Genomic DNA, 57,129 nt, shown 5'->3' on the forward strand with positions numbered 1-57,129 from the left:
GTACCTGTCGGCGAAGTCCGGATTGCGAGCCAGTGCGCCGAACAGCGACTCGTTCTCGATGAACGCGAGCGGGTTCTCGTACTGCTGACGGGCGCGGGCGACCAGTTCGTCGCGCAGGGCGTCCTGTACGTCGATGGGAGCGCCGCTTTCGTCGACCCCTTCGGCATAGCGCGCCCAGCAGGCAACAACCGCCGCGGACCTCGCGAACTCGCCTCCGTCGGCGAGGTTGTTGTCGATGACCGGCAGCAGGAATTTCGGGATGCGGTCGGAGGTGAAGGCGCACAGGCGGGCGATGGTGTCACGGATGAAGGGGTTGGCGAAGCGCTCGACGAGACTGTGGATGTAGACGTCGAGATCGATGCCGGGGACTGGCTTGAGGGTGGGGACGGCTTCCTGGGTCATATAGCCGAGGAGGAACTCGGCGAGCTGAGCGTCGCGGGCCGCTTCGTGCACGTAGGTGTGACCGGCCAGGTGCCCGGCGTAGGCGATGGCCTGGTGGCCCGCGTTCAGGAGTCGCAACTTCATCAGCTCGTACGGTTCGACGTCGTCGGTGAGCTGAACGCCGACGGTCTCCCATGGTGGCCGGCCGGCCGGGAACGCATCCTCCAGCACCCATTGTGTGTAGGGCTCGCAGACCACCGGCCAGGCGTCGTCGATGCCGTAGTCCTCGGCGAGTTCCGCGATGTCACCGGGGGTGGTGATCGGGGTGATGCGGTCGACCATCGAGCTGGGGAAGGAGACCTCGGTGCGGACCCGCTCTCCCAGTTCGGCGTCGACGAGTGAGGCGAACGCCGAGAACGCCGTGCGGGCGATGTCTCCGTTGGACTGGATGTTGTCGCACGACATGATCGTGAACGGCGCGCGTCCCGCATCCCAGCGGCGGCGCAGCGCCTCGATGACGTAGCCGAACACCGTGCGCGGCGCTTCGCCCGGCTCACGACGGAGATCCCGGGCGACGTCAGGAGCGGTCGGGTCGAACCGGCCCGTGACGGGGTCCAGGTTGTAGCCGCTGTCGATGACGACGACCGACCCGGTCATGAACGACGAGGCGTCCGAGGCCAGGTAGACGACACTCGGTGCGATCTCCTCCGGAAGCGCGTCCCTCTTCATCGGCGCGTCCTCGATCCAGTGCTGCCGGAACTGTGGTTCATCGACCGCGGCCATCTCCGTCTTCACGTATCCAGGGGCCAGCGCGTTGACGCGGATGCCGTACTCGGCCCACTCGGCTGCCAGGGACTTGGTCAGCTGATGGACGGCCGCCTTCGACGTGTTGTACGAGGGCTGCCACTGCGGCCGGTTCACGATGATCGAACTGATCGATCCGATGTTGATGCTGCCGCCGCCCGGGTCCTTCATGTACGCGCCGGCCGCCCGGCACGTGCGCCACCGTGAGCGCAGATTGACATCGCACTGGGAGCGTTGCGGCGCCAAGTGGGTCATCGTCCGGCGCCGCAGCGATAGCGGGTCACGCGATATCCGTACGCCGCTCGCGGTTCGTCCCCGGAGCCCGTCCGCAAGGGTGGCCGCGCAGCACTGCGTGGACCGACACCCTAGGCTGCCACCCGACACCAGCCCCGGACCCGATCCCAGGAGCGCGCACCGTGTTCGACCCCGCACCGGCGTACCCGTACCCCGACAGCCACCGACCGGACGAGGCGCCCGCCCCGCACGCGCTGCTCTCGCCCGTGGTCGGGCTCCTTGGCACTTGGTACGGACGGGGGCACGGCGAGTACCCCACGATCGTCGAGGACTTCCGTTACGCGCAGGAGGTGACCTTCAGCCACGACGGCCGCCCCTTCCTCCGTTACGAGGCGCGCGCCTGGCTGCTGGACGCCGACGACGCACCGCTGCGCCCGTCGGCCCGGGAGAGCGGCTGGTGGCGGCTCCAGCCCGACGGCCGGGTGGAGGCACTGATCACCCAGCCCACCGGTATCGCGGAGATCGCGGTGGGCCGGGCGACCGACAGCACGGTCGACCTCGCCACCCACGAGGTGGCGCTCACTCCCACCGCGAAGGAGGTCAACGCGACCCGCCGCCGCTACGCGCTGACCGACGACGACACGCTCACCTTCGTCCACGATCTCGCCGCGGTCGGTGAGCCGTTGCAGCACCATCTCTCGGCACGGCTACGGCGCAGGGGCTAGCCGGCGACCGCTTCAGGGCCGGTGGCGGGCTGTCAGGGGATGCGGGCGACCGCGGCGTAGATACCGCTGCCCTCGGGCTCGGGCGCCGGCGTTGTCTTGAACCATTCCGGGGCCGTCGTCAGGCCCGGTTCGACCAGCTCCAGACCGTCGAAGAAGCGGTTGACCTCCGGACGGGTACGGAAGGCGAGCGCGATGCCGCCCTTGGCGTACTGGGCGGTGACCTGGGCCGCCAACTCCGGGTAGAGGTCCGATGCGGCGTGGGACAGCACGAGATAGCTGCCCGAGGGCAGGGTCGCGATCAGATTGCGGACGATGCCGTGCGCGTCCTGCTCGTCGGTGATGAAGTGCATGAGGGCGATCAGGGACAGTGCGATCGGCCGGTCGAAGTCCAGTACGGCACGGGCGCGTTCGAGAATCGCGTCCGGCTGCCGCACATCGGCCTGGATGTAGTCGGTGGCACCCTCGGCGCTGCTGATCAGCAGCGCTTCCGCATGCCGCAGCACGATCGGGTCGTTGTCCGTGTAGACGACCTTCGCGGCCGGCGCGATCTTCTGGACGATCTGGTGCAGATTCGGCTGCGTGGGGATGCCCGTGCCGATGTCGAGGAACTGGTCGATGCCCTGGCCGGCGAGCCAGGCGGCGGCCCGGTGCATGAACTGACGGTTCTGCCGGGCCGCGTCACGCGCTTCGGCCGGCAGCTTCTCACCCAGGGCCTCATCGACGGGGTAGTTGTCCTTGCCGCCCAGGAGCCAGTCGTAGACCCTCGCAGGATGCGCCTTGCTGGTGTCTATCTGCGGCGGGCGGGGGGTGTCGGTCGTCATGGCGGGCTCCGGCGTCAGCAGGGATCAACAACGATGTGATCACCGTAGTCTGGCACAGCATTTCGACCGACTGTAAAGGGACTTGGCGCGTGTCAGCCGGGTGCTCGCCGTGCCGGGCGGCCGCCGCCGCCCCCTACCGCTGCGGGTGATGATTCGGGGCAAATGCGGGTACCCTCCGCGGGCCGGCCGGTCCGGGGAAACCCGGACCGGCCGGCGGCGGCCTCACACGGTGTCGATGACGAACTGCTCCCAGTTGCCGATGCTCGTGCGGTTGGCGATCAGCGGGTCCGCCCCGGCGTCCTCCGCGGTGACGTACTTGGCGTTGATACGCGCGCGCAGGCTGACCGTGCCGCTGGAGTTGGTGATCAGCTGGAAGGTCTCGTACGAGCCGATCGCCGTGCGGTTGGCGATCAGAGGCTTGGCGCCTGCGTTCTCGGCGGTGACGAAGTTGTTGTTGGCCTGGGAGCGCAGCGCGATGTTGCCGTCACCGGCGTCGAGGACGTCGAACTTCTCCCAGGGGCCGACGGAGGTGCGGTTGGCGACCAGCGAATCGGATCCCGCGTCCTCGGCGGTCACGTAGGCGTCGTTGGCCTTGGCGCGCAGGGTGATCGTCTTGCCCACGTACGGGTTGACGGTGGGGGCCGAGTCCGTGGAGGAGACCACCGGCTTCGTGGGGCGGGTCTCGGTCAGCGCGATCGTGCCCTTGAGCATCTTCCCGCCGTCACCGGTGAGCCGCAGGTAGTAGTCGGAGGAGCAGGCGGTGCCGTCCTCGTCGAGAGCGAGCATGTCGGCGTCGGTGGGGACCGAGGACTGTGTCTCGGCGGTCTTGGCGATCTGGTTGCCCTCGTTGTACTCGTCGTACATCGAGATGTAGATGCCCTGCACCCCGGCGCGGACCATGTTGTAGAACTGCCGCCACATGAAGTCGCCATGCACCCGCTGCCGTTCCTGCAGGTCTCCGGGCAGTACGCAGGGCTGGTAGTCGATGCCGTGTGCGGAGCAGTCCGCGACATCGGGCACGGTGGCGTTGGTGTAGAAGTTGTCGGCGTCGGAGATGTTGCCGATCCGGCCGACCAGCCACGGGGAGAGCATGTTGAAGGCGTGGTAGACGTCGCTGAACCCGGCGCGGGAGTCGCTGGTACCGGTGCGCCACCAGGTCGGAACGCCCCCGATGACGTAACAGCCCTGATCCTTGAACCAGTTGACGACGTCCAGGCATGCTTCGGCCGAGAAGTTGTGCTTGGAGTCGTTGAAGCCAAAGCCCCAGATGCAGACGACCGGCTTGCCGTTCTGCGTCGCGTAGGCCGAGGAGGCGGTGTGCGCCTTCATCTTGTCGGTCCAGTCCGTCTTGATCTGGGACTGCATGTCCGTCCAGCCGGAGACGTCGTACATGATGTAGAACTTCCGGCCGTACGACTCGGCGGCGCTGCGCACCTTGGTCGTCATCTCGTCGCGGGTGGGGCCCTCGCTGCCGGTGGGGTTGAAGCGCTGGAGCGCTGCCGTGTCGATGTTGTTCTGCTGCATCCACAGGAAGTGCGTGTCCACCGTCTGCTGGTCGTAAGAGGAGAACAACACGGGAGACTCGCCGTTGCCCAGATTGGCGAAGGCCGTCTTGTACGTCGTGGTGTACTCCCGCGTGTCCGGCCAGGACTTGATGCCGACGTTCGACGGGGACGGCGACTGCTGGGCGTTGGGGCTCCAGTGCCACCAGCAGTTGATCGGCGCATCGTCGCTGGTACTGGCGAACCAGCCCTGGTAACCGACGCTGACCTTGCCGACGACATCGCCGTCGGCGCTGGCCGTGGTACCGGCCGTGGCCACCCGGGTGATCGCGAAAGCGCCGACCGCGGCAGCCGCGGTACCGCCGAGCGCCGTGGTGAGGACCTTGCGGCGGGACCAGAACTGCTTGCGGTGGGACTCAGACATGGGGCGGTACTCCGTGGGGAAAGTCGGGCGCCAGGCTCCGGCGGCTGCCGTCCGTTGCGTCAGCAGCGGATTCATCGGGGGTCGGGCCGCAGGGGTGCGTCGAGCCCGTGGCCCCGCACCGTGCGCCAGTCCCTTGGAACAGGCGATCGCGGCCGTCGAAAGGATTCAACTTCTGCGAGTGATCGCTGGTCAAGGCGGGTTGGGCGGTTGTGGGAAGCAGCTCAATCTGCCGAGTTTCTGTTATGTGCGGCAGGGGCCCGGTGCGACGTCGAATCCGCACTCGGACCCGGAGTCCATTCACATGGATGAACTTGTGTCAGATGGGTGTACGCCGGTTGGTTGCCGTGCAAAACTCCTTCAACTTCCCTACAACGTTGTCCAGTTGGAGAGGCAGGCGACTGTGAGTATTTCCCGGCGAACGGTGCTGGCTACGGCAGCCGGTGCTACGGCGGCGTACGCTTCCGCACCGCAGGTTGCACAGGCGACAGCCGGTCAGACACCGGCGTCAACCGTGCACACCTTGCGCGAGGCGGCCGACTACGCCGTGGACAAGATCCGCGCCGTGGCACCAGGAGTGAGCGCCTTTCCCGTCGGGACGAAGTTCGAGAAGTGGGCCTACTCCCAGAACGGTGACTGGGTAGGCGGATTCTGGCCGGGAACCCTGTGGATGGCGTGGCTCTACAGCGATGACGAGCAATTCCGCACCCTGGCGATCGACTCGGCGCGAAAGCTCGCTCCCCGTCGGTACGACACCACCACCCACGATCTCGGTTTCCTGTTCTATCCGTCGTGGGTGACCGCATGGCGTCTGACGGGCGACGACACCTGGCGGACCGGTGCCATGCAAGCGGCCGATTCGCTGATCCAGCGGTACAACCCACGCGGGCGCTTCATCCGGGCCTGGGGCTCACTGAACGATCCGAACAACGCGGGCCGGGTCATCATGGACACGATGATGAACCTCGACCTCCTGGCGTTCGCCACCGAGCAGACCGGCGACGGCAAGTACCTCGACATCGCCGTGGAGCACGCGAAGACCGCCCAGCAGGTGTTCCCTCGATCGGACGGATCGACCCCGCACGTCTTCGACTTCGACCCGGCCACCGGCGCGCCGCTCGGCCCGGGCACCGTGCAGGGCTACAGCCCCACCTCGTGCTGGTCGCGCGGGCAGGCGTGGGGACTGTACGGCTTCACCACCATCTACCGCCGCACCGGTAACCGCCAGTTCCTCACCACCGCACGCAAACTCGCCGACTTCGCCATAGGAGCGCTCACCCCGGACAACGTCCCCGTGTGGGACTACCGCGCGCCGCAGCACCCCCACGACATCAAGGACGCCTCGGCGGGCGCGATCATGGCGTGCGGTCTGCTCGACCTGGCCGCGGTGACGGGCAGGCAGGAGTACCGCACGGTCGCGCTGCGGATCCTCACCGCCCTGGCGAAGACCTGCCTGACGGACAAGTCCTCGCGCGCCGAGGCGGTCGTGGCCCGCTGCACCCGTAACCGGCCGGCCGAGGACGGGATCGAGATCTCCCTTCCCTACGCCGACTACTACCTGCTGGAAGGCATCCTGCGCGTGCTGCAGCCACAGGACGTCGACCGGGCGATCGATCTGTCGACGGTCTGACTGCGAACCGCCGAACCGCTTTACCGGCGGACAGTAAGCCCACGAAGGCGACACCCGACTCGTCTGCCGGCCGGCCTCGCGCGCTCCTTTGACCGAGCGCCCGCGGCGGGCCGGCAGGCGAGCGCGGTGTCAGCAGCAGCGGGAGGCCGGGCCGTCCTTGTGCTGGAGCCAGACGGCGTCCACCTCCCTGCCGTCGGGCAGGGTGTGGCGGGGCGGTCCCTCGCCCGAAACGAAGCCCGCGTGTCGGAGCGCCCGCAGGCAGGCGGTGTTCCGCGGCTCCGCGCCTGCTCGTACGGTGTCCATCCCGAAGTGGGAGTGGGCGAGCAGCGCACCGGCCCGGAACAGCTCCGAGCCGAGTCCCTGTCCCCGGGAACCGGGCGCGAGCCAGCCGCCGAGGTGGCCCTCGGTACGGTCCAGTCCAAGGGCTCCGGCATATCTGCCGTTGTCCAGACGTACGCAGACAAAGAAGACGGGCTCTCCGGGTGGGGGCTCGAACGGCTCGGTCAGCTCTCGGGGGATCTTGCGGCCCGCATCGGTGGCGGGACCCATGAGCAGGAGGGCCTGCCTGGTGTCGACCGAGGTTACGAGCCGCTCGGCATGGTTGCCGAGCCACCGCTGGGCCTCGGCATCCGAGGCGGCTGCAATCGCCGCTGCCGCCTCCAGCTGAGTCCGCGGCGAGAAGAGCAACAGCCGCTCCGTGGACACCCTGTGTCGGCCGTCGGGCGTGCACGAACCGGGGACGGGCATCCTGGCTGCCGCTCGTCTGCGGCGTACAAGAGGCCAGACCATGGCGAACCTCCGGCGGGAAGGAGTGGCACGAGAAGAAGTCGAACAGGCGCACGCAGTCGGCGTCGCCGGCCGGACGACGATAGCGGGTCCGCATGGCAGGGCGCCTTGGCCGGCTGCTGCGCGCCGATTGCGCGGTGCGCGGGGGCCTGACGTGTGGAGAGCCTGAACTCGCTGTACGGGCAAGTCGCTACGAGCCGGCTGCCGTGCAGAGGCAACACGCGTCGATGAAGACTCGTACGGCCTCGCGGGGGTCTCCTGTGCGCCAGATGACGGCGAGTTCGCTGGGGGAGAGACCGGTGACCGGCCGGCAGCTGACGTTCTCTCTCCGGTAGATCTCGGCGTTGCCCGCGGAGAGGAGGACTATCCCGAGTCCTGAGGCGACCGCTTCGAAAGACTCGTCGGCGGTTGCGGCCGTCGCGGCGATCCGCGCCGGTGTCCGGCGGTGGTCGTTGCCGAGCCAGAATTCGCGGAGCGCTCCGGCCGTTGTCGGAAGGGCGACGAAAGGCTCGTCGGCGAGATCCTCGAAGGAGACGATCGGGCGGTCGGCCAGAGGGTGATCGCTTGGGAGAGCGACCCAGCGGTCTTCCGTGGTGATCACTTTGTGGGAGAAATCGCCGCCCGCGGGGATCGGCAGCCAGGCGATGGCGACATCGACATCGCTGCCGGCAAGTCCCACTGTCGGGTCGGCCCAAGTGACCTGACGGAACTGGAGTCTCCAGCCGGGAAGCAGCTTCTCCATGGTCGCGGTGACGGCCGGGATCAGTCCGCGACCGATGCTCGTCTGGAAACCGACCGTAAGTGTCGTGTCCTGGGTGGCCACGGCGTCAACCACCGCCCGCTGTGCTCCCTGCCACTGCTCGATCATCTGCCGGGCGTGGGGCAGGAGGGCTCTGCCGGCGGCGGTGAGGGTGACCGTTCGCCGGTCACGCTCGAAGAGCGGGGTTCGTAAGGAGAGCTCCAGTTGGCGGATCTGTTTGCTCAGCGTCGGCTGTGAGACGAAGAGCCGATCACTTGCGGCTCGGGTGAAGTTGAGTTCCTCTGCGACTGCGACGAAGTAGCGCAGGTCCCGGACGTGGACATCCATAGCCAAAGGCTATAACAGCAGCTCTTGGACAGGCGGTTCGTGTGATCCCACGATTGAGCACGCGGTCGAAAGCGGGCGTCGCACGTGGGCGCCGCCCTGAGCGGATGGAGGTGGGCGCTGGTGGAACTGGGCGTCAATGGGCTGAACGCCAAGGCGACGTTGGGGCCGGTGGAGACGGCCCGGCTGGCTCGGCTGGCGGAGGAGTTGGGCTACCGGTCGTGGTGGGCGGGTGAGCACGTCGTGCTGCCCAGCCCGCGGGTACCGGACGCGCCCATGGAGCCGACGGATCCGATTCTCGACCCGCTGGTGCATCTTACCTACGTCGCAGCCGTGACCGAACGGCTGGAGCTCGGCACCGGGATCGTCATCCTGCCGCAGCGCAATCCGCTGGTGCTCGCCAAACAGGTCGCGAGCCTCGACGTGCTGAGCGGTGGCCGGCTGCTTTTGGGGGTGGGGGCCGGATACCTCGAACCGGAGATGAGCGCCGTCGGGGTGCCGTTCTCGGAGCGCGGCCGGCGCACCGACGAGTACTTGGACGCGATGAGGGCGTTGTGGACCCAGCCGGCACCGTCCTATCAGGGCCGCTACGTGGCCTTCGACGGCATCGACGCCCACCCGCGGCCTGTCAGGGACAGTGGACCGCGGATCGTGATCGGCGGTCACAGCCCGGCCGCTTTCCGGCGGGCGGTCGCCCGCGGCCATGGGTGGTTCGGCAATGGCGACAGCCCGGACGATCTCGCCGGACATCTCGCCGGACTGCGGAAAGCCGCCTCCGAGGTCGAGCGCCCGGAGTGGCTGGGCCGACTGGAGATCAACTTCATGCAGCTCTCCCCGGTGAACGCCGACACCGCCCGGCGCTACGCCGACCTCGGCGTCGACCGGCTCGTGGTCTACCCACTTCCGCTGGAGAGCCAGGCGGAGGTCGCCGCGTTCCTCGAACGTCACGCCGACCTGCCGCACTGACACCGTTCGACAATTTGTGGCGGGCCCGCTCGGTGGATACGAACTCGGCGGCAGGGCGTCCGACGGTCTTAGACCGGCCGACGCCCTGCCGCTGCGGGTGAGTGAAACCAGGAGCCTCGCTTGCACGGCGCCTTTGCTGCCGGAGGCGGCCGGCGGAGATGAGCGGCTGCGGCGGTCTCCGCCCGCAGCCGCTCGATCGCGTTCTGCCGGGCCGCGAATCAAGAGTTCGCGAGCGTCTTGAGCGCGGTGAGCCCCGGCCCGGCCCGCGTCCTCCTTGGTGGCACTCTCCCCGAGTCCGCCGCCCCGGGCCTTGAACGGCCCGTTCGCCACTGATGCGTGCCCCACGGCACATTTCCCCCACGACGGAACATGCCCCCGAAGGGCGATGAACGCGCCGAAGCCCAGGTCAGCCCCGTGTGCGCCCGGCTCACGCGCCCCTCCGTGGCACCGCACGTCCGTGTTAACTCGGATCGCAGCCCCTTGCCAAGCAGGATCGTACGTGTTCGGATTATCTCTGTCGGGCGGTCCCCCACCGTCCTGAATCCGTTGCTCGACGCCTGTACGGCGGGGTGGGTCCGCCCTGCCTCCACTCCCTCATCCCTCCCGGTATCGACGCGTCCCGAGCGTGGCCGCGGTGTGCCCGCGTTGATGCGGAGGCCGTGTCCGGTACCCACGAGCGAGTCCTTGGAGGAACCCGTGTTCGATCTTTCGTCTGTCGATCTGCTCGATGCGTTCATCCGTGAGTTGCGGCTGTGCAAGGTGCGCAGCGGCGAGCATGTCGTCGTGCTCTCCGAGCCCGGCAGCCGCGGTGACTACGTGGAGGCCGCGTTCGGCGCGGCCAAGGCATGCGGAGCGCATGTCATCGCCGCGACCGTGCCCGGCGGCAGCCCCGCTCCGATGCCGAGCACCCATACCGGTGCTGGTCCGGGCCTGGTGTCCGTCCTGAACGACACCGCCGCGCAGGATCTGCTGAAGTCCGCGGACCTGGTCGTCGACCTGACCCGCGAGGGTTTCATCCACGCGCCGGTCCAGCAGGAGATCCTGCGCGCGGGCACCCGCATCATCTTCGTCTGTGACGCCCCCGACGTGCTCATCCGTAATCTCCCCAAGGAAGGCGACAAAGCCGAGGTCCAAGAGGGTGTCGACCTGCTGAAGCGGTCCTCCGTCATGCGGGTCACCTCCGACGCCGGTACCGACCTCACGGTTCAACTCGCGGGCGCCAAGCCGGAGTTCCAGTGCGGTTTCGCCGACGATCCGGGCCGCTGGGACCACTGGCCGAGCACGATGGTGCTGTGCTGGCCGGAGATCTCCGACGGACAGATCGTGCTGGCGGAAGGCGACATCCTGTTGCCCTTCAAGGAGTACGTCCGTGACCGCGTCACGCTGGAGATCGTCGGCGGGCACATCGAGAAGGTGTCGGGCGGCGCCGAGGCCGCGCTGCTGTCGACGTTCTTCGAGGACGCGCAGGACCAGTGGGCGCGCAGCCTCTCCCACATGGGCTGGGGTCTGATGCGCACCGCTGACTGGTTCGCCACGGCGATGTATGGCAAGGACGACCTGATGGGCATGGACGCACGCGCCTTCGCGGGCAACTTCCTGTGGTCGACCGGACCCCATCCGGTGCTGGGCCGCGAGTCGTACGCCCACCTCGACATCGCCATGCGCGGATGCACCGTCTCGGTCGACGGCACCGAGGTCGTCACCGGCGGGAAGCTCACCGACCGCTGAGGTCGCCTAGCGCGCGGCTCACCGGCCGCCGAGCTCACCGCGTCCCGCACGAACCACCCGTACACGCCCATGCGTTGGAGGAAGAGTGGCGTCCAGCCAGTCGTACGAAGTCACCGTCGTCGGGGGAGGTCTCGGCGGGCTGACCGCCGCCCTGGCGCTGCGGCAGCGCGGCCTGCGCGTCACCGTCCTGGAGCAGGCCTCGCAGCTCGGCGAGGTCGGCGCGGGCATCCAGACCGCACCGAACGCCAGCCGGATCCTGATGGGCCTCGGGCTGCGCCGGCAGATGGAGGCCATCCACACGGAGCCGCTCGACCAGGTGCGGCGCCGCTGGAAGGACGGCAGCATCGTCGCTCTGACCTCACTGGGGCAGCGCTGCAAGGACGAGTTCAACGCCCCCTACTGGCACTACCACCGGGCCGACCTGCACCGCATCCTGCTGGACGCGTGCCTCGACCCCGCGGGTCCTGGGCCCGTCGTGGAGGTGCACACCGCGAGCAAGGTCGTCGAGCTGGACCGCACGGACCCGGACCGCCCCGTCGCGGTCACCGAGGACGGACGCCGCTATGCCTGTGACGCCCTCATCGGCGCCGACGGGGTCCGCTCCCAGGTACGCGATCTGATGGGCGCGCCCGACACCCTCCTTTTCTCCGGCGAGATGGCGTACCGGGCGCTGATCCCCGGCGACCTGATCGCCGCCGACCCGGCGACGCGCTGGCTCGTGGACCGCTACCAGAGCACCATCTGGTACGGCCCCGACCGGCACCTCGTGCATTACATGATCCGCGGCGGCGAGTACCTCAACGTCGTGGCGTGCGTGCCGTGCACGGACGAGGTGCGCGACAAATGGGCCGTCCCCGCGACGGCACAGGACCTCGTCGACGCCTTCCCCGGCTGGGACGACCGCGTGCCGGCGATGCTGTCCAAGGCGAAGGAGGACGTCTCCGTCTTCGCCCTCTACCACCGGCGGCGCGACCCGGTGTGGATGGACGGCCGCGTCGCCCTCCTCGGCGACGCCTGCCACGCGATGCTGCCCTACCAGGCACAGGGCGCCTCGCAGGCCATGGAGGACGCCGCCGTCCTCGCCGAGGAACTCGGCGCGGTCACGGCAGGCGGAATCGAAGGGGCACTGCGCCGCTACGTCGACCGGCGCGCCAAGCATGCCGGGATGGTCCAGGACGCCTCGCTGGAGAACAAGACCTTCTACCACTTCCCCGACGGCCCCGAACAACAGGCCAGGGACGAGAGCCTCCGGCGCGGATTCGACGGCGAATCCGACCTCTCCTACGACTGGCTGTGGAGCGGCACTCCGCTCAACGACCCCGATCTCGGCGCGTTCTCCTACCCCTTCGCGCGCTGAATCCACCCGCCTCACCCCCGGTTCCCGGCACCCGCAACCGCCGTACTCCGTCCCCGTCGCGACACCGTGGAGCGCACGTGAAGACAGGCGATCAGATAGTTCAGGACCTCCCCTGGAAATGGCCGGTCCAGGGAAAGATCTTCGTCATCGGTGGCCTCGGCTACCTCTTCGACGCATACGACATCGCGCTGAACGGCTTCCTCATGCCGCTGCTCGGCGCGCACTTCGACCTCTCGCTCGGCGGGCGCGGTCTCGTCGCCACCGCCAACCTCGTCGGCATGGCCGTGGGCGCCGTCGCCTGGGGTTCGGTCGCGGACCGGATCGGACGGAAGAAGGCCTTCAGCGTCACTCTGCTGATCTTCGCCCTGTTCTCGGTGCTCGGCGCGCTCGCACCGACGTACCCCGTCTTCCTCGCACTGCGCTTCCTCGCCGGTGTGGGCCTCGGCGGCTGCATCCCCGTCGACTACGCGCTGGTCGGCGAGTTCTCCCCGCGCAAGTATCGGGGCCGGGTGCTGACCGCGCTCGACCTGTGGTGGCCGATCGGGGTGACCCTGTGCGGGCTCGTGTCGACGGCGATGCTCTCCCTCGACGACAACTGGCGGTGGATGCTCGCGACGATGGTGCTGCCCGCGCTCCTGCTGTTCTGGGTGCGCCGCGGAATCCCCGAGTCACCGATCTATCTGACGAACAAGGGCCGGGAGGCCGAGGCCCGGCAGGTCATCGACGACCTCGTCGCCCGCACCGGCGCGTCGGCCGAGCCGTACATCATCCCCGAACCCGTCGCCGAGAGCGGTCCGCGCGGAGTGGCCGCCGCGGCCGAACAGCTGCGCCGGATCTGGAAGTTCAGCCCGCGCATCACCTCGGCGGCCTGGCTGCTGTTCGCCACGATCATGCTCGTCTACTACGCGGCGCTGAGCTGGATGCCGTCCATCCTCAAGGAGGAGGGCCTCGGGGACACGGCCGCCTTCATGAGCACCACCGTGATGAGCGGTGTCGGCATCGTCGGCGTCGTGGTCTCCACCGCGCTCGTCGACGTCGTCGGCCGCAAGTGGCTCATCGGAGTCTCGGCGCCGGTCGGGGCGCTGGCTCTGGTGGTGTTCGCGCTGGTGATGAAGATGCCCACGGGGTCGGTCGTCGCGATCGCCGTGTTCGGCTTCCTGATGCAGCTCACCATCCCCGCCCTGTACGCGTACGTCTCCGAGCTGTACCCCACGCCGCTGCGGGCCAGCGGCTTCGGCTGGGCCTCCTCGGTCAGCCGGGCCCTCACCGGCTTCGCACCGCTGCTGTTCGGCTCGGTGATGTGGCCCGTCCTCGGGCTCCCGGTGACGTTCGCGGTGCTGGCGCTCGCCGTACTGGTGGCCGTCACGTGGATGGCGGTCGCCGCCCCCGAGACGAAGGGCCGGGCGCTGGACGGCGACGACGAGCAACTCCCGGCGCCCGCGCCACGGTTGGTGGCCGAACAGGCGGCTATCTGACGACGGCCCGGCCCACCGCACACGACGTACGACAGGAGGACCATGAAGCCCGCCCCCTTCCGGTATCACCGGGCGCCCGACATCGACGGAGCCGTTCGGCTGCTGACCGAGCTCGGCGACGACGCAAAGATCATCGCCGGCGGACAGAGCCTCGTCGCGATGATGAACTTCCGGCTGGCCCGACCGCGGCATCTCGTCGACATCGGCGGGATGCGGGAACTCGACCGGTTGCACCGGGATGCCGACGGCGGTCTGCGTATCGGGGCGCTCACCACCCACCACACGGTGGAGACCGACCCGGCGGGGATGCTGGGGGCGGGCTTCGAGGTCCTGCGGGACGCCATGAGCTGGATCGGGCATCTGCCGATCCGCACGCGCGGCACGGTCGGCGGCAGCATCGCGCACGCCGACGCCACCGCCGAATGGTGCCTGCTCGCGGTGGTCCTCGACGCCGAGCTGGTGGCGCGCGGCCCGCGCGGCGAGCGCCGGATCCCGGCCGGGGACTTCTTCCTCGGCTACTACACGACCGCTCTCGACCCGGACGAACTCCTCGTCGAGATCGTCTTCCCGCGACCCGCCCCGCACGCGGCCCTCACTGAATTCGCCGAGCGGCGCGGTGACTTCGCGATCGTGGCGGCCGCCGTGGACCTCGACGTCGACGAAGGAACCGTGCGCGGCGGCCGGGTGGCGCTCGGCGGAGTGGCGGCCGCGGTGGTACGGGTGCCCGAGGCGGAGGCCGTGCTGGCCGGCGGCGGCTCCTTCGACGACTGCGCGTCGGCGGCCGCGGCGGCTGTCGAGCCCCCAGCCGACGCGACCGCCAGTACGCACTACCGCAAAGAACTCGTCCGGACACTGGTCCGGCGCGCCTGTGAGGAGGCGATGGCCCGATGAGCCGGAAGAAGCTGGTGGGTACGTCGGTCGCGCGCCGTGAGGATCCACGGCTGCTGTCCGGACGCGGCCGGTTCGTCGACGACATCGCACTGCCCGGCATGCTGCACGCCCAGTTCGTACGCAGCACGGTCGCCCACGGTGAGATCACCTCCGTCGACCTGTCGGCGGTACGCCAAATCCCGGGCGTCGTCGCCGCGTTCACGGCGGACGACCTGGAGCTGGGCGACATCACCGCCCAACTCGGGCGCCCCCTCTCGGAGTTCGTCCCCACCGCCATGCCCGTCCTCGCCCGCGACAAGGTCCGCTACGTCGGGGAGCCCCTGGCCATCGTCGTGGCCCGGGACGCCTACGCCGCTGAGGACGGACTGGAGGCGGCCCGCGTCACCTACACCACGCTGCCGCCGGTCACCTCCGAAGAGACGGCGCTCGCGCCCGGCGCCCCGCTCGTCCACGCCGAAGCCGCCCGCAACACGCTCGTCGACGTCTCTCTCTTCGCGACGGACGGCATCGACGAGATCTTCGCGTCCGCGGCCTGCGTCGTCCACGTCGAGACCAGGACCGGCCGGCAGAACGCGCTGCCGCTGGAGACCCGTGGCGCCGTGGCGCACTGGGACGACCGCGAGGAACAGCTCGTCCTGCACACCTGCACCCAGATCCCGCACCAGGTGAGGACGGTGGCCGCTCGCAGCCTGCGTCTCGACGAGCGTGCGGTGCGGGTCGTCGTACCCGACATGGGCGGCGGCTTCGGCCAGAAGTGCGTCGTCGGGCGCGAGGAGATCGCGGCCGCAGCGGCCGCACTTCGCCTGCGCCGCCCGGTGAAGTGGATCGAGGACCGCAAGGACGCCCTGTCCGCGTCGTTCCTCGCCCGCGAGCAGCACTACCAGGTGCGCGCCGCTTTCGACACGGACGGCAGGATCCTCGGCCTCGACGCGGACGTGATCTGTGACATGGGCGCCTACTCCTGCTACCCGTTCACGGCCGGCATCGAGCCGCTGATGGCATCCGCCGAGATGCCAGGCGTCTACAAAGTGCCCGCCTACCGGGTGCGCGGCCGGGCCATCACCACCAACAAGGCGCCCACCGGGCCCTACCGGGGTGTGAGCCGCCCGCAGTACGTGATGGTGGTCGAGCGGCTCTTCGAACGCGCCGCGCGTGAACTCGGCCTGGACGCGGTCGAGATCCGCCGCCGCAACGTCATCACCGACTTCCCGTACACGGGCGTCAACAACATCACCTACGACCCCGGTTCCTACCTGGAGTCGCTCAACCTCTGCGAGCAACTCGTCAAGGACGAGGGCTGGTACGGGAAACAGGACGCGGCAACGGCCGAGGGACGGCACATCGGCATCGGCTACTCGTGCTTCAGCGAGCGCACCGGGTACGGCTCCGCGGCCTTCGCGCAGCGCAAGATGCAGGTGGTGCCCGGATTCGACATCTCCGAGGTACGGATGGACACCAGCGGCGCGGTGACCGTCACCACCGGCACGATGAGCCACGGACAGAGCCACGAGACGACGATGGCGCAGATCGTCGCCGACGAACTCGGCCTCGACATCGCCAAGGTGAGACTCCATCAGGGCGACACCGACCGCATCACCTACGGCTTCGGCACCTTCGCCAGCCGCTCCATCACCATCGGCGGCAGCGCCGTACGCCTCGCAGCCAAGAAGCTCGGCGAGAAGCTGCGCGCCATCGCGGCGGCCCGCTGGGACATCGACCCCGAGGACGTGGAGCTGAAAGACGGTGAAGCCCGCCGCCGGGACGACGCCCCCGACGTCCTCACCTACGAGGAGCTCGCCGACATCGCCTACCTCCGGGCGCACCTCCTGCCCAAGGACATCGAACCGGGTCTGACGGCCGCCGCCACCTTCGACGTCTTCAACGACGGGACATTCTCCAACGCCACCCACGGCGTCGTCGTCGAACTGCATGAAGGCACCGGGCAGGTGGAGATCCTGCGGTACGTGTGCGTGGAGGACTGCGGCGTCGCCATCAACCCCCAGGTCGTCGAGGGCCAGTGCCGGGGCGGCATCGCGCAGGGCATCGCGGGCGCGCTGTTCGAGCAGGTGACCTATGACGACCTGGGTGAACCGTCGGCGACCAGCTTCATGGACTACAAGGTGCCCACCGCCCACGAGATCCCCGACGTACTGATCCACCACCTCGAGACGCCCTCCGCGTTCACCGAGACCGGTGCGAAGGGCGCGGGGGAGGGCGGCACCATCGGGGCCCCCGCCGCCGTCCTCAACGCCGTCAACGACGCCCTGCGCGCCACCGGCGTCGAACTCGACAACACACCCATCACCCCGGAGACCGTGCATCGCGCCCTGCACCTGGAGGCCACCTCATGACCGAGGAAACAGCCCTGAGCGAGCGGGAGTTGCAGCTCCTCGTTCTCGACGTCAACGGCGAGCAGCACGAGGTGATCACCGAACCACGTCGCACCCTCGTCGACGTGCTCCGGCACGAGCTGCGGCTCACCGGTACACATGTCGGCTGCGAGCACGGCATCTGCGGTGCCTGCACCGTGCTGGTCGACGACCGGCCCGTACGCGCCTGTCTGATGTTCGCGGCGCAGGCCGAGGGCGCTCGGATCCGTACGGTCGAGTCGCTTTCGGACGGAGACGAACTCAGCGATCTGCAAAGGGCGTTCAGCGAACACCACGGACTGCAGTGCGGGTTCTGCACGCCCGGCTTCCTGATGCTCGCCGAGGGGTTCCTCGCCGAGCGGCCGGAGGCGACCAAGGACGAGATCCGGGAGGTCGTCGCCGCCAACCTGTGCCGGTGCACCGGCTACCAGACCATCGTCGAGGCGATCGACGGGTGCGCGACGGCCCGACGCGGGGCCTGCGCGAACCTCTGTGACAGCAAGGAGAAATGACGTATGCGGCTGACCAACGCGGTTGCGGTCAAGGCCTCGCCGGACGAGGTCTTCGCCCTGATGAACGACGTCGAACGGGTCGCCTCCTGCATGCCCGGCGCCGCGCTCGACGGGCAGGACGGCGACGTCTGGCAGGGCAGGGTGAAGATCAAGGTCGGGCCGATCAGCGCCGCGTACGCGGGCACGGTCCGGTTCCTGGAGGTCGACGCCGAGCGCCGGCGACTACGGGTCCACGCCCGCGGCGCCGACACCCACGGCAGCGGAGACGCGGAGGCCGAGGTCGCGCTGGATGTGGTGGCGGCGCCCGAGGGTGCGCTGCTCCAGCTCTCCACGGACCTGGTGATCCGCGGCAAGATCGCCCAGTTCGGCAAGGGCGCGATAGCCGCCGTATCGGACCGGATCCTGCAGCAGTTCGCCCAGAATCTGGGAAGCCTGCTGGACGCGGACCGAGCCGGGGGAGCGGCTGCCGGCCCGCAGGCGGGTGCCAACTCCCCGCGGGTGGGCGCCACCTCTGCCCCCGCCTCGCAGCCCGCCCTCGCGCAGGACTCCGAACTCGACGGTCTCGCGCTGTTGGTCGGTCCCGCGGCGGCCAAGTACGGCCTGGTCGCAGGGGCGTTCGCATTCGGCCTCTTCGAGGGCTGGCTGCTGGGCCGGCTCAGCGCCCAGGCGCGGGAACTGCGGTCCCTGCGGAGGTCGTCATGAGCACCGCGCGCTATGGGCAGGAGACGGAACACACCTACGCGCGTGCCGGATTCGGCGCTCCCGTGCGTCGTGGCAGCCGGCCGGCGATCGTCGTGGTCGACCTCACGCGCGGTTTTACCGAGGAAGGCTTCCCGTCGGGTGCGGACCTGACCGAAGTGGTCGGCGCCACAGGCGAGTTGATCGAGGCGGCACGTCCGGCGGGGGTACCGGTCGTGTTCACCGCGATCGCCTACACGCCGGCCGAGGCGGCGGGTGACGCCGTCGTCTGGCTGCACAAGGCGCAGGGCATGCGCGCCCTGGTCGAAGGCAGCGAGGAGGTCACGGTCGATCCCCGGCTTCCCCGCGAGCCCGAGGACCACCTGATCGTGAAGAAGGGAGCCTCCGCCTTCTTCGGCACCTCGTTGGCTGCCCTGCTGACCGGCCTCGGCCGCGACACGGTGCTGGTCTGCGGGGCGACGACGAGTGGCTGCGTGCGGGCGACTGCCGTGGACGCAGTGCAGTCCGGGTTCTCGGTGCTGGTCCCGCGTGAGTGCGTCGGCGACCGGGCGCCTGGCCCCCACGAGGCGAACCTCTTCGACATCCAGGCCAAGTACGGCGATGTGATCGCCCTCAAGGACGCCGTCGCCTATCTCGACGGCCTCCCGAGGAATACCTCGTGACCCCACCGCCGGAGCACTCCGTGACCCCGCTGCCCGAGCACTCCGTGCCCTCTCCGCCGGAGCACCCCGTGCCCTCTCCGCCGGAGGACCCCGTGACCCCGCTGCCCAAGGACCCCGTGACCAAACCGCCGGAGAGCCCCATGACTCCCGCCCCACCCGCCCGTTGCCTGTCGCAGTCCGCGCTAGCCGATCTGGCCGATGTGCCCGCCACGAGTCGCTGGGTGCGGTCGGGCGGCACACGCCTGCACGTCCTGGACTACGGCGGCCCGGGCGTCCCGCTCGTCATGCTGCCCGGCATCACCAGCCCGGCGATCACGATGGACTTCGTGGCGCGTGAACTGACCGAACTGGTAAGGCCGTTGGTCATGGACGTACGGGGACGAGGGCTGTCCGACGCGGGAGGTTCGTACAGTCTCGAGGAGTACGCCGAGGACACCGAAGCCGTCGTCACCGGGCTCGGACTCGATGAGCCCTTGCTCTTCGGACACTCGATGGGCGCGCGCATCGCGGCCGTCACCGCCGTCCGGGGCAAGGTCGCCGTGCGCGGCACGGTGCTGGGTGACCCACCGATGAGCGGACCGGGGCGCGGACCCTACCCCACCACGCTGGACGCCTTCCTGGGTCAGCTCGCGCAGGCGGTGCGTGGCACGGACGCCGACGAGGTCGCAAAGGCGTGGCCGCGCTGGCCGCGCCCGGAACAGGCACTTCGGGCGCGCTGGCTGGCGAGCTGTGCGCAGGCCGCCATCGTGGCCACCCACCGCGGGTTCGAGACCGAGGACTTCTTCCAGTGGTGGCCCTCGGTGCCCGGACCCACGGCGCTGCTGTATGGCGCGGACAGTCCCGTCGTCACCGCCGAAGGTGCGCAGGAGGCGGCCCGGCTGCACCCCTCGGCCGTGTTCCGCGAGATCCCGGACGCCGGCCACATGCTGTTCTGGGACAACCCTCCTGCCGCACTCGCCGCGCTTCGGGAGGTACTGCGTCCGATGCTGACCTGACAGTCGCCCGCGGCCACCGTTTCCGGACCGTCCCGATCCGGGTGCCGAACCGATCAAAGGCCGTGCTTAAGTGGCTCCATGGCTGACGAAACCGCTACCTCGACCTCCACCCCGCCCCGGCCTCCCGTCGCGCTGACGGCCGCGCCCGGCTACCAGGTCCGGCGCCTCTACCAGGCGTACCTGGCGATCTGGATCCGCGCGGTGGACCCGACGCTCACGGGCCCGCAGTTCGCGGTGCTGCAGACCGTGGAGTCGGCGCCGGGCCACGATCAGCGGTCGCTGGCATCGGCGGTTGCCCTGGACACGTCGACGATGGCGGACGTCGCCCGGCGGCTGGAGAACCGGGGCCTGATCGTCCGCAAGACGGCCGCCGCCGACGGCCGTCGCAAGCTGCTCTATCTGACCGAGGAGGGTGAGCAGACCCTCCGCGGCGCGAACACCCGGGCGCGCCAGCTCGACCAGCGGCTCCTGGAGCCGTTCGGAGCCGAGCGGCGCGAAGAAATCATGCACCTGCTCACCTCCCTCGCCGACCACTGGGAGGGACTGACCGAGAACTCGTAACCCGCTCGCTGCGGGCACGCCGCGGGTTCTGGGTCGCCACCGTACGGACACCAGACATCCGGAGGATGCCATGACCGACCACCACATCGGCCTGATCGTGCCCAGCTCGAACCTGACCATGGAGACGGAACTCCCGCGCATGCTGCGGGACCGGGAATCCGTACTCCCCGAGGACCGGTTCGTCTTCCACAGCAGCCGGATGCGCATGCAGCACGTCACCCCCGAGCAACTGCGCGCCATGAACGCGCAGACCGGGCGCGCGGCCCTGGAACTCGCCGATGCCCGCCCCGACGTGGTGGCCACGGCCTGCCTGGTGGCGATCATGGCGCAGGGCCCGGGGTTCCACTGCACCGCGGAGGACGAGATCACCGCCGTACTCCGCGACCAGGGCGCCCAGGCGCCCGTGGTGTCCAGCGCCGGGGCCCTGCTCGACGGCATCAAGACCCTCGGGGCGCGGCGGGTCGCGATCATCACTCCGTACATGAAGCCGTTGACCCGCGTCGTCGCGGACTACATCGAGGACGCGGGCACCGAGGTGGTGGACGCGCTGAGCCTGGAGGTCCCGGACAACCTGGCTGTGGCTCGCCTCGACCCCGCCGACCTGCGCGAGCACTGGCGGCGCCTGGACCTCTCCCGGGCCGACGCGCTCGTCCTGTCCGCATGTGTGCAGATGCCGTCGCTTGCCTCGATCCAGCCGGTGGAGGACGCGGCGGGCCTGCCGGTGCTCTCCGCGGCCACCGCCACGGCGTACCGCATCCTCGCCGAACTGGGCCTGCCCACTTTTGTGCCCGGCGCCGGCGGTCTGCTCAGCGGCCGCGTCCCCAGCTCCGCCACGGCCTGACCCCATGAGGGACATCCTGGAGACCCTCGACGGCTGGTGCGCGACAGGCATCCGGTTTGCTGTCGCAAGCGTCGTCGCCACCTGGTCCTCCTCCCCGAGGCAGCCGGGCGCGGCGATGGCCGTGTCCGAGAGCGGGGAGGTGGCGGGGAGTGTGTCGGGCGGCTGCGTGGAGGCCGCGGTCTACGAACTGGCGCGCCACGCCCTGGAGACCGGGGAGGCCCTCACGCAGACGTTCGGCGTCGCCGACGACGACGCGTTCGCGGTGGGCCTGACGTGCGGGGGCACGCTGGAGATCTTCGTACGTCCCGTCGCGGAGGGCCAGTTCGCCCAGTGGTCGGCCCTGGCCGCGGCGGTTCGGGAGGGCCGTGAGGCGGCGACCGCGACGGTGCTGTCCGGTGCCTCGGCGGGAGCATGGCTGCTCGTGCAGGACGACGGCAAGGTCACCGGCTCGCTGGGAGAGGGAGGCCTGGATGAACAGGCCCTCGCGCGGATGGGTCGGCTCAGCCCGTCAGGCCTGATGGGGGAGTCGTGCCCGGGCGGTGGATGGGCCGCGTCGGCCGATGATTCGAGCGCGCGCCGGCCTGCTGCGTACAGCCGAGCGATGACCGCGGACGGTGCCGACATCCGGGAGTCTTCAGCAACGGGCTTTCTGGGCAACGGAGTTACGGGAGAGACGCTGCCGGACGGAACCCGTCTCCTCCTCGAATCCTTTACGGCGCCCCCGCGTCTGCTGATCTTCGGTGCGATCGACTACGCCGGGGCCCTGGCACGTCTCGGCACCTTTCTGGGGTATCGGGTCACGGTGTGCGATGCGCGGCCGGTCTTTGCCACGGCTGCCCGCTTTCCGGATGCACACGAGGTGGTGGCCGACTGGCCGCACCGGTGGCTGAGCGGGACGAGGGTCGATGAGCGCACCGTCATCTGCGTCCTCACCCACGATCCGAAGTTCGACATCCCCCTGCTGGAGGTCGCGCTGCGCACGGACGCCGCCTACATCGGAGCCATGGGGAGCAGGCGCACCCACGAGGACCGGCTGTGTCGCCTCCGTGAGGCGGGAGTCGACGAGAGGGCGCTCGCGCGGCTGCGCTCACCGATAGGGCTCGACCTGGGCGGGCGCACCCCGGAGGAAACCGCTGTGTCCATCGCGGCGGAGATCATCGCGCTGCGCGAGGGCGGCACAGGGCGGAGCCTGACCGAGACCCTCGCTCCGATTCACGCGCTCCGGGCCTCAGCTTCCTTGATTGCTCAGCGGCTGTGAGGCGTCCTGGCGCTGTGCGCGGTGACGGGGAGAGAGCGTCCGTGACCGTGAGGAGATGCGGTCGGACAACCCTTGACGGAGAGGCCCCAGCGGGAGATAGTCAGCATCCGGACTAATTCCCCGGCGTGGCGGAAGCGGGCGGATCGCGACCAGCCGCATCCGGCAGTGTGTTAAGCGAACCGCTCGGAAACCGCACAACGTCGTGACCGGCCCGGTTCGTACCGACACCCTGCGCCCGGTCGACGGACGACTGCCATCGCGGGCACCGGCCCCCATCCCACCGGCCGACGTACCCATTCCACACCAGCCTCGGGACACCCCCTCATGAGGCCTCCCGCTGCACCGTCGACTCAGCAGGACATGACGAGAATCGTCTCGAGTAGAACGGATGTCTCCGATATGCAGCATGGCGGAAAGGCCCCGACACGGGCTGGCATCGCCCGGCCGGCAGGGACATCCGGCGCCGCGTTGAGCTGCGCGATCACCGTAGGGCCACGCTCGGCTGCTCCCTCGGCAGGCGGCCGTGTGGAGACGTTCCTCGCAGAGTTCGTGCAGACCGTCGAGGACTCGTTATGAAGGGCCCGGCGCCCAGCCGACGGCTCTGGTGAAGGCGGCCATGCCTCCTGCCGGCTGACGCATCCGACGCCCGCGCCGTCCGGCAGGAGCCAGGCGAGCGGGCCGCGCGACTTCCCACAAACGCTCCCGCAGGACGTACTGCGGCACGCCGGCCGACGACGTGCTGTCGTCTGCCCACCTCATCAGCGGCGCCACCACCGAAGGGAACAGATCATGACCGACATCTCGCCACCCGTAGTGTCGCCACCCGTTGTGTCGGCGGTCGAGCAGAACGGGGTGAACCCCGTCCCGGACGCGGAACGGCATGGCACGCCGGGCGGCTTGTTCCCGGTCTGGTTCTCCTGGAACGTGTCGATCCTCGGGGTCAGCCTGGGCGTTTACGTGTTCGGAGTCGGCCTGAGCGCCTGGCAGGCAATCCTGGCGGGGATCCTGGGATACGTACTGTCCTCGACGCTGGTGGGCATCCTCGCGGTCGGCGGTCCTCGTACGGGTCTGCCGACCCTCACCCAGACGCGGTCCGCTTTCGGTTTCCACGGCAACAAGTTCCCCACCTTCTTCGCCTACCTCTCCAACGTCGGCTGGAAGGTCACCCTCATCACGCTGGCATCGACCTCGGGGGCCAATCTCTTCGCCCGACTGTGGCCGGGTCCCTTCGCCGACGGACACGGTGAGGCGACGGTTCCGGCGATCGTGCTGTGGTACATCGCGGTGCTCGCCGTGTCGGTGACGGTCGCGGTCTACGGCCACCAGATGATCCTCAAGGTGGAGAAGTGGATCGCCTGGCTCACCGGGGTGATGACGGTGGTGTTCATCGGCATGGTCGTCCCCCATATCCAGTGGGACCGGATCGGCGGCGCGGCGAACGGTTCGTTCGCCACTTTCGTCGGCGGAGTCATCCTGGCCATGACGATGGTCGGGATCGGATTCCTGCACTACGGCGGCGACTTCGCCCGCTACCTCCCGCGCAGCACCAAGGCGGGCGGCGTGATCGGCTGGACCACCTTCGGCATCGTGCTCCCCGTCGCCGTGCTGCTCGTCCTCGGTGTGCTGCTGGCCGCGGGCGACTCCGGTCTCGGCACCGCGGCCGCGAACGACCCCATCGGCGCACTCACGGACCTGCTGCCCCTGTGGTTCTTCATCCCGTTCACGATCGTCATCGTGATCTCGCTGGTCGCCGCGGCGATCACCGGCCTCTACTCCTCGGGACTCGCGCTCCTCGCGCTCGGAGTGCCTGTCTCCCGGGCCGGAACCACGGTCATCAACATGGTCATCATCTCCGCCGGCGCCTTCTACCTGCTCTTCCTTTCCGACTCCTTCCTGGCCACCTTCCAGGCCTTCCTGGCCCTGATAGCGGTGGTCATGGGCACCATGGGCGGGATCCAGCTCCTCGACTTCATCCGCCAGCGGCGCCTGGGCTGGAACGTCGACCTCGCCAAGCGCGCGGGGGAGGGCGGCCGAAGCGGGCGCTGGACGGCACTGGTGTCACTCGGCGTCGCCACCGTGATCGGCCTGGGACTGGTCACCTCGTCCGACCCCAACCTCGCCAAAGTGGTCGGGTTCCTGCTGTCCGACTCGGCGAAGAAGGGCGTCGTCGGCAGCACCAACATGGGTGTCCTGATCGCGATGGTGGTCGGCGCCGGGATGTACGCGTTCCTCACCTTCGTGCTGAAGATCGACCCGAAGGGCACCTACGCACCGCGGCGCGAACCTGAGCTCGCGAAGGTCTCCTCATGACCTTCGAGAGCCCCGATCAGTGGCACGCGCCCGCCACTTACTGGTTCTGGCACAGGATTCCGACAGCCGACGAGATCCGGGAGCAGTTGGACACCCTTGCCGCGGCCGGATTCAAGTCCTTCCAGATCCAGACCCGATTGTCGTTCCCGATCGAGGACTACCTCGGGCCGGAGTACCTCGCCGCATGCCGGCTCGCCGCCGACGAAGCGGCGAGCCGGGGACTGATGGTGGGCATCTACGACGAGTACAACTGGCTTTCCGGGCACGCGGGCGGACGTACCGTCGACGGACGCGACGAGCTGCGCGAACGGCACATGTTCTGCACCACTGGAGAACCCGTCGGCGACTACGCCGAGTGCGCCGTCGACGAGATCCGCGCGAAGGACGTGGACTATCTCCTGGAGCCCGGAAAGAACTGGGTGTTCTCGGGAGGAGTCCTGCGCTGGGACGAATGGGAGATCGTCGCGGCGCTCGCCCACCCGGCAGGCGACATCGATTCCGCGGACTCCATCACGGACGTCACGGAGCACGCTCAGCTCATCGAATCCGGTGAGTCAGGGTGCCGGGTGCGCGTACCGGCCGCGGCACTTGCCGGCAAGCCGGCCGTGACCGTCTTCGTCGCCGCACGGTGTGCGTCGAGCCGCATGATCAACTACCTGCTTCCCGAGGCGGCGGAACGCTTTCTCGAAGTCGGCTACCAGCCCTACGCGGAGGCCTTCGGCGAGCACCTGGGAACGACCGTGAGCTACGTCTTCTTCGACCAGCCGCACGGGTGCTTCTTCGACTGGCGACAGCGCCGCGCCCACGTCGACTCCTCGCTGATGTACGCCCCCACCGTCGTCCCGGACGACCGCCGCGTCCTGCTGTCCCTGGCGCGCGAGGTCGGCCCGCTGACGGCGGCCTGGCGGTGCGACTTCTTCGAGCGCTACTCGGCCGTCGGGATCGACGCGTTCTTCGGGACGCTGTCCAAGTGGTGCATCGAGCACGGCGTGGCCTTGTCCGGCCATGAGGTGCTGGGTTACGTCTCCTCGTGGAACCCCGCCGCCACGATCATCACCGAGGACCCACGGACGAATTTCGGCACCGACTACTTCGGCCTGGACCGCTGGCGCGACCTCACCGCCGTCGACGCACGCAACGAACACCCGCAGATCAGCGCCAAGTTCGGCGACTCGGTGGCCCGGTCGAACGGTCGCAGTGGCTGCTTGGTCGAGCAGTACTTCGCCCGCACCGAGACCGGATCGCACTTCGCGGCCGGCCGCTGGGAACTCACCCTGGGGGAGTTGCGCGACCAGACGGTTCGTCACCATCTGCTCGGCGCACGGCAGTTGCTGATGCACGCCTTCTGGCTCACCGACGGCCACGAGGGCGACGAGCTCTTCACCAATCCCCGCTTCGACTTCGCACCCGGCGTGAACTTCGAGCCGTGGTTCGCCCATCACCGAGCGTTCGCGGAGGAGTCGGGCAGGCTGTCGGAGTTCCTCGACGGAACCCAGCCGCTGGACGAGATCGCCGTGCTGTATCCACTGAGGACGAGCTGGGCGGAAGGCCCCACCCATCCCTACGGTGAACACACGGCGTTCTGGACCGAGTATCTCGCCCGCGCGGGACACGACTTCCATCTGGTCGACGAACGGGACCTGCGCGCGGGACGGCTGGCAGGCCGCTATCGGACCCTGGTCCTGCCGGGGGTGTCGGTCGTCCAGGACGACAAGACCCTCGACGCGCTCGCGGAGTTCACGCACGGCGGGGGAGCACTGCTGGCCTCGGGCCCGGTCCCGCACGCGACCCAGACGCGGGGCACCGACGACCGGGTGAGCCGACGCATCGGCGAACTGCTCGGCGGACCTCGGGCCCGGCACTGGCCGGGCATCCCGTCAGCCGCAGCCGTCGCCCCCCATCTGGACCGCTCGCTCGCAGGCCATCTGGCGATCGACTTCGACGGCTCGGTGTGGTCACGCCGGGCGATCGACCCCGACGGGACCCGGATCGCCCTCTTCAACGACGACGACTGCGAGCGAGCCGTCCACGTCCGGCCTGTTCAACTCCCGGCCCAGGTCATCCGATGGCGGCCGGAGTCAGGTGTGGTCGAGGCACCGTTCGAGATCGACGGCTCACTGCGCCTGAACCTGGCCCCCGGCGAACTGGCCTGCTGGCACCTGACCAACGGCCCGCGCACGGTACCGGCCCCCCTCATCCTGGACCGAGGCTGGACGCTCACCCTCGGCGCCGCCGAGCAGCCGGTCGACGTCGACCGAGGCTGGGAAGAACAGGGAGAAGGACAGGGATGGGCCGAGTACTCGGGCGTCGGCGAGTACCGGAACACCTTCGACATCAGCGCCGCCGACCTCGCCTGGCCCGACTGGGAACTCGTCCTGCCCGTCGTGCACACGAGCGCCGAGGCCGAGATCAACGGGCAGGCTGTAGGACGGTGGGGATGGGGTCCCTTCCGCTGCGACGTCGCCTCGTCCACGCTGAGTCCAGGACGCAACGAACTGCGCATCCGCGTCGCCTCCACGGCGGCCAACCACTACTACGCCGGCACCCGCCACCACGCCGGACCGGCCGAGCCGAGCGGACTCGCCGCCGCGCCCAGGCTGCGACCGCGGATGGCCGGGCGCACCTACCAGCCGGAGCGGGGTGCCGAAACCGTCTAGGACCTGTCTGGTCGCGGCGTGAGAACAGCGGCCGTCTGTGCACGCCCGTCATGCTGTGAGGAACCAACCCCGGAGCATTTCCAACGTCCGCGTCACGCCCACGAGATCGTTGGCCACCGGACCTCGCACGTGTCCAACAGTGGTATCCCTGCGGCGAGTTCGTCGTCCGACGAGCCCTCCGTCCATGCGGCGAGTGCCGTCGTCCTCGCCTTCACACTCCCGGTGTGCCGGCCGGTAAAAGCACCTCGGTACGCACCGTTGATCTCCCGCGGAGCCCCGTGCGACAGTGAGCGCGTTTGATCACTTCCCGAACCCGGAAGGTTCCCATGCGCTTACGTCGATTTGCCCTCACCACCCTTGCCGCGGCGGCGAGTCTGTGTGTCGCGTTGACGCCGGTCTCGGCCGTCGCGCAGGACCGGCCGACCGGTACCCCCACCGGGACCGGCGCGGCCGTCAACACCAAGTCACGCGCTCAACTCGACGCCTACTGGACCCCGGAGCGGCTCCGCCAGGCCAAGCCGATGCCCGCGCCCGAAACCGTCCCCGAGGTGCAGCCCTCCTTGGGCGCAGCCGCCGAGGGCACCGGCGAGCCGGTGCACATCCCCGCGACAAGACCCACGGTGAGCTCGGGAGTTGAGGCCCAGGCCAGCGTGTGGGGGACCGTGGGACGTCTGTACTTCACGATCCCGGGCAGGGGTGACTACATCTGTTCTGGCAACGTTGTCACGAGCAACAACGGCTCCGTGCTGGCCACCGCCCGGCACTGCGGCTTCGGCGAAGGCGGCACCAACTACCGCTTTGCTCCCAACTACAACACGGGCAACGCGCCCTACGGCTGGTGGGGCTGGCGCAGCGCGGGCTGGGTCACGGGAGGCGGCCAGGAGAACGACAGCGCGTTCCTCGTCCTGGACACCCCGGGCGGCCGACGCGTACAGGACGTCGTGGGCTCCACCGGGCTCGGCTTCAACTGGTCGAGCAACTACGCGCACATCATCGGTCTGCCGGCCGACAAGGACTATGCCGTGTGGTGCGAGGGGCAGGGCTACGCAGGACCCGACGGGCAGCGCCTGATGAACAACTGCAACGGCCTCTCCGGTGGCGCCAGCGGCGGCGCCTGGATCGAGAACTACCAGCCTGACGGCTCCGCGATCCAGACCGGTGCCTACTCCGGCAGCTACGGAGCGGCCGCCGCCACGTCGGCGTACGGCACCTCCGCGTACAACGTCTGGAACGGCGCCCAGAACAGCTGACCACGCGGTCCGCGCGGCGTAGAGCCGCTCACAGGCCGAACGGAGAAGCCTGTTCTGTTCCGAGGCCGAGTGGGCCCGCTCGCTTTCCGGGGCGGGCCCTTCGGTGGGGTCCTCAGCGTCGGCTGCTGCACGGCTGCTGGGCCGAAGACCGTTGCGAGTGGCGCTCGGGTTGATCACGAACTGCGAGTCAGGCGCGACCCGCGCAACACATGTGGCCGTACCACCGGCACTCGGCTCCTTGGCGAAGCCTGTGTCAACCAGCCGTCTCTGGCCGGGAATTGGACGATCGAGTGCGGAGCATTGACCCTCGGCAGGCGGCGCGCTTTCATCGCGTGAATCCTCGTGAGTCCTCTGCGCAGGGCCGGGGACACGGGGTGCAGGGGGCGGTTGTGGCCGTCCCCGGCGAAGGGGGAGCCACCTGATGAGACCTTCCTTACGCATCGCCATGGCCGCCGTTCTCGCGGTCATCGTCACCTGTCTCGCCCGGCCGGCGGGGGCGGCGAGCGGCGACCAGGTCCCGCGCACCGAACGGATCAGTGTCGCCCCCGACGGCACCGGCGGCAACAGCCACTCGGTGGAACCGGTGGTCAGCGCGGACGGACGCGCCGTGGCCTTCGCGTCGTCGGCGACCAACCTGGTGCCCGGTACCGACGTGCGGAACAGCGTCTTCTACCGGATGGCTCCCGGTGCACCGCTGCAGCGAGTGGTGGTGCCGGGCGAGACGACGTCGACACCCCAGCTGTCCGAGTCGGGGCGCTACCTGACTTTCACCTCGTACTCCGCCACGACCACGACATCCTCCGTACACGTCATGGACCTGCACACCGGGCTCATCGAACGCCTGGCCCCCGCGATGGACGAGGGCTACCACGTCTCGTACGGCATCGCCCCGATCAGTGCGAGTGGACGCTACGTCGCCTTCGTCGCCCGGCCCACCGTCGACGAGCACGGCGCGTTCGCCTGCCGGGTCATGCTCCTGGACCGCTGGACGCAGCAGGTGCAGCGGGTCAGCCGGCCCGCGGACGGCTCGAAGAACTTCCACCAGTGCCAGCAGATCTCGATAAGCGCCAACGGCCGCAAGGTCGCCTATCTGGAGGGCTACTCCGGGCCCAGCGGCGACGACCAGGGCGACATCTTGGTGTACGACCGGGTGACCGGGCAGACCGTGCAGGCCGACGCCACCCATGACGGTGCGCCGGCCGACACGTCGGCTGTCGCTCCGGTGCTGAGCGCTGACGGATCCAAGATCGGCTTCAACTCGCTTGCCGCCAACCTGGTCCCGGAAGCCGATCCGAACGACGGCTGGAACGCCTTCGTCCGAGATCTGCGCACGGGTACGCTCCGGCGGTACGACGGCCGCTCCCCCTCGGACCTGACCCTGGTGTCGGATCTGTCGGCGCACGGCTCGAAGCTGCTCCTGAACACGGCGGACGCGAACCGCAGGACGCTGGGGCTGATCCTGCGCGATCTGCGCACCGGCCAGGAGGAGTTGCTGGCACCGGGACAGGACGGCAATCCCGTCACCGTGGGGCGGGCGGCGCTGAGCGCCGACGAGTCGACCGTGGTCTTCGACTCCTACTACCCCGGGTTGGTTCCCGATGACACCAACCTGATCGGGGATGTGTTCGTCCGCACCTTGCGCTGAGCAGTGGAGTTCATCACCTCGCCAGATGAGAACCCTGGCCGGCGAGCGACCAGCGACGGTAGCCACCGGCCGGGTTCTCCGGCTTCGTCAGTCGGATCACCGATCCGGCAGGGACTGATAGCCAGTGGGCCCCGGTGTCCGGCCCTCCGGGGGATAGTCACAGTCGATGCTGCTGATCTCGTAGTCGTCGCCCTCGTTCTGCTCCTGGTCGACGACCACCGCAGCCGTGCAGGCGCGGCCGTGCTCGTCGGTGAACGTGACGATCTCGCTGTAGTCCGTCGGGGTGCCACACCCCGCGAGCAGCAGCACCGCCACTCCGGCGGCAACCACCGCGCCGATCCCCCGTATCCGACCCATGCAACAACTCCCCCAACGTTCGTCTCTGAGCGGCGAGTTGATCGCCGCCCACACCGTAACTGGTGCCCATCGTGGTGCACTCCGAGTGGCGCGACGTCAATATTCGCCGGGAGGAACGAGCCGGCCCGCATTGGTAGTTCGGCCCGGGGCCGGGCGGTTCTGGTCCGGGCCGGTCGTCTTTCGTGTCTGCCCACCGAGGGCTACGCTCGGCGGCGAGCGATTGATGAGGAGCCAAGACATGGTCGGTCGTCCGAGCGCGCGTTGACGTCTTAGGCCGTGGTCGGCCTGTCATCGCGTGCTGCCTTGATGTTGCGGCACAGCGAGCCTTCCCCGCCTGAACCGTAAGTGCGCCTTCGTGCGCAGGTGGGCGGACCTCGTCGTCGGCAATCCAAGGGATCCCCGTGCCGTCCGCTTTCTCCCCTGCCCCCGATTCGGGTCGCCGTGTTCCGTCGAGCCTGTGGCGGGACCGCGACTTCCGCAGACTCTGGTTGGGCCAGACGGTCTCCCAACTAGCTGAGCACGCAAGCCTGGTGGTTCTGCCGCTCTTCGCAGTCCTGACGCTGAATGCCAACGCCGGCCAGTTGGGCGTGCTCCGCGCGGTGGGGCAGGCGCCGATCCTGTTGCTCTCGCTCTTCGTCGGCGCGTGGGTGGACAGGTGGCGGACCCGCACGGTGATGGTGCTGACAGACCTAGGCCGGGCTCTGACCATGGGCGCCGCGGCCGTGGCCGGCCTCCTCAGCTGGCTCGGCCTGCCGGCGCTGCTCGCGGTCGCCTTCGCCGTCGGGAGCCTGTCCGTGTTCTTCGACGTGGCCTACCAGGCGTCTCTCGTACGGCTCGTGAAACGAGACCAGTTGGTGCGGGGCAACAGTGCGCTCGAAAGCAGCCGCTCGGCGGCGCAGATCGGCGGTCCCGCCCTCGGCGGCGCATTGGTGTCGCTGCTGTCGGCGCCGATCGCTGCCGCCTCCGGCGGGCTGTTCTTCGCGCTGTCGTTCCTGTCGATACGACGGATCCGTCGCAGCGAACCGATCCCGGAACGCTCGGAGAGTCCTCCTCGGATATGGCGCCGGATCCACGACGGCCTGCGCTTCGTCGCCGGCGACCCCTCGTTGCGGACGGTGTGCCTCGCCTCGGCCGCCTTCCAGTTGTCCTTCGCCGCCATGATGACGGTCTATCTGGTCTTCCTGCCACGGGAACTGCATCTGTCAGGCACCGCCGTCGGGTTGGCACTCGCGGCGACGGGTCCGGGCGCGCTCCTGGGCTCGCTGCTGGCCGCCCGGCTGCCGAGCAGATTCGGTCACGGCACGGTACTTGTGTCGGCCGCGGCACTCGGCGACGGCGTCCTGCTCTGTGTGCCCACGCTGCACGGCTCCTCCGCGGTGACCATTCCAGCGCTCCTCGCAGCCAACTTTGTGTTCGGGACCTGCGGCCAGTTGGTGACTGTCACGGTCATGGCAGTCCGCCAGGCCGTCACGCCGGACGGAATGCAGGCCCGCGCGGCCGCCACGATCACGTTCGTCGGCGTGGGACTGACCCCAATCGGCTCTCTGCTCGGCGGATTCCTCGCCCAGGAGTGGGGGTTGCGCACCAGCCTCCTGGTGACAACCGCAGGCATGATGCTGTCCCCAGCAGTGATGGCACTCTCCCCACTCGCCCACCTGGGACGGACTCTTCCGGCCCGACGGGACGAAGAGTTGGAGCAGGACTGATGTGTTGCTCGGCTGACCTGCGCCGAGGCGCTTCCCCCTGCTACGTCGGCCTGGCACAGCTTCTGAGGCAGAGGCTGAGGACGATGCCCATGGCCGCGCAGGCACAGGTCAGCCACCAAGTGGACTGCCAGCCGCCGGTGCGGGTCGCCAGCCACGCGGCGAGGGCGGGGCCGACGAAACTCCCGGTGTTGAAGAGCTGTTGGAGCAGGCCCATGGTGGCCGGAGCCGAGCCGCCCGCCGGCGTCAGTTCACCGATCATGCGCAGCAGGATGGCCGGTATCGCGCCGCCGGTCATTGAGAAGGCCACGACGCACAAGAGCTGCCAGGTCGTGCCCGCGGAGACCTCTTGCCAGTCGGGGGCGAACGCCAGCAGGGAGGTGATGGCCATGAGGATGAAGCCGGGGATGAGGAGAGCGCGTACGGGCAGTCCGCGTTTCATGAGTGCCGCGGTGGTGATCGAGCCGATGGCGTTTGCCGCGCCCACCACGGCACTGAGAACGCCTGGCCAGATGCCCGCCACCCCGCTGTCGCGGTAGATGGTGGGCAGGAATCCGACCACGGCCATCCACGGGAGGGTGTAGCAGGCGAAGACGAGGCCGGCAGTCCAGGGGCCAGGCCCTCGGACGGTCCGCCCGATGCGGGTGAGGGCGGCCGCCGCACCGCGGACACCTCGTGCGGCGTCGCGGGGGACGCGGGCAAGGACGTAGGGAAGCGGCGTCAGCGCGACTACCGCCATCACCCACCACCACACTCGCCACGGCACCACCTGTAGGACCAGCGCGCCGGTGATGAGTCCGGCGAAGGTGGAGATGCCCTGGTAGGCGCCCCAGAATCCCATGGCCGTGGTGAAGCTGCCGGGTTGCGTGGTACGGCGGATCAGCCCCGGGCCGGTCACCGCGACGAGCATGAATCCGGCGCCCTCGATCGCCCGGGAGGCCAGGAGGGGCGCTGCCGACCAGGCGAAGCCGCCGCCGGCCGATCCGACGAACAGCAGGACCAGCCCCCCGCTCAGGCAGCGTCGCTCGCCGATCAGTTCGGCCAGGAGCGAGATGGCAAGTCCGCCGAGCATCCCGGCCAGTTGGATGGTCCCCAGCAGGGTCCCGGCCTGGACCAGGGTCAGGGACAGGTCGTGCCGCAGGGCCGGAAGTGCGGGCGGCAGCTTCCACACCTGCAGCCCGGCGGCAACCCCGGCGGACACGATAACGATCCAGGAGCTGCCGGTCCGGACAGGGTGCGTCTTCACGGCCATGGCGGCGGTCCTTCATCAAGGAAGTGCGGAACGTCCCCACCTTGAACACGCACCGGGGCATCAGCGCAATACAGTCGCTGTTAACTGCGATAAATGCGCAGCAGAATGGCTCTAAGGTGGCAGAATGCACACCATGACGCTGATGGACTCCTTGGATGCCCGGATCGTCCTGGCCCTGGACGACGACCCGGACGCCACGATCCTCTCCCTGGCCCAGACCCTTGGCGTGGCCCGGAACACCGTTCACGCCCGGCTCCGGAGGATGGCCGGCGACGGCGTACTCAAGCCCTTCAGTCGGCGCGTCGACCCGGCCGCCCTCGGATACGGCCTGGTGGCGTTCATGTCGCTCGCGGTGAGTCAGGCCAAGCCCGAGAGCGTCCACGAAGGGTTGCTGGAACTCCCCGAAGTCATCGAGGTTCACTACACCACCGGCGACGCCGACCTCCTCGCGCACGTCGTCGCCAAAGACACCACGGACCTGCACCGCATTACCAAGGCGATCCTCGCCATCGACGGAGTCGACCGGACCAGCACGGCCATCTCGCTGGGCGAGGTCATCCCGTACCGACCCCGGTCCCTCCTGCGCCGCCTGGCGACCGGAGGAACGCCCACCGCCGGCTGACCGGCGCGTGCCGCTCGGCACCGTTGTGCGCATCCCCGGCGCGGTATGACGTCCTGACCGGACCCTGTACGCGGGAGGATCCCCGCGCTCACCGGCTCGATAAGATATTTTGCACATGTCCAATAGGTGGCGCAGGGTGCTGCCGTGAACTGAGCGCCATGGACATGGGGTTGCCCTTGATCTGGCTGTCAGGTCGCTTGGGGGCTCGAACCGGGACGGAGTGTCCGCGTGAAGGTGATTCTCTTCGGGGCGTCAGGAATGGTCGGCCAAGGGGTGCTCCGGTCCTGCCTGGAAGACCCGGGCGTGACTGAGGTCGTCGCTGTCGTACGACGGCCGCTCGGCCGCGCATCTCAGAAACTTCGTGAAGTGCTCCATGCGGACTTCACCGATTTCGCCCCAGTGGCAGCGGATCTGGCAGGGGCCGACGCGTGCTTCTACTGCCTCGGAGTATCCGCAGCAGGGCGCAGCGCATCGGACTACGAGAAGATCACGTACACCTACACCCTTGCCGCCGCACGGGTAGTCGCTGCCGACAATCCGCACCTGACATTCGTATACGTATCGGGAGAAGGCACCGACAGCACAGAACAAGGTCGCATGACCTGGGCCCGGGTGAAGGGCCGCACGGAAAACGCTCTGCTGGCCATGGACATGCGCGCCTACGCTTTCCGCCCCGGATGGATCCAGCCCGTACACGGGGAAACCTCCGGCACGGGTTGGTATCGACTGCTGTACCGGCTTACCTCCTGGCTCTATCCGCTCCTGCGTCGACTGGCACCCCGATATGTGACCAGCACCGAGGAAATGGGACGCGCGATGATCGCTGTCGCCCGACTCGACGGTGCCGGTCCCCGCGTTCTGCGGACCCGGCAGATCACACAACTTGGGTCGTAGGCACGTGACTTGAGGGGCCATCGCCGAGCCCCTCTGGAGGTTCTCCGGTCGCCGAGCGGATCACGCCGCTCTCTCCTCGGCGGCATCCAAGGGCCAACTGCTCAGTGACAGTGGGCCCTTGGAGCCTTGGAAGCGGTCATGTCCTCAACTCATCAGCTCCGGCGCGAAGTAGTCGCGCAGGCGGGCGATCTTTCCCTCGCGGATGCGGAAGATCTGCACCAGCGAGACGGCCGTCTCCTCGCCGTCCCCGTCGAAGACCGTGTCGATCTCGGCGATGAACACGTCGGGGTTGGAGGTGGTGTGCAATACGTACCCGGACTTCTCGAGATTCGGCGTGCGGCCGTCCTTCACCGGTTGTTCGTAGTACGCGGCCATCGCACGACGGATCTCCTCGCGACCCGCCAACCGCCTGGGGAAAGCGGCTTCGGCGGGCATGAGCGGTGCTTCGAACACGCCATCTTCGGTGAAGCTCTCGGCAAGGGCGTCGGCATTCCGGGTGATGGTGCCGGCGTAGATGTAGCTCTCGAAGATCTGCTGCGGCGTTCTGGACACTGCGGTCTCCCTGGGCGTGGACGATCACATCTTTGATGAGGGTAGGTGCCCGGGGATTCAGGCCTGGTCGGGAGCCGGGGGAGCAGTGAAGTCCACATCGGCAGCAGACAGGACACGGATGCTGCGCGCCGGGTAGTTGATGTGCCGGTAGATGGCGTTGTGGTGCAGGACGGCCCGGTCGGACGCGACGAACCCGTCGACGTCCGGACGGGCTGACGTGGTGTGTCCGTCGGCGACGAGCAGGAGGTCGTATCCGAGGCTGAGTGCCTGCCGCGCGGTCGAGTCCACGCAGAACTCGGTGGCGAACCCGGTGACGACCACCTCGGTGACGCCGAGTTCCGTTAGGAACGGGCCCAGATCGCTGTCGAGAAAGGCGTCGACGCTGCCCTTGCGTACGGTCTTCTCGCCCTCACCGGGAGCCAGTTCGGGCACGATCTGCCACCCTTCCGTGCCGGGTTCCAGCCCGTGACCGTCGTGCTGGACCGTGATGACGGGCACGTTGGCAGAACGGGCACGTTCCTGAAGCAAGGCGATCGTGGCGACGGTCTCCTTCGGCAGGTGAGCGATGGCTACGGCGGCGTTCTGCATGTCAAGAACGAGGAGCGCGGGTGTATGCGGCATGAGGACACCGTAAGGGGGTGCGGATGGTATGCGCCCTGCCCCACCTGCCCGGTCCGTCCCAGACTTCTCTTACCGGCAGCTTCCCTTCGGGGCCCTGGAGGTATCCCCACCTCTGTTCCGGAGGCTGCCGCCATGGGCGCGGCCGGAGCGCCTCGGCAAAGTGTGAGGGCATGAAGGCAACAGGGATGACCTCGCGGGCCCGGCTCGCCACAGCCGTTGTGCTCGCTGCCGCCGTCGCGTCCACGGCACTTGCGCCCGGTGCTACGGCGGCCCCCCACCCGGCGTTCGCAGACACCGCTGCCCCCGCGGACGCGCGGCTCACCTCCTGGCAGCTCCAACGCGAGACGAACCGCGTCCTTGCGGAGGGCGGGTTCGTCGGCATCACGGTGCAGGTGCGCGATGGCGCTCGCACACTGCACGCCCGAGCGGGCGAGGCCGAGTTGGACACCGGCCGGCCTGTGCCGAGCGGGGCGGAGTTCCGGATGGGCAGCGTCACCAAGACGTTCGTGGCCACCGTGGTGCTCCAACTGGTCGCCGAGGGCCGCCTGTCCCTGGACGACACCGTCGAGCGCTGGTTGCCGGGTGTGGTGAGCGGTAACGGTAACGACGGCAGCCGGATCACCGTCAGGAATCTGCTGCAGCACACCAGCGGTATCTACAACTACGGTACCGAGGAGGACACCGGGAACACCGCAGCCGATTTCGAGCGGACGCGATTCGACCACTGGGCGCCCGAGCAACTGGTAGCCGGCGCGGTGAGCCGCCAGCCGGACTTCCCGCCCGCACCGGCCGATGACCCCGAGCCCGACTGGAACTACTCCAACCCCGGCTACGTACTCGCCGGAATGATCGTCGAAAAGGCCACCGGGCGGCCCTGGGCCGACGAGGTGCACGACCGCATCATCCGCCCACTCGGCCTGACCGGCACCTATGCCCCTGGTGACGACCCCCACCTGAAGCCTCCGTACACGCACACCTACCACCAGTTCGCCGGCTCGGGCACCTGGACGGACACCACGGCCAGGAACGTCTCGTCGGTGGACGCGGGCGCTGCCCTCGTCGGCACGGAACGCGACGTGGACCGCTTCTTCACCGCCCTGCTCGGCGGGCGCCTGCTGCCTCCCGCTCAACTCGCCGAGATGCGCAGGACCGTGTCCGTCGGCGAGGACTTCGAAGTGGGGTTCCCAGGACTGCGGTACGGCCTGGGACTGATGCGCCAACCGTTGACCTGTGGCGGCGACACCTGGGGCCACGGAGGGGACCTGGAGGGGTTCACGGTGCGCGCCGGCTCCACCGGAGACGGGCGACGCTCGGTTGTCGTCGTCGCCAGTGGCACCGGCGGCGGCTACGAGCAGCTGCTCGCGGCCGAGCGGGCCGTCCGCGGGCTGGTGGACCGCGCGCTGTGCGCCGGGGTCGGATGACGCCGCACCCACCGCACCTCCGACGCCTTCAGCGGGCAGCCAACCGCGGATTCGCTGTTGAGCACCAGGGCCGGGGCCCTCGCGAGGTGGTAGCCCTACGACGTGCGTTCCAGGAGGAGCGCCATGCCCCGGCCACCCGCGGCGACGACGCTGAACAGGGCCGTGCTCCATCCTTGCCGCTCTGCGCCACGACGACCTCAGGTGACCCCCTTTCCTCGGCATAGCGCCCGGCCACTTACGGGGCAACGGCCTGGGCCACGGACGATCTCGTCAACTGCCCCTCACTGATTCGGCCGAGCGGCCGAAAGAGTCCCATGCCCGGAGGATGCGGATGCTCTGTACGGCCCTTCGAAGGGGCGCCTCCCTCCGCGGGGACCGTGCGCCCCCGGGGCTTCGGCCGACGTGCTGACACACCGTGCCCGGTATCGCGGCCGGGCCGAGGACTGGATCTCTCGGCCCGGCCACACCTTCGTAACCCCGTAGCCGAAGGTGCTCGCACTGGGTGTCAGCAGGTGCCTATCGCCCAGGCGTAGTCGACCTCGCTGGTGGAACCGAGGCGAGTCTCGCCAGGAGGAAGGCAGCGCAGGGATGTCCGTCGGCCACCGTCCACAGTGAGGCGTCGTCACGCGGAACGGGCCACGGGCGTAGGGGAGTTCGCTGTCCAGCGAGGCGTATCACGCTTCCGTCGTGGGTTCGTGTCGGGTGCAGCCGGTCAGTCCCGCTGCGGTCTGGGTGAGGTGCGCGGTCAGTACCTCGGCCGCGGCGTCGGCGTCGCGGGACAGAGCCGCCTCCTCGAGCCGACGATGCTCGCCGACGTGGTCCCGGTCGGGGTGGCGGTGCGCCGACCAGCGGCGAGCCAGCTCGCTCGCGGTCCACATCCGGTCGAAGGTCTCCAGCAGGACCGGGTTGCCGCAGCCCTCCAGCAGCGTGCGGTGGAAGACCCGGTGGGCCTCCGACCATGCGCCGCTGTAGTACTCGCCCTCTTCCGCAACGAACCCAGGCGTGCGGACCAGACGGTGGTGGGCGGCTCGTACGCGGGCCTCCCAGTCGACGTCGCCGCGCTCGACGGACATGCGCAGGACGACCGGTTCGATGGTCCGGCGGGCCTCCGCGATCTCCTGCCAGCGGCGGTCGGAGAAGGTCGGGACGGCGAAGCCGCGGTTGGGCAGCCGGTCGGCGAGGCCCTCGCCGACCACCCGGACGAGCGCCTCGCGTACGACAGCCAGGCTCACGCCCTGCTCCTTGGCGAGGTCCTGCGGCTTGAGGGCGTCGCCCGGGGCGTAGTCGCCGCGCATGATCGCGTCCCGCAGGCGTGTGTAGACCTGCTCGGAGAGCATCTGCTTGCCCGGCGAAGTCGAGGTGAGGGCTGTCTGCGTCATCCGTTCATCATAGACGATCCAATAGATAATCGATTATCTGTGTTACCGTCGATTCAGTGGTCGGCGAGAGTCGACGGCGATGCCTCCCGTACATACAGAGGGGCCTCCGTCGGTCGCGTCACCACACCTCACGGCACGGCATGGCCCGAAAGGAACAACGCGATGAGCGCCAACAACCCCTTCGCCCGCCTCCCCGAGGCGGCCTCCTTCACCGTTACCAGCACCACCGTCACAGACGGTGCCGCCTGGTCGCCCGAGCAGTACTCCGGCATCTCAGGCGTCCCCGGTGGGAAGGACGTCTCCCCGCAGCTGTCCTGGAGCGGAGCCCCGGACGGCACCAAGAGCTACGCCGTCACCGTCTACGACCCGGACGCCCCCACCGGGTCCGGGTTCTGGCACTGGGCGGTCGCAGACATCCCCGCCTCCGTCACCCAACTGCCCGAAGGCGCCGGCGACGACATCGGCTCGGGCCTGCCCGAGGGCGCCTACCAACTGCCCAACGACGCCCGCGCGGCCCGCTTCATCGGCGCCGCACCGCCGGCCGGACACGGCCCGCACCGCTACTTCATCGTGGTGCACGCCCTTGACGTCGAGTCCATCGGCGTCCCGGCCGACGCCACCCCGGCCTTCCTCGGCTTCAACATCGCCGGCCACATCCTCGGCCGCGCGGTCCTGACCGCCACCGCCGAGACCCCCGCCTGACCAGCGGAGTGACCCGGCCTGTCAGAAGTCGTCTGAATGCGGGACGAGCAACTGGCGATCGATGTCGGTCAAGCAGTCCGCGTAGTCCAGCCGGACGGCCGCCGACACGAGCCGGTCGTACTCGTCCTGCCGCAACGCGAGCCGGAACGCGTTGACCGTGTTGATGAGGTAGTCGACCGCGATTTCCGCCTCGTCGTTCGCGACTAGGTCGCGGACCGAACCGAGGGCCCGCACGGTTTCCCCCCGAGCCGAGGCCCGTTGCTCCAGGGCGTCGACCACCGCACGGATGATGTCGTCCGCCGAACTCTTCATGGGTCTCCCCGATCCTCACTGGACGCGGACGCGCAGCATGCTCGGCAGGCGTCGCAGACCATGACGGTCTGCGACGCCTGCCATGATCGCAGTCGGAGACCGCAGACGCGGCCGCACTCGATCCGAGGCCTACGCGTCGAGGCCGGTCATCGTCCTGGGCTGTGATCGGCCAGCGCGTCGGTCGGTTCGTGGAAGGACGGTTGGTATTCGTCGTCCTCCAGGCGGGGTCTGCGGAGATGCACGGTGTCGAAAGCTCCTGCGCCGTGGTAGCTGAACCTGATGGTCGGGCTTTCGAGTTCTGGGTGCTTCGCCCAGTCCAATCGGGGATCGGGCGGATTCCCTTGACGGTATGTCAAGTAGCTGGGCGGCAGCGGCGGTTGAGGGACGTACGGGGCGTACGCCGGGTACGGCGGCGAAACCTGGCCAGGCCTGCCCGGTTGCGCCGCGGGTTGTTCCTGGGCGCTGCTGGTCACCACGACGGTGACGCCGACGATGATCAGCAGGAGCCCGGGGATGGTTGCGGGCTCGATCCCCTGGTCCATCAACCACCATGCCCCGAGTGCGGCTACCGGGGTCTCAAGTAGAAGGAGAACGCTGATGGTTGTCGCCGACACCCTGCCGAGGACGAAGTTGAGTGAGCCGAGTCCAAGGATCTGGGGGAGGAGGAGCAGGCCGAGCAGCGACAGTTGGGTGGATCTGTCGAAACCGGTCAGCGAGATGTCGGCGAACCAGCAGACGGCGAGGAGTTCCAGGCCACAGACCATGGAGGTGAACGTCGAGTAGAGGGGTGTGCTCACGTCCGCGCGCGACTTTTCACTCAGCGCGGTGTACCCGGCCTGGGCGATGGCTCCGGCGAGGGCGAGCAGGTCGCCCAGTAGCGCCGTGCCACCGGACTTGATGTCCAGACCGGCTGCCGTGGCCGCTCCCACGACCGACAGGGCGAGACCGGCCCAGGTCCTGCGTGAGGTCCGTACTCCCTGGCCCGCCGCGATGAGGGCCTGCCACACGGGCTGGGTGGCGACGAGCGCCGTGGACATGGCCACCGACGTGAGCCGGGTGCTGGTCATGAAGGCCGCGAAGTGGAGGGCCAGCGCGGTGGCCGCCAGGAAGCCGAAGATCAGCGGACGCCACTGTTCCCGGCGCAGGATGCCCCGCTCGCCGCGCACGACACGTACGACTTCGCGGCGGCGCAACAGCAGCAGAAGGGGGCCGAGTACGGCGAAGCCCAGGCAGTTGCGCCAGAAAGCCATGGCGAGCGGCGAGGCGGTGGCGGCGGCGGTGAGGGGGGCGGTGGCGGAGATGGCGACGACGGTGACCGCCATCGCCACCACGGACAGCGGGTCGATTCTGGACTTCATCGGTGCACACCGCCGACCGTCATCGGATGGGAAAGGAGTGCGGGTCCTTTCGCCGGTGCGCCGCCGGCTATTGCACCGCCCTCCGGCGGATGTACGGCATCGCTCTGGAGTGTGGGCCCGAGCGAGGTGAGACCGCAGGTGTCGGACGCGGGAGTTAAGCCGTCAACGGTCTGTCCAGCATTGGTCATTGAGTACGCAGTTCCTGTGCCGTGGGAGGAGAAGGGGCGTGGCTGAGGGCCTGGAGGGCGGAGGTGAGACCCGGCCGGTGCTGACTCGGCCCCGTCCTTCAGGCCACCTGTGGGCGGCCGGAACGGCGCGGGGACATCGAAGATCGGTCGCCGCACAGGGACGGGGTAGGAGTCCCATGCGGCACCCCCACAACGGGAGTTACGGCTCTACGGTTCGAAAGAAAATGCGGGGGTTACCGCGCGACCTGCGCGTCGGGGCTGAACAGCCGCGCGCTGGTTGAGGATCGGGCTGCGACGGTGGTGAGAGTCGGGGCGCGACGGCGGTGAGAATCGGGCTGCGACGGTGGTGAGGTTCGGGCCGCGATGGCGGTGAGGATCCGGGCCCACACGGTCCTTCTCCGCTGATTCTCCGTGCGGTGCCGTCCGCGTGCTGCGACTACGCCGCCCCGTGCCCCGAGGGGAGTGCCGGGCAGGGCCAGTATTGGAGAAGGCAAGGCGCATCAGCAGGGCGAGCGCAGACGCTGAACGGCCGGTCCCGATGCCCGTTGGCGCCGGCCTGCTCCCGGCCGGAGAATCTCCGCCCCGGCCGGGAGGGTTTCCGTCGTTTCCAGGTTCAGCGCGCCGCCTGGAAGGCCCGGCCTGCCGCAGTCGTCGTCGTGCCGTTCGTGAAGAGGCCGCTGTTCGGCTTCGACGGGTCGGCGCCGAGCCCGAACCATGCGTAGCGCTGGAGGTAGGGGAGGGAGTCGAGGGCTTTCGTGGACGCGGTGACGAAGGCGGCCTGCTCCGTCGGCGAGGGGAAGCGGGTCCCCTGGGAGAAGTCGATCAGCGCGTACTCGGTGAGCCAGATCGGCTTGTGGTAGCGCTGGTAGACGGCGTCCAGGTACGACGTCAATTGGTCGACGGCCTGCGGGGTGCGGAAGTCCCCTCCGTACCAATGGAGCGTGATGAAGTCCACGCGGTAACCCTTGTCCGCGGCGCCGGACATGAAGCGGTCCAGCCAGCCGCCGGGGACGTCCGCGCCCGTCGCCACCGCCGGGCTGCCCAGGATCTTGCCTGCCTCCATGAGCCGCGGCCACAGCCCCAGCGACTGCTCGACCGTCATGTTCGACTGGGCGGCCATGTCGGGTTCGTTGAACCCGAGCAGGTAGGGCCCGTTCGCACGGGCCTCGGCAAGGGAGGCGTCTGTGACGGAGGCCGCTCCCCAGATCATCGGTACGAAGGTCGCCGACGACGGTGTCGTGACGCCCGAATGCTGGGTGGCCCAGGTGTAGTACCAGCTTGCCCCGGACGCGGCGAGTGCCTGGCTCACTCCGTTGAAGGACCACACGCCCACGCCCTTCTTGGCGGAAGAGGCGATCTCCACCGGAGCCGGAGCCGGGGCCGGGTCCGCGGCGGTACGCGTCGCACTGGAAGTCGGTTCCGCCGTCCGTGTCGGGGCCGGGGTGGAGGAGGCGGACCGGACAGCCGAGAGGGAAGGGCTCGGCGACGGGGTGACCGCCGGGGTGGCCGAGGCGGGCAGCGCCGTCTTGGAGGCAGGGGCAGAGGAATCCGGCGTCAGACGGACCCCCACCAGCACGGCCACCGCCACCAGTGCCACCGCCGCGCCGCCGAGGACCGGCTTGGGGAAGGTACGCGTCCCGCTACGGCCGGGCGTCCGGCGCGCAGGACGCCTGTGACCGCCCCGATGACTGCTGCGGCCGACGCCTTCCGCGTGCGCGGAGGAGCCGTCGGCTCCGGGGGACGGCGTGCCGCTTCCGGTGACTGCTGCGACCACGCGGGCCGTGTCGAGGCTGGGCGGAACGATCAGCAGGGGCAAGCCGTGCAGCAGCCGGTCCATGGGGAGGAGCCCCTGTTCCGCGCCCGTGCAGACCCGGCAGCCGCGGATATGACGGGCGAACCGCTTTCGCCACAAGGGGCCCGGGATGTTGTCCCAGGTCGAGGCGGTCTCCTCCAGCCCGACGCAGCGCGGGGCGGCTCCGAGGCCGCGCACCACGAGACGCGAGGCCTCCATCTGCTTCTTCATGCGGCCGACCCGCACGGCAGCGTGACGGGCCGACAGTCCGAGGGCGGAGGCGAGTTCGCCGGTCTCCAGTTCGCCGGTCTCCTTCAGCCACCACAGGGACAGGAGTTCCTGGTCGTCCGGGTCGAGCCAGCGGGTGGCCTCGGCGATCTCACGGCGCTGCTCGGTCAGTCCGAGGCGCAGGATGGTCAGGCCTGCGAAGTCCAGGGCGGGGTCCGGTATCGCCTCCGCGTCTTCCAGGCGGGCACTGCGGTCGCGGGCCGCGGCTCTGCCGTGTTCACGGGTCCGTACCTGTCTGATCGTGATGGCCACCAGCCACGACCGGAACGCGGAGGGCTCCCGCAGTTCCGGCAGTCCTCGCACCATGCGCAACAGCGTCTCCTGTACGACGTCGTCGACATCGGCGTGACCGTTCAGGGCCCGGCCGACGATGTTGTAGACCAACGGCAGGCACTGGGCCACCAGTTGATCCAAGGACTCCCGGTCACCGGCGCGCGCCGCCATCACCGTCCCGGTGTCCGGTCCACTTCGGCGGATCTTCGGCATATGGGTCCATTCCTCTGCGTGTGGGTGCAGCTGTGGCAGTTCCCCGGCCCGCGGTCCGGACCGTGAGGACGCTCCCTATGAACGGAGACCGCCGGCGCGGACACGGACAACAGAAAGTTCGGCACGGGGATTTGAGATTTGTGTTGTCAGGCTGCCGCCGACACGGTCACCGGTACGTGCGTACGCAACCCGAAGAGCACGAGGAAGGCACAAGAATGGCACGAGGACGCAGTCGACACGGCGCGAGATCTCGGCGACAGCGCTGGTGGTACGCCGGGGCAGCGGCCCTCGCGACGGCCGCCGCGATCCTGATCACGTACAGCGCGTGGCCACCGTCGGACACCAACGGCACTTCCGCGGCGGACCCGCAGATCGCCGCCGTACCGCCAAAGGCCAGCGCGTCCCCGTCTCGTACACCAAGCATCTCGCCCTCCCCGTCGGTGTCGCCTCGCCGCAGTCCCTCTCCCTCCGCCACGGCGAGCGCGTCGGCGGCCGACGGGAACAAAGCGACGGGAGGAGCCGGTACGTCCACGCAGCAGCCGTCGACCGCGCCGGCGGGCAAACGCCTGATCACGGTCGTCAACCGCACCGACAAGACGGTCTGGGCGGTAGCCACCAACACTCCGGTCTATCCGGAAGGCCGCCAACTGAGGCCGGGCCAGAGCATGTCGGTGACCGTGGCGAACGACTGGGGTGGACGCATCTGGGGCCGGACGGGATGCGCGTCCACGGCAGCGGGTTTCTGCGCGACCGGAGACTGCACCAGCGTCTGCGACGGACCCAACCCGCCCACCACACTGGGTGAGTTCACCTTCGACGCGTACGCCGGCATGGACTTCTACGACGTGAGCATGGTCGACGGCTCGAACCTGCCCATGTACATCAACATCTCCCACACCTCCACCACCGACCCGGTCAGCCCCGATGGCTGCTACAAGGGGGTCTGCACCACGGAGGTCGACTGTCCCCGCCAGATGCAGGCGCTCTCGGGCGGCCAGATCGTGGGCTGCAAACCACCCTGCGCGGCGTTCGGCGGCGACACGTACTGCTGCCTCAACGAGTGGGCGGGCCGCGAGAATTGTGTCCCCTCGAAGTGGCCGGTCGACTACACCCAGGTGTTCAAGAAGGCCGCACCGTACGCCTACTCGTACGCCTTCGACGACGAGGCGACGATGCCGTGCAAGGGCGCCTGCTACTACCGGGTCACTTTCGGCCTGACCGGCTAGCCGCGCATCCGCACCACCCACCCACGCGGGCGGATGACCTGCCGCAGCCGCCTGTGCTCATCGCGTGCGTCTGCGCACAGGCATACGCATACGCGTCCACCGCGCCGCGTGAGTCGGGCGTAGGGGCCCCGCTACGGTGGCCGGCTCCGCCGCGTTAGCATGCGTGCCATGTCGGACGTATCGCCTCGCCTGGAGCCGTTCACCTTGCAGACCACGCCCGCGGCGCTCGAGGACCTCCGCGCGCGGCTGCGCGCGACACGCTGGCCGGATATGCCGGAGGACGCCGGGTGGTCGCTCGGAACCGACACCGCCTACCTTCGTGAGCTCGTCGCCTACTGGGCGGACGGTTTCGACTGGCCTGCGCAGGAGGCGGCGCTCGCGGAGCTTCCTCACTTCCGCGCCCGGCTCGGCGGCCTGGGGATCCACTTCGTGCACGCCCGGGCTGTCGCGCCGACCGGCCCCGTCCTGCCGCTGGTCCTCAGTCACGGGTGGCCGGACTCGTTCTGGCGCTACTCGAAGGTCATCCCGCTCCTGACCGATCCCGGCGCGCACGGCGCCGACCCCTCCGACGCGTTCGACGTGGTCGTGCCCGACGCGCCGGGCTACGGGTACTCCGACAGCCCCACCGGCCCGCCGCTCGACTCCATCGCCGTAGCCGGCCTGTGGGCCGAACTCATGGGCGCCCTCGGGTACGCGCGGTTCGGCGCGGCGGGCGGGGACATCGGCAGCCACGTGAGCCGCTACCTCGCGCTCGACCATGCCGACCGCGTCGTGGCCGTCCACCGTACGGACGGGGGCTTGCCCGTCTTCACCGGCGACCCGGCCGATCTCACGCCCGAGGAGCGCGCCTGGTTCGACGAGGTCGCGGTCTGGGGCGCGAGCGAGGGCGCGTACGGTGCCATGCACCGCACGAAGCCCCAGACCGCCGCCGTCGGGCTCACCGACTCGCCGGCCGGTCTCGCCGCGTGGATCGTCGAGAAGCTCCAGGCGTGGAGCGACTGCGACGGTGACATCGAACGGAGCTTCACCAAGGACGAGATCCTCACGAACGTCACGCTCTACTGGCTCACGGGGACGATCGGCTCCTCCATGCGCATGTACCACGCGAACGCCGCGATCCCGCCCGCCCAGCTCGCCCGGCGGGTCGAGGTGCCGTCCGGCTTCTCGCTCTTCCGCGGCGACGTCGTCCGTCCGCCGCGGGCCTGGTTGGAGCGCACGACGAACGTCGTACGTGTGACGGAGCCCCCGCGCGGCGGTCATTTCGCACCGTTCGAGGAGCCCGAGCTCTACGCGGAGGAACTGCGTGACTTCTTCCGCCCCTATCGGGCTGACGCGACGGGCTGAGGACACCGCCGCGCGCCGCCGCACCGGGGAGTTCTACCTCCTTCGAACTCCGCAGAAATGCACGTGCCCAGCCGCAGTGTGGGCATGGCAGTCTCGCGCGGGTGATTTCCGGGCTCTGGCGTCGCGAACTGGTCCGGGACGACGTCGACCCCGCCCGTCATCCCTTTGACAGCGCGGTGGCGGCGCGGGTGGTGCGCTCGCTCGGCCTGGCTCGGTGTGTCTCGCCCCGCCCCGCCTCTCTCGTCCTCGTCCAGCTCAGGCCGCTGCCTTGTCGCCGACGAGGTTTCCCTTCATGAGCCACGTGGGGCCTTGGGCGTATTCGCTGGCTTCGGCGAAGAACGCGGCGAAGTGCGGTCCGCCGGCGTGGGCGGTGAATGCGTCGACGTCTGTGTAGACCTCGTTCAGGTAGAAGACATCCGGGTTCTCCTCGTCCGCGAGGACCTCGAACCGCTGGGATCCGGGCTCGTTCGCGAGGGAGTCCCGCGCGGTCTTCTGGGCTGCCCGCACGAAGTCGTCGCGGTGCTCCGGCTGGACGGTGAAGGAAACAAGGAACTGGTACACGATGTGGCCTCCTCAGACCTCATCCGGGCAGTTCACTGACTGAACCGCCCAGGTGAGAACCGTAGCACGGGCTAGTTCAATGAGTGAACCGGGAGAGTAGGATCGGAGGCATGACACTCCCCAGCACGTATGCGGATGACAACTGCTCGCTGGCGCGCACCCTGGAGATCGTCGGCGAGCGCTGGACGCTCATGATCATCCGTGACGCGTTCTACGGGGTGCGCCGGTTCGGCGACTTCGCCGCTCAGCTCAAGATCCCCCGTGCGGTCCTGGCCAACCGGTTGAAGTCCCTCGTGCAAGAAGGCGTGCTCATCCGTGATGAGGACGCGACCACGGGCGTCGAGTACCGCCTGACCGACAAGGGCCTCGCGCTGTGGCCGATCATGCGCGCTCTGATGACCTGGGGAGATGCGTTCTACTCGCCGGCCGGAGTCAAGCGTGCCCTGCGTCACGATCAGGACGGGGGCCTCCTCGACCGCGAGGGGCGCTGCCAGGACTGCGGCTCGGTGATCCCGGTGCCGCAGATCCGGATCGAACCCGGCCCAGGATTCGATCCGGCCGCCTCCGACGACGATCCCCTCTCCAACGCGATCAACACACCACGACGTCTCCTCGAACCGGTCGTGCCATCGCGTACCCGCTGGGCTGACGAGGGTGAACCCAGTACGGCGTGATCCGGAGCGGATCCGCCGCGCCGGGCCGGCGGCAGGAGGGGCCACCGCGCATCGCCGACAGGAGACGGCATCGGATCCGACTCACCGCGCCGGCAACGGGTGACGGCGGGGTGTGCCGAGGGGCACGGGCAGCGCTGCGGCCGTGTGCCCGGGCTCGAAGTGCTTCAAGTGCATGAGCACGTACGGGATTTGTGGCGACACCCCGCCGTGGAGTGGGTCCGCACGACGTCACGCCTGCCTGTTTTCCATCTTCGCAGGAGGACGTGTGGGTCGGTTCAGGTGAGGAGTTTCGCGAGCTGGGCCATCTCGGTGGGCGGGTCGATCACCGGCTGGATGAGGAGTTCGTCGACGCCGGCCTGTTCCAGGGTGGTGATGCGGGCGAGGAGGTCGTCGCGGGTGCCGACCAGGGCCAGGGTGTTCATCAGTGAGGGCAGAACGAGGTCCCGGTCCTGCGGTGCGATGCGTCCGAGGTAGTTGGGGTAGAGCTTGGTGTGCCGGTCCGGTGCGGTGGGGGTGGTGCCGCGCCGGTCCAGGAGCTGCCGAACCGCCTCGCGTTCCTCGGGGCCGAGTTGCTCGGCGAGGGCGGGTGTGTCGGCTGCTGTGTCGGCGGCGAAGGCCAGCAGCGACAGGACGAGGTGGCCCGTCGCGTCGCGGGCCGCGTCGCCGTGGGGGTCCTCGTCCTCGTCGAGTAGGTGGAGCGCGGTGACCACGTAGGAGTCCGCCCGGGAGTCCGTGTGGGAGTCGGGGCCGTGGGGTGTGCCTTGGGCGGCGTCGCGGCGGGTGTCGTGCAGTGTGTGCCAGGCGGTGGGGTCCAGCAGGCCGAAGGAGATGAGGCCGGTGCCGCGGCGGCCGGCGACGGCGGCGGCCTTCGGTCCGAGCAGCGCGGCCACGACGAACTCGATCGGGTCGGCGGTGTTCACGTGCGCCCCGGCGTGCAGGAACCGGATGTCGCGGACCCGGTCACCTTCGCGGTACTCGGTCGAACGGCCGGCGCACAGGTCCTGCAGTGCGACGGTGAAGCTCTCCAGCCTGGCCGCCGTGGTCGGCCGCATGCCCAGGGTGCGCCGAGCGGTGTTTCCGGTGCCGACTCCGCAGATGATCCGGCCCGGTGCCAGGGCGTTGAGGCTGGCGAGCCCGCTCGCGGCGGCGGGGGCCGAGCGCAGCGCCGGTGAGGTCACGCCGATGCCGAGCCTGATGCGGCTGGTGGCCTTCGCACACAGGCTCAGGGCGACGAAGGGGTCACCGTGGACCATCGGGGTGTCGTTGATCCAGAAGCTGTGCAAGCCCAACTCCTCGGCCCGCACAGCGAGATCCTCCACACCGGGCTGCGCAGCGACATCGACGCCTGTACGCATCAGAACCTCCAAGGTGTGAGGATCGAATCGAACCCGCTCAGCATGGCAGGTCCCGGCGCAGGGCCGTTGCGGAGTCGCGTGATCTTGCAGCGTCGCACGCTGGACCGGTGTCAGCGTCGATGTCACAGATGCCCACGGTTCCCGCACCTACGTCGAACTCCCCAACCGGTCTCACGATCAGCGTCCGGACATGTGGTGGTTCGGACAACGTACGCCGCACATCACGACGTCGTCGGCACGCTCCAGCTCCCCTTTCCTCGGGCGGCAACTCGTCTGCCGCCGAGCCAAGTTGGCGTGTTCCGGCTGCCGTCCGCGCACGGGGGAGTGCGGACGGCACGATCCGCCGAAGTCAAGAGACGCTCACGCGGAACGCTCGGCTGGGAAACCCCAGCCGAGCGTCGGCGCCAGGCCAGGCCCAGGGACGGGTTCAGCGAGTCGAACGCTGGATCAGCTCGTACTGGGCGGAGGTGGATTCCCCGGTGATCAGTCCGTAATAGCCGACGGACCAGAACTGCCCGGTGCGGCCGGTGGGAGCGAGGGCCTCGATGTCGTACGACTGGGTCTTGCCGCCGGGGACGGCGTCGCCCGCGACGGAGGTCCAGACGCCGTTGCGCAGGCGCCAGTAGAGGGCGGTGCCTGCGTAGCCGTAGGGGTCGCCCGAGACCCAGACGGTGCCCTTGCCGTCCCCGGTGATGGCATTGGCCCACAGCCCGTCGACCGGTCCGGTGACGTCGTGCCAGCTGACGCCGTCCCAGTGCAGCACCTTGGTCTGCTGCGGTTCGTCCTCGACGTACGGGGTGAGAGCGGTGACCCAGACGCTGCGGGCGGACTCCTGGTACACGGCCGTCGCCCGGAGGTTGCCGGCGGCCGGCGCGACATCGGTCCATGACCTGCCGTCCCAGTGCAGGAGCACGGACCGGCTCGGCTGGCCGACGTGCGCGAACTGCCCGACCGCCCAGGCATCACGGGAGGTCCGCGCGTCAATCGCGCCGATGGTGACGCCGGCCTGGAGGGGCGTGCTCTGCCAGGCACCGTGGGTGTAAGTGTTGATCGCGGTGTCGCTCACCAGCCAGACCTTGCCGGGGACGGCGGCGAGCTTTGCGAAGCCGTAGCCCTTCTCCGCAGGCAGCGGCGCCTGGGTCCACCGCTTGCCGTCGTAGTGGGCCAGGGTCTCGCCCTGCTGGTCCCAGCCGTAGGCCCAGACGTCGTGCGCCGACACCGCATCGACGGCGTGCCACACACCGGTCGTCGGCAGCCCGGGGGCGGACTGCTCCTGCCAGGTTCTGCCGTTCCAGTTCAAAATGACGCCCTGGCCGACGCTGTCGACGTACTGAACTCCCACCGCCCAGGCGGCGTTCGGACCGACCGACGCGATGTCGAAGAGTGCGGAATTGTCCGAGAGCGTCCCCGCCAGAGAGGTGTGCCAGGCCGGAGCCGAGGCCCTGCCCGGCGCCGACGCGGCAGAAGCCGCACTTTCCGCCGCTACACCCGCGGCCGGGGCGACGGCGACGGTGGCCGCCGTCAACGCCGCGACGATCGCGATCTTGAGATACGTGCCTGTCTTCATGACTGCTCCCCGTTGTGTACGGGGGTGCCGCGTGGATCCCGCGACGTCGCCCCCCGTTGGCGCTTGTTCACCCATGAGACCGTCGGTCCCGCCGAATGGTTGTGCCAACATCGGTGCGGAGCACGGACGATGACGCGGGACCGTAGTTCCCCCGGCTCCAACCCTCAATAGGTGCCGCGAGTAGGCAGCCCGGACGGCCGCTCCTGGCCATCGGAGGCGACGATGCGACGATCCGTGAATGGGACGTCGACGCCGGCAAAGCACGGAACACTGTCCGGCGACTTCAGCAACCTATAGCCGGAATGGCGGGATTCTGGCCACGGGGGTGAGGGAGTATGCGTTTGGGACACGACTGCCCGCCGCCTCAAGGAGATGCCTGGGCAGCCTGGCCCGCTGAATCTGGAACTCAGCCCCAGGGACGGCCTGCTGGCCGCCGTTGACGAAACGGGTGCGGTAGAGCTGCGGAGCCTCGTTGCCGGCCGTCTCCGGCATGTCCTGACCCTCGCGGATGGCCCCAGCGCAGTCTGGAAGCTGGAGTTCAACGCCGAGGATGGCAGCGTGGCTGCCATAGGTGAAACGGGGAATGTCCCTGAGGCAGAAAGCACAGTGGTTCGCGTGGCATATCGCCACCGGAAAGGTCCAGCGCACTTTGACCGACCCAGGTTTCCGCGCCATGGGAGGACTGGCATTCAGCCCGGACGGTCGATTCCTCAGCGTTGGCGATGGTGTGGGGACGAGGTGGATATGGGATACGACCACCAGTAAGGAGCGAAGCCACCTCCGGACGGGTGGGGAGCCGAGGGAATTATGGCGTTCAGCCGGGAAGGCCGCTTGCCTCGTACCTGCCGCTCCCGCCGGCGCTGCCCCCTCATCCCTCACCGACGACGCCACCGCCCTCGGACTGTGCCTCCTCGACATCCCCTTGGCACTGCCACCACTGACCATCGGCATGGCCTGGCACCCCCGGCACACAGCCGACGTTGCCCACCACTGGCTCCGCGACGCCATCCGCCGAACCCTCCCGCGCCCCCGGAAGCCCAACTGCGTGATCTGACCGGGGTACCGCGTGCGCCCCGTCAGAAGCGGGTGGCGTTGGTCTTCTTCGCAAGGTGGCCTCTGCGGGACCGTCAATCGGTCCGGAGGCGGAGGCTCCGCGCCAAGGTGGGGATCAACACCGTCGCAGGGATGAGGTGCAGCCCGAGGAGGGCGGTGGTGGTGGCGGTGTTTGCCCCGGAGAGGAGGGGCGGGACCAGCGAGATCGCGGTCAGTGATACTGCCGTCCACACGAATCGTTTGGCGGGGCGAGCGCTCCAACGACGAAAAGCGACGGCAATGACGGTGCCCACGGCCGAGAAGAAGCCGGTCACCACGGCGAACCCGGACAACGGGATCGTCTCGCCACCATCGGGGACCTCGAAGTCGACGCCAATGGCCTGGGCAAGCGTCGCGGCAAGGGTGGTGGCCACCACCGCTGCGAGCGTGGCGATGAAGCCGGTGCCGACGGGCCCGCGGAGTCGGTGGGTGTGGCCTGGCCGGCCCGACGCCGGGCCTGCGACGACCCCGGCTTCATTCATGCTGTTCATGTCGTTCCTCCATCATTCGGCAACTGGCTTACGGGTGTTGACTGGCATGTGACGGTCCTGGCCCTGGGCGTGGCGATGCGTATCCTCGCCGTGCGACGGCCGGGGTTGAGCAGGGCGCGGACGCCGGTGCCGCAGACACAGAACCCGGCGTCGCGTCCGAGAACCGGCCCGGGCTCGCCGTCGCGCAGCTCCAGCTGCACCCGCCCGCGAGTGACGACGCCGAGCGCGTCGCACCACTCCGCCGCGACCACCGCGACCCGCGCGCCACCGCGCCACCGCGCCACCGCGCAGCGCGAGTGTCCGCACCGGGACTACTCCGTGCCGTCCGCCGGCAGGCGCTCCGGCAGCCCGAGCCGCGGGAACTGGTCGTCGTGGAAGATGACGATGTCGGTGATCGCCCCGCCGGCGACGCGCAGGACGTCGATCGTCAGCGGCAGGTACGCGCCCTCCCGCTTCTGCCAGAGGTAGAAGGCGACGGCGGGCTGTCGGTTCACGGAGGTGGGCATGGCGCGCAGGCCCTTCATGCCCTCGAAGCCGTCCTCGATCCAGTCGTTCACCACCGCGTCGCGGCCGACGTGCAGGCCCGGCGTGGGCGGCATCGAGCAGCGGACGTCGTCCCGCAGCAGTGCGGCGATCCTGGGGATGTCCGTGGCCACGCTGGCGTCGGTGAAGCGGCGCACCAGCTCGCGCGTTCCGGCGTCCAGTTCGCCGCCGGTCCAGTCCTGCCGCTCGGCGGGCAGGTGCTCCCGCATGCCGGCGCGGGCCCGCTGCAGCGCGCTGTTCACGGAGTTGACGGAGTCCCCGAGAAGCTCCGCGACGTCCCTCGCCGGCCAGCCGAGGACGTCCCGCAGGATCAGCACGGCCCGTGGGCGCGGCGCGAGGTGCTGGACGGCGACCAGGTACGCCAGCTCGATCGTCTCCCGCGCGACGGCGACGGTCTCCGGCTCGTCCGTGTCGCCCGCGGGCAGTTCGTCGAGCAGCCGGTCCGGGTAAGGCTGCAGCCACAGCACCTCGCCGCCGGTCGCAGGCTCCGGGCGGCACTTGGCGAGCAGGTCCAGGCAGGCGTTGGTGGCGATCCGGTACAGCCAGGCCCGGAACGTCGACCGCCCCTCGAAGGTCTCCCGCCGCCGCCAGGCACGGAGGAACGTCTCCTGCACGGTGTCCTCGGCGTCCTCGAATGACCCGAGCATCCGGTAGCAGTGCACGTGCAGCTCCCGCCGGTGCCGTTCCGCCAGCCCCGAGAACGCCGGCTCGTCGATCTCGCCCAGCCCGCTCACGCCCAGCCCGCTCACGCCCAGCTCCTCCAGCCGCGTGTCCGCACTCATCACGTCATCCTTCCGCCTCGTCGTGTCCCGTCGTAGATGTGACGGGTGCGGGCGCGAAAACTCATCACCAGGGCCGGTCGGCATGGCAGAGCGTTCCTCGTCCTCGGTAGGTCGCGTACTCGACGTGCTGGAGAACAGGGATGGCCTGCACCATTGCCATCACCGGGGAGGGGCTGCACCGCAGCGCGGTCAGGACTTCCAGGCCTTGAGGGGGGCGACGGCGCCCTCGCCGCGGCACTGGCCGGGCCGGCGCGATCACCAGTGGCCGGACCAACTCACTGCCGGTTTGCGCCAGTTCCTTGCTGCCGGGGTTCCGTGTGTCGCGGGCGTATCGAAAATCGCATACGCCGCCGCAACGGCCGTACGCCTGCAATGGAGGGCATGACCCACAAAGCGTCCCCGTCAGCACCGTCCCGCCACACGCGCAGGATCGTGCTCCTCGGCTTGCTGATCCTCGGCCTGGCGGGCGCCGCGTTCGTCGTGCGCGGGCCGCTCGTGATGTCCGCTCCGAGGTGCATGGCCGGGCGCTGGCACGGCTGCTTCGACACCTTCAACGGTGTGGTGCTCATGACGTTGGTCTCGCTGCCGTTGGCCGCGTTGGTGGCGTGGGCTCTGGCGCGCCGACGGCGTGCCGCCGGTGTCGCGTCGGCGTGGCGGATGTCGCTGGCCGAGGTGGGCATGGTCCACGCGACGGTGCCGTTCCTGTGGCTGACCATGATGCCGGGCGCCGGGGCCGGCGTCGTTCCTGCCCGGGTGAGCCTGGTACCCCTGCGGGACCTGGTCACGATGGGGCCGCTCGGGATCGTCGGCAACCTGCTGGTCTTCGCGGCGCTGGGGTTTTTCGCGCCTATGCGGTTCGCGGCGCTGGCGTCCGTGCCGCGGGTCCTGGCGGTCGGGGCGGGTTGCTCGGTCCTGGTCGAGACCGCGCAGTACGCCCTGCGGCTCGACCGGGTGTCCTCCGTGGATGACGTACTGGTCAACGCCGCCGGCGCCGTGCTGGCCGGGCTGGCGTCGCGCCGCTGGTGGCGTGCCAGAGCGGAAGCACCGTCGGACCAGCCCCGCCCCGCGCCAGTACCGGCAGGCTGAGGCGCGCATCCGGTGTGCTCACGTCTTTGCATACGGCGGCGATAAGTTGTGCTGCCTAGGCTTCAGACATGCGCGTACTGATCGTGGAGGACGAGCCCTACCTGGCCGAGGCCGTCCGTGACGGTCTGCGGCTGGAGGCGATCGCCGCCGACATCGCCGACGACGGCGACTCCGCCCTGGAACTGCTGAGCATCAACTCCTACGACCTCGCAGTCCTCGACCGTGACATCCCCGGCCCCTCCGGCGACGAGGTCGCCCGGCACATCGTCGCCTCCGGCAGCGGCATCCCGATCCTCATGCTCACCGCTGCCGACCGGATCGACGACAAGGCTTCCGGATTCGAACTCGGTGCCGACGACTACCTCACCAAACCGTTCGAGCTGCGGGAGCTCGTGCTCCGGCTGAGGGCGCTCGACCGCAGACGCGCGTACGCCCGGCCTCCGGTCCGCGAGATCGCGGGCCTGCGGCTGGACCCCTTCCGCCGGGAGGTCTTCCGCGAGGGACGCTACGTCGCACTGACCCGTAAGCAGTTCGCCGTCCTTGAAGTCCTCGTCGCTGCCGAAGGCGGGGTCGTCAGCGCCGAAGAGCTGCTGGAACGGGCCTGGGACGAGAACGCCGACCCCCTCACCAACGCCGTGCGCATCACGGTCTCCGCACTGCGAAAACGGCTCGGCGAACCATGGATCATCGCCACGCTGCCAGGCGTCGGCTACCGGATCGACACAGCTACGGAGACCGTCGTCCCCGGCAGGGACACCACCGATCCGGGCACCGCGGATGCGTAGACGCCCAGGGCTCAGCGCCCGAATGAAACTCACCCTCAGCTACGCCGCATTCCTCGCCGTCGCCGGCGCTCTCCTGCTGGCCGTGGTCTGGGTGTTCCTGCTGCGCTACGTGCCCGACAACTCCCAGGGCCTTCTCGGGATCTCGCCCAACCGCTACCTCCTTGTGCGCACCTTCGCCCCCGCCGCGGCCGTGGCGATGTTCTTCCTGCTCGTGTTCGGTCTCGTCGGGGGATGGATCCTCGCCGGCCGGATGCTCGCACCACTCACACAGATGACAGCCGCGGCACGGATGGCCGGGAGCGGATCGCTGTCCCACCGGATCCGGATGGAAGGCCGCCAGGACGAATTCCGTGAACTCGCCGACGAGTTCGACTCGATGCTCGAACAACTCGAGTCCCACGTCGCCGAGCAGCAGAGGTTCGCCGCCAACGCCTCACACGAACTGCGCACCCCACTGGCGATCTCGCGGACACTCCTCGACGTCGCCCGCAAGGACCCCACGCGGGACCGGGGCGAACTCATCGAACGCCTGCACACTGTCAATACGCGAGCGATCGACCTCACCGAGGCCCTCCTGCTGCTCAGCCGCGGCGACCGTGGAAACTTCACCCGCGAGAGCGTCGACCTCTCCCTCGTCGCCGAAGAGGCCGCCGAAACGCTGCTTCCTCTCGCCGAACAGCGCGGGATCACGCTGGACGTCACCGGCGGGGCGGCCCGCACCATTGGTTCCGCGGAGCTCCTGCTGCGGATGGTGATGAACCTCGTCCAGAACGGCATCGTCCACAACCTTCCCGTGGGCGGCACCGTGACGGTCCACACCGAGGCACACGGCGACACGAGCGTGCTTCGGCTCGAGAACACGGGCCGTCGGCTCCCGCCGGATCTGGTACCGACCCTCACCGAACCCTTCCAGCGAGCAACGGAACGCGTACGCACCGACGAGCACGTCGGCGCCGGCCTCGGCCTGGCCATCGTGCACAGCATCGTCCGCGCCCACGACGGGAGCCTCGACCTCGTCCCCCGCCCCGCCGGCGGTCTCCTCGTCACGGTCCGGCTTCCAGGCCCGCCGTAGGCATCGTCCCCGAGCGATCCGCCCTGGAGGCCGTCGGCCTCGGGGGAGATGCTCCCAAGC

Annotated in this window: 48 protein-coding genes (1 of these 48 only partly in view); 30 read left to right on the top strand and 18 right to left on the bottom strand. The window is 69.3% G+C overall.

Annotated elements, in window-relative coordinates; translation table 11 throughout:
* A protein-coding gene (locus ACFVKT_RS10555; protein ID WP_385729701.1) for an SDR family oxidoreductase crosses the window boundary here: on the bottom strand, positions 1-1,431 show its 5' portion. It extends 114 nt beyond the left edge of the window; the window shows 1,431 of its 1,545 coding nt (coding positions 1-1,431); its start codon is at positions 1,429-1,431; its stop codon lies beyond the left edge, outside the window.
* A 170-nt stretch (positions 1,432-1,601) separates the two neighbouring features.
* On the opposite strand from ACFVKT_RS10555, the gene ACFVKT_RS10560 reads away from it, so the two are divergent.
* Positions 1,602-2,144, top strand: coding sequence for an FABP family protein (locus tag ACFVKT_RS10560; RefSeq protein WP_385729703.1), 543 nt, complete (start codon positions 1,602-1,604; stop codon positions 2,142-2,144).
* Positions 2,145-2,176: 32 nt separating this feature from the next.
* Here the strand turns inward: ACFVKT_RS10560 and ACFVKT_RS10565 are convergent, their stop codons facing one another.
* Together ACFVKT_RS10565 and ACFVKT_RS10570 are read right to left on the bottom strand one after the other, a co-directional pair.
* Positions 2,177-2,965, bottom strand: coding sequence for an SAM-dependent methyltransferase (locus ACFVKT_RS10565; protein ID WP_385729705.1), 789 nt, complete (start codon positions 2,963-2,965; stop codon positions 2,177-2,179).
* Positions 2,966-3,187: 222 nt separating this feature from the next.
* The gene (locus tag ACFVKT_RS10570) at positions 3,188-4,891 is read right to left on the bottom strand and encodes a xylosidase (protein ID WP_385729707.1); all 1,704 of its coding nucleotides are present in this window, start codon (positions 4,889-4,891) and stop codon (positions 3,188-3,190) included.
* Positions 4,892-5,291: 400 nt separating this feature from the next.
* On the opposite strand from ACFVKT_RS10570, the gene ACFVKT_RS10575 reads away from it, so the two are divergent.
* Positions 5,292-6,518 carry a glycoside hydrolase family 88 protein gene (locus ACFVKT_RS10575; RefSeq protein ID WP_385729708.1) on the top strand — a complete coding sequence of 409 codons (1,227 nt, stop codon included), beginning with the start codon at positions 5,292-5,294 and terminating at the stop codon, positions 6,516-6,518.
* A 129-nt stretch (positions 6,519-6,647) separates the two neighbouring features.
* On the opposite strand, the gene ACFVKT_RS10580 is transcribed toward ACFVKT_RS10575, so the two are convergent.
* Together ACFVKT_RS10580 and ACFVKT_RS10585 are read right to left on the bottom strand one after the other, a co-directional pair.
* A complete protein-coding gene (locus tag ACFVKT_RS10580; RefSeq protein ID WP_385729709.1) occupies positions 6,648-7,307 on the bottom strand; it encodes a GNAT family N-acetyltransferase in 660 nt (219 codons plus the stop codon).
* A 187-nt stretch (positions 7,308-7,494) separates the two neighbouring features.
* Positions 7,495-8,391, bottom strand: coding sequence for a LysR family transcriptional regulator (locus ACFVKT_RS10585; RefSeq protein WP_385729710.1), 897 nt, complete (start codon positions 8,389-8,391; stop codon positions 7,495-7,497).
* 120 nt (positions 8,392-8,511) lie between these two features.
* On the opposite strand from ACFVKT_RS10585, the gene ACFVKT_RS10590 reads away from it, so the two are divergent.
* The 17 genes from ACFVKT_RS10590 (at position 8,512) to ACFVKT_RS10670 (ending at position 30,564) form a co-directional block, all read left to right on the top strand.
* Positions 8,512-9,354, top strand: coding sequence for an LLM class F420-dependent oxidoreductase (locus tag ACFVKT_RS10590; RefSeq protein WP_385729712.1), 843 nt, complete (start codon positions 8,512-8,514; stop codon positions 9,352-9,354).
* Positions 9,355-10,050: 696 nt separating this feature from the next.
* Positions 10,051-11,082: a hypothetical protein gene (locus tag ACFVKT_RS10595; RefSeq protein WP_385729714.1), complete on the top strand. Its 1,032-nt coding sequence runs from the start codon at positions 10,051-10,053 to the stop codon at positions 11,080-11,082.
* Positions 11,083-11,167: 85 nt separating this feature from the next.
* Positions 11,168-12,439 carry an FAD-dependent monooxygenase gene (locus ACFVKT_RS10600; RefSeq protein WP_385729716.1) on the top strand — a complete coding sequence of 424 codons (1,272 nt, stop codon included), beginning with the start codon at positions 11,168-11,170 and terminating at the stop codon, positions 12,437-12,439.
* A gap of 77 nt (positions 12,440-12,516) precedes the next feature.
* Positions 12,517-13,914: an MFS transporter gene (locus tag ACFVKT_RS10605; protein ID WP_385729718.1), complete on the top strand. Its 1,398-nt coding sequence runs from the start codon at positions 12,517-12,519 to the stop codon at positions 13,912-13,914.
* A 42-nt stretch (positions 13,915-13,956) separates the two neighbouring features.
* Positions 13,957-14,805 (top strand): FAD binding domain-containing protein, encoded by an 849-nt coding sequence (locus ACFVKT_RS10610; protein ID WP_385729720.1) that lies wholly within the window; start codon positions 13,957-13,959, stop codon positions 14,803-14,805.
* Positions 14,802-17,156: a xanthine dehydrogenase family protein molybdopterin-binding subunit gene (locus tag ACFVKT_RS10615; protein WP_385729722.1), complete on the top strand. Its 2,355-nt coding sequence runs from the start codon at positions 14,802-14,804 to the stop codon at positions 17,154-17,156. Before ACFVKT_RS10610 ends, ACFVKT_RS10615 begins: the two co-directional genes overlap by 4 nt.
* Positions 17,153-17,686, top strand: coding sequence for a (2Fe-2S)-binding protein (locus ACFVKT_RS10620; protein WP_385729725.1), 534 nt, complete (start codon positions 17,153-17,155; stop codon positions 17,684-17,686). The genes ACFVKT_RS10615 and ACFVKT_RS10620 overlap by 4 nt, the downstream gene beginning before the upstream one ends.
* A gap of 3 nt (positions 17,687-17,689) precedes the next feature.
* Positions 17,690-18,388 carry an SRPBCC family protein gene (locus ACFVKT_RS10625; RefSeq protein ID WP_385729727.1) on the top strand — a complete coding sequence of 233 codons (699 nt, stop codon included), beginning with the start codon at positions 17,690-17,692 and terminating at the stop codon, positions 18,386-18,388.
* Positions 18,385-19,047 (top strand): isochorismatase family protein, encoded by a 663-nt coding sequence (locus ACFVKT_RS10630; RefSeq protein WP_385729729.1) that lies wholly within the window; start codon positions 18,385-18,387, stop codon positions 19,045-19,047. The genes ACFVKT_RS10625 and ACFVKT_RS10630 overlap by 4 nt, the downstream gene beginning before the upstream one ends.
* Positions 19,048-19,187: 140 nt before the next feature.
* Positions 19,188-20,042 carry an alpha/beta fold hydrolase gene (locus ACFVKT_RS10635; RefSeq protein ID WP_385729958.1) on the top strand — a complete coding sequence of 285 codons (855 nt, stop codon included), beginning with the start codon at positions 19,188-19,190 and terminating at the stop codon, positions 20,040-20,042.
* A 78-nt stretch (positions 20,043-20,120) separates the two neighbouring features.
* Positions 20,121-20,603: a MarR family winged helix-turn-helix transcriptional regulator gene (locus ACFVKT_RS10640; protein ID WP_385729731.1), complete on the top strand. Its 483-nt coding sequence runs from the start codon at positions 20,121-20,123 to the stop codon at positions 20,601-20,603.
* A 70-nt stretch (positions 20,604-20,673) separates the two neighbouring features.
* Entirely contained in the window at positions 20,674-21,444 is a 771-nt protein-coding gene (locus ACFVKT_RS10645; RefSeq protein ID WP_385729733.1) for an aspartate/glutamate racemase family protein, read from the top strand.
* 4 nt (positions 21,445-21,448) lie between these two features.
* Entirely contained in the window at positions 21,449-22,702 is a 1,254-nt protein-coding gene (locus ACFVKT_RS10650; protein ID WP_385729735.1) for an XdhC family protein, read from the top strand.
* A 789-nt stretch (positions 22,703-23,491) separates the two neighbouring features.
* Complete coding sequence (locus tag ACFVKT_RS10655) at positions 23,492-25,012, top strand: purine-cytosine permease family protein (protein ID WP_385729737.1); 1,521 nt, start codon at positions 23,492-23,494, stop codon at positions 25,010-25,012.
* Positions 25,009-27,669 carry a hypothetical protein gene (locus ACFVKT_RS10660; protein ID WP_385729739.1) on the top strand — a complete coding sequence of 887 codons (2,661 nt, stop codon included), beginning with the start codon at positions 25,009-25,011 and terminating at the stop codon, positions 27,667-27,669. The genes ACFVKT_RS10655 and ACFVKT_RS10660 overlap by 4 nt, the downstream gene beginning before the upstream one ends.
* 326 nt (positions 27,670-27,995) lie before the next feature.
* On the top strand, positions 27,996-28,919 hold the full coding sequence (locus ACFVKT_RS10665; protein WP_385729741.1) for a peptidase: 924 nt from the start codon (positions 27,996-27,998) through the stop codon (positions 28,917-28,919).
* Positions 28,920-29,340: 421 nt separating this feature from the next.
* Complete coding sequence (locus ACFVKT_RS10670; protein ID WP_385729743.1) at positions 29,341-30,564, top strand: hypothetical protein; 1,224 nt, start codon at positions 29,341-29,343, stop codon at positions 30,562-30,564.
* A 96-nt stretch (positions 30,565-30,660) separates the two neighbouring features.
* Here ACFVKT_RS10670 and ACFVKT_RS10675 read toward each other — a convergent pair whose 3' ends face one another.
* Positions 30,661-30,921 carry a hypothetical protein gene (locus tag ACFVKT_RS10675; RefSeq protein WP_385729745.1) on the bottom strand — a complete coding sequence of 87 codons (261 nt, stop codon included), beginning with the start codon at positions 30,919-30,921 and terminating at the stop codon, positions 30,661-30,663.
* 401 nt (positions 30,922-31,322) lie between these two features.
* Here ACFVKT_RS10675 and ACFVKT_RS10680 point away from each other — a divergent pair, with 401 nt between their 5' ends.
* Positions 31,323-32,627: an MFS transporter gene (locus ACFVKT_RS10680; protein ID WP_385729747.1), complete on the top strand. Its 1,305-nt coding sequence runs from the start codon at positions 31,323-31,325 to the stop codon at positions 32,625-32,627.
* A gap of 40 nt (positions 32,628-32,667) precedes the next feature.
* On the opposite strand, the gene ACFVKT_RS10685 is transcribed toward ACFVKT_RS10680, so the two are convergent.
* The gene (locus ACFVKT_RS10685) at positions 32,668-33,876 is read right to left on the bottom strand and encodes a CynX/NimT family MFS transporter (protein ID WP_385729749.1); all 1,209 of its coding nucleotides are present in this window, start codon (positions 33,874-33,876) and stop codon (positions 32,668-32,670) included.
* Between the two features lie 124 nt (positions 33,877-34,000).
* On the opposite strand from ACFVKT_RS10685, the gene ACFVKT_RS10690 reads away from it, so the two are divergent.
* Together ACFVKT_RS10690 and ACFVKT_RS10695 are read left to right on the top strand one after the other, a co-directional pair.
* On the top strand, positions 34,001-34,498 hold the full coding sequence (locus tag ACFVKT_RS10690) for an Lrp/AsnC family transcriptional regulator (RefSeq protein ID WP_385729751.1): 498 nt from the start codon (positions 34,001-34,003) through the stop codon (positions 34,496-34,498).
* Positions 34,499-34,726: 228 nt separating this feature from the next.
* The gene (locus ACFVKT_RS10695) at positions 34,727-35,392 is read left to right on the top strand and encodes an NAD(P)H-binding protein (RefSeq protein WP_385729753.1); all 666 of its coding nucleotides are present in this window, start codon (positions 34,727-34,729) and stop codon (positions 35,390-35,392) included.
* Between the two features lie 144 nt (positions 35,393-35,536).
* On the opposite strand, the gene ACFVKT_RS10700 is transcribed toward ACFVKT_RS10695, so the two are convergent.
* Both ACFVKT_RS10700 and ACFVKT_RS10705 read right to left on the bottom strand, forming a co-directional pair.
* Positions 35,537-35,944 carry a nuclear transport factor 2 family protein gene (locus ACFVKT_RS10700; RefSeq protein ID WP_385729755.1) on the bottom strand — a complete coding sequence of 136 codons (408 nt, stop codon included), beginning with the start codon at positions 35,942-35,944 and terminating at the stop codon, positions 35,537-35,539.
* Positions 35,945-36,001: 57 nt separating this feature from the next.
* Positions 36,002-36,565, bottom strand: coding sequence for an isochorismatase family protein (locus tag ACFVKT_RS10705; RefSeq protein ID WP_385729757.1), 564 nt, complete (start codon positions 36,563-36,565; stop codon positions 36,002-36,004).
* A gap of 170 nt (positions 36,566-36,735) precedes the next feature.
* Between ACFVKT_RS10705 and ACFVKT_RS10710 the strand changes: the two genes are divergently transcribed.
* On the top strand, positions 36,736-37,986 hold the full coding sequence (locus ACFVKT_RS10710) for a serine hydrolase domain-containing protein (RefSeq protein WP_385729759.1): 1,251 nt from the start codon (positions 36,736-36,738) through the stop codon (positions 37,984-37,986).
* 674 nt (positions 37,987-38,660) lie between these two features.
* Here ACFVKT_RS10710 and ACFVKT_RS10715 read toward each other — a convergent pair.
* Complete coding sequence (locus ACFVKT_RS10715) at positions 38,661-39,365, bottom strand: GntR family transcriptional regulator (protein ID WP_385729761.1); 705 nt, start codon at positions 39,363-39,365, stop codon at positions 38,661-38,663.
* 162 nt (positions 39,366-39,527) lie between these two features.
* On the opposite strand from ACFVKT_RS10715, the gene ACFVKT_RS10720 reads away from it, so the two are divergent.
* Positions 39,528-40,067: a YbhB/YbcL family Raf kinase inhibitor-like protein gene (locus ACFVKT_RS10720; protein ID WP_385729763.1), complete on the top strand. Its 540-nt coding sequence runs from the start codon at positions 39,528-39,530 to the stop codon at positions 40,065-40,067.
* Between the two features lie 21 nt (positions 40,068-40,088).
* Here ACFVKT_RS10720 and ACFVKT_RS10725 read toward each other — a convergent pair whose 3' ends face one another.
* The 3 genes from ACFVKT_RS10725 to ACFVKT_RS10735 all read right to left on the bottom strand — a co-directional run bounded on the left by ACFVKT_RS10725 (position 40,089) and on the right by ACFVKT_RS10735 (position 44,491).
* Positions 40,089-40,379 carry a hypothetical protein gene (locus ACFVKT_RS10725; protein WP_385729765.1) on the bottom strand — a complete coding sequence of 97 codons (291 nt, stop codon included), beginning with the start codon at positions 40,377-40,379 and terminating at the stop codon, positions 40,089-40,091.
* A gap of 146 nt (positions 40,380-40,525) precedes the next feature.
* Positions 40,526-41,737: a DMT family transporter gene (locus ACFVKT_RS10730; protein WP_385729767.1), complete on the bottom strand. Its 1,212-nt coding sequence runs from the start codon at positions 41,735-41,737 to the stop codon at positions 40,526-40,528.
* Between the two features lie 801 nt (positions 41,738-42,538).
* Positions 42,539-44,491, bottom strand: coding sequence for a sigma-70 family RNA polymerase sigma factor (locus ACFVKT_RS10735; protein WP_385729769.1), 1,953 nt, complete (start codon positions 44,489-44,491; stop codon positions 42,539-42,541).
* Between the two features lie 215 nt (positions 44,492-44,706).
* Between ACFVKT_RS10735 and ACFVKT_RS10740 the strand changes: the two genes are divergently transcribed.
* Entirely contained in the window at positions 44,707-45,717 is a 1,011-nt protein-coding gene (locus ACFVKT_RS10740; protein WP_385729771.1) for a thaumatin family protein, read from the top strand.
* A 168-nt stretch (positions 45,718-45,885) separates the two neighbouring features.
* Entirely contained in the window at positions 45,886-47,061 is a 1,176-nt protein-coding gene (locus ACFVKT_RS10745; protein ID WP_385729773.1) for an epoxide hydrolase family protein, read from the top strand.
* 255 nt (positions 47,062-47,316) lie between these two features.
* Here the strand turns inward: ACFVKT_RS10745 and ACFVKT_RS10750 are convergent, their stop codons facing one another.
* Positions 47,317-47,622: a putative quinol monooxygenase gene (locus ACFVKT_RS10750; RefSeq protein ID WP_385729775.1), complete on the bottom strand. Its 306-nt coding sequence runs from the start codon at positions 47,620-47,622 to the stop codon at positions 47,317-47,319.
* 110 nt (positions 47,623-47,732) lie between these two features.
* On the opposite strand from ACFVKT_RS10750, the gene ACFVKT_RS10755 reads away from it, so the two are divergent.
* Positions 47,733-48,296, top strand: a complete 564-nt coding sequence (locus tag ACFVKT_RS10755) for a winged helix-turn-helix transcriptional regulator (RefSeq protein ID WP_385729778.1) — start codon at positions 47,733-47,735, stop codon at positions 48,294-48,296.
* 275 nt (positions 48,297-48,571) lie between these two features.
* Here ACFVKT_RS10755 and ACFVKT_RS10760 read toward each other — a convergent pair whose 3' ends face one another.
* From ACFVKT_RS10760 to ACFVKT_RS10775, 4 genes are all read right to left on the bottom strand, one after another.
* A complete protein-coding gene (locus ACFVKT_RS10760; RefSeq protein ID WP_385729780.1) occupies positions 48,572-49,651 on the bottom strand; it encodes an LLM class flavin-dependent oxidoreductase in 1,080 nt (359 codons plus the stop codon).
* Between the two features lie 427 nt (positions 49,652-50,078).
* Positions 50,079-51,218 carry a hypothetical protein gene (locus ACFVKT_RS10765; protein ID WP_385729782.1) on the bottom strand — a complete coding sequence of 380 codons (1,140 nt, stop codon included), beginning with the start codon at positions 51,216-51,218 and terminating at the stop codon, positions 50,079-50,081.
* Between the two features lie 1,127 nt (positions 51,219-52,345).
* A complete protein-coding gene (locus tag ACFVKT_RS10770; RefSeq protein WP_385729784.1) occupies positions 52,346-52,801 on the bottom strand; it encodes a DUF6069 family protein in 456 nt (151 codons plus the stop codon).
* Positions 52,802-53,112: 311 nt separating this feature from the next.
* Entirely contained in the window at positions 53,113-54,126 is a 1,014-nt protein-coding gene (locus ACFVKT_RS10775; RefSeq protein ID WP_385729786.1) for an RNA polymerase subunit sigma-70, read from the bottom strand.
* A 381-nt stretch (positions 54,127-54,507) separates the two neighbouring features.
* On the opposite strand from ACFVKT_RS10775, the gene ACFVKT_RS10780 reads away from it, so the two are divergent.
* The 3 genes from ACFVKT_RS10780 (at position 54,508) to ACFVKT_RS10790 (ending at position 57,069) form a co-directional block, all read left to right on the top strand.
* A complete protein-coding gene (locus ACFVKT_RS10780; protein ID WP_385729788.1) occupies positions 54,508-55,212 on the top strand; it encodes a VanZ family protein in 705 nt (234 codons plus the stop codon).
* Between the two features lie 68 nt (positions 55,213-55,280).
* Positions 55,281-55,997, top strand: a complete 717-nt coding sequence (locus ACFVKT_RS10785; RefSeq protein WP_385729790.1) for a response regulator transcription factor — start codon at positions 55,281-55,283, stop codon at positions 55,995-55,997.
* Complete coding sequence (locus ACFVKT_RS10790) at positions 55,990-57,069, top strand: sensor histidine kinase (protein WP_385729792.1); 1,080 nt, start codon at positions 55,990-55,992, stop codon at positions 57,067-57,069. Before ACFVKT_RS10785 ends, ACFVKT_RS10790 begins: the two co-directional genes overlap by 8 nt.
* Positions 57,070-57,129: the final 60 nt, after the last annotated feature.

This window comes from Streptomyces sp. NPDC127595, assembly GCF_042671685.1.
Classification (GTDB): Bacteria; Actinomycetota; Actinomycetes; order Streptomycetales; family Streptomycetaceae; genus Streptomyces.

What these genes read in the sequence shown, in the direction of transcription:
- ACFVKT_RS10710 (WP_385729759.1), top strand. Translation starts at nt 36,736, where the DNA reads ATGAAGGCAACAGGGATGACCTCGCGGGCCCGGCTCGCCACAGCCGTT.
- ACFVKT_RS10740 (WP_385729771.1), top strand. Translation starts at nt 44,707, where the DNA reads ATGGCACGAGGACGCAGTCGACACGGCGCGAGATCTCGGCGACAGCGC.
- ACFVKT_RS10640 (WP_385729731.1), top strand. Translation starts at nt 20,121, where the DNA reads ATGGCTGACGAAACCGCTACCTCGACCTCCACCCCGCCCCGGCCTCCC.
- ACFVKT_RS10585 (WP_385729710.1), bottom strand. Translation starts at nt 8,391, where the DNA reads ATGGATGTCCACGTCCGGGACCTGCGCTACTTCGTCGCAGTCGCAGAG.
- ACFVKT_RS10730 (WP_385729767.1), bottom strand. Translation starts at nt 41,737, where the DNA reads ATGAAGTCCAGAATCGACCCGCTGTCCGTGGTGGCGATGGCGGTCACC.
- ACFVKT_RS10720 (WP_385729763.1), top strand. Translation starts at nt 39,528, where the DNA reads ATGAGCGCCAACAACCCCTTCGCCCGCCTCCCCGAGGCGGCCTCCTTC.
- ACFVKT_RS10790 (WP_385729792.1), top strand. Translation starts at nt 55,990, where the DNA reads ATGCGTAGACGCCCAGGGCTCAGCGCCCGAATGAAACTCACCCTCAGC.
- ACFVKT_RS10685 (WP_385729749.1), bottom strand. Translation starts at nt 33,876, where the DNA reads ATGGCCGTGAAGACGCACCCTGTCCGGACCGGCAGCTCCTGGATCGTT.
- ACFVKT_RS10725 (WP_385729765.1), bottom strand. Translation starts at nt 40,379, where the DNA reads ATGAAGAGTTCGGCGGACGACATCATCCGTGCGGTGGTCGACGCCCTG.
- ACFVKT_RS10650 (WP_385729735.1), top strand. Translation starts at nt 21,449, where the DNA reads ATGAGGGACATCCTGGAGACCCTCGACGGCTGGTGCGCGACAGGCATC.
- ACFVKT_RS10785 (WP_385729790.1), top strand. Translation starts at nt 55,281, where the DNA reads ATGCGCGTACTGATCGTGGAGGACGAGCCCTACCTGGCCGAGGCCGTC.
- ACFVKT_RS10615 (WP_385729722.1), top strand. Translation starts at nt 14,802, where the DNA reads ATGAGCCGGAAGAAGCTGGTGGGTACGTCGGTCGCGCGCCGTGAGGAT.
- ACFVKT_RS10690 (WP_385729751.1), top strand. Translation starts at nt 34,001, where the DNA reads ATGCACACCATGACGCTGATGGACTCCTTGGATGCCCGGATCGTCCTG.
- ACFVKT_RS10580 (WP_385729709.1), bottom strand. Translation starts at nt 7,307, where the DNA reads ATGGTCTGGCCTCTTGTACGCCGCAGACGAGCGGCAGCCAGGATGCCC.
- ACFVKT_RS10630 (WP_385729729.1), top strand. Translation starts at nt 18,385, where the DNA reads ATGAGCACCGCGCGCTATGGGCAGGAGACGGAACACACCTACGCGCGT.
- ACFVKT_RS10765 (WP_385729782.1), bottom strand. Translation starts at nt 51,218, where the DNA reads ATGAAGACAGGCACGTATCTCAAGATCGCGATCGTCGCGGCGTTGACG.
- ACFVKT_RS10760 (WP_385729780.1), bottom strand. Translation starts at nt 49,651, where the DNA reads ATGCGTACAGGCGTCGATGTCGCTGCGCAGCCCGGTGTGGAGGATCTC.
- ACFVKT_RS10660 (WP_385729739.1), top strand. Translation starts at nt 25,009, where the DNA reads ATGACCTTCGAGAGCCCCGATCAGTGGCACGCGCCCGCCACTTACTGG.
- ACFVKT_RS10610 (WP_385729720.1), top strand. Translation starts at nt 13,957, where the DNA reads ATGAAGCCCGCCCCCTTCCGGTATCACCGGGCGCCCGACATCGACGGA.
- ACFVKT_RS10770 (WP_385729784.1), bottom strand. Translation starts at nt 52,801, where the DNA reads ATGAACAGCATGAATGAAGCCGGGGTCGTCGCAGGCCCGGCGTCGGGC.
- ACFVKT_RS10735 (WP_385729769.1), bottom strand. Translation starts at nt 44,491, where the DNA reads ATGCCGAAGATCCGCCGAAGTGGACCGGACACCGGGACGGTGATGGCG.
- ACFVKT_RS10645 (WP_385729733.1), top strand. Translation starts at nt 20,674, where the DNA reads ATGACCGACCACCACATCGGCCTGATCGTGCCCAGCTCGAACCTGACC.
- ACFVKT_RS10775 (WP_385729786.1), bottom strand. Translation starts at nt 54,126, where the DNA reads ATGAGTGCGGACACGCGGCTGGAGGAGCTGGGCGTGAGCGGGCTGGGC.
- ACFVKT_RS10780 (WP_385729788.1), top strand. Translation starts at nt 54,508, where the DNA reads ATGACCCACAAAGCGTCCCCGTCAGCACCGTCCCGCCACACGCGCAGG.
- ACFVKT_RS10570 (WP_385729707.1), bottom strand. Translation starts at nt 4,891, where the DNA reads ATGTCTGAGTCCCACCGCAAGCAGTTCTGGTCCCGCCGCAAGGTCCTC.
- ACFVKT_RS10715 (WP_385729761.1), bottom strand. Translation starts at nt 39,365, where the DNA reads ATGACGCAGACAGCCCTCACCTCGACTTCGCCGGGCAAGCAGATGCTC.
- ACFVKT_RS10670 (WP_385729743.1), top strand. Translation starts at nt 29,341, where the DNA reads ATGAGACCTTCCTTACGCATCGCCATGGCCGCCGTTCTCGCGGTCATC.
- ACFVKT_RS10635 (WP_385729958.1), top strand. Translation starts at nt 19,188, where the DNA reads ATGACTCCCGCCCCACCCGCCCGTTGCCTGTCGCAGTCCGCGCTAGCC.
- ACFVKT_RS10755 (WP_385729778.1), top strand. Translation starts at nt 47,733, where the DNA reads ATGACACTCCCCAGCACGTATGCGGATGACAACTGCTCGCTGGCGCGC.
- ACFVKT_RS10675 (WP_385729745.1), bottom strand. Translation starts at nt 30,921, where the DNA reads ATGGGTCGGATACGGGGGATCGGCGCGGTGGTTGCCGCCGGAGTGGCG.
- ACFVKT_RS10565 (WP_385729705.1), bottom strand. Translation starts at nt 2,965, where the DNA reads ATGACGACCGACACCCCCCGCCCGCCGCAGATAGACACCAGCAAGGCG.
- ACFVKT_RS10665 (WP_385729741.1), top strand. Translation starts at nt 27,996, where the DNA reads ATGCGCTTACGTCGATTTGCCCTCACCACCCTTGCCGCGGCGGCGAGT.
- ACFVKT_RS10655 (WP_385729737.1), top strand. Translation starts at nt 23,492, where the DNA reads ATGACCGACATCTCGCCACCCGTAGTGTCGCCACCCGTTGTGTCGGCG.
- ACFVKT_RS10620 (WP_385729725.1), top strand. Translation starts at nt 17,153, where the DNA reads ATGACCGAGGAAACAGCCCTGAGCGAGCGGGAGTTGCAGCTCCTCGTT.
- ACFVKT_RS10625 (WP_385729727.1), top strand. Translation starts at nt 17,690, where the DNA reads ATGCGGCTGACCAACGCGGTTGCGGTCAAGGCCTCGCCGGACGAGGTC.
- ACFVKT_RS10745 (WP_385729773.1), top strand. Translation starts at nt 45,886, where the DNA reads ATGTCGGACGTATCGCCTCGCCTGGAGCCGTTCACCTTGCAGACCACG.
- ACFVKT_RS10705 (WP_385729757.1), bottom strand. Translation starts at nt 36,565, where the DNA reads ATGCCGCATACACCCGCGCTCCTCGTTCTTGACATGCAGAACGCCGCC.